This window comes from Erwinia sp. GW821-FHT03D09, assembly GCF_059420805.1.
Window position 1 is genome coordinate 1 of record NZ_JBWKUK010000015.1, and the last position, 57671, is coordinate 57671.

55 protein-coding genes (1 of these 55 running past the window's edge) are annotated in these 57671 nt (G+C 51.0%); 30 read left to right on the top strand and 25 right to left on the bottom strand.

Features of this window, described 5'->3' with window-relative positions:
- Positions 1 to 258: 258 nt before the first annotated feature.
- A complete protein-coding gene (mobB, locus tag AC07U6_RS15520; RefSeq protein ID WP_494764354.1) occupies positions 259 to 768 on the bottom strand; it encodes a molybdopterin-guanine dinucleotide biosynthesis protein MobB in 510 nt (169 codons plus the stop codon).
- A gap of 14 nt (positions 769 to 782) precedes the next feature.
- A complete protein-coding gene (mobA, locus tag AC07U6_RS15525) occupies positions 783 to 1367 on the bottom strand; it encodes a molybdenum cofactor guanylyltransferase MobA (RefSeq protein ID WP_494764353.1) in 585 nt (194 codons plus the stop codon).
- Between the two features lie 77 nt (positions 1368 to 1444).
- Between mobA and AC07U6_RS15530 the strand changes: the two genes are divergently transcribed.
- The 5 genes from AC07U6_RS15530 (at position 1445) to spfP (ending at position 7009) form a co-directional block, all read left to right on the top strand.
- Positions 1445 to 1714, top strand: coding sequence for a YihD family protein (locus tag AC07U6_RS15530; protein WP_494764352.1), 270 nt, complete (start codon positions 1445 to 1447; stop codon positions 1712 to 1714).
- An 82-nt stretch (positions 1715 to 1796) separates the two neighbouring features.
- Complete coding sequence (locus AC07U6_RS15535; protein ID WP_494764351.1) at positions 1797 to 2789, top strand: serine/threonine protein kinase; 993 nt, start codon at positions 1797 to 1799, stop codon at positions 2787 to 2789.
- 48 nt (positions 2790 to 2837) lie between these two features.
- Entirely contained in the window at positions 2838 to 3467 is a 630-nt protein-coding gene (gene dsbA, locus AC07U6_RS15540) for a thiol:disulfide interchange protein DsbA (protein ID WP_494764350.1), read from the top strand.
- Between the two features lie 415 nt (positions 3468 to 3882).
- Positions 3883 to 6678, top strand: coding sequence for a DNA polymerase I (polA, locus tag AC07U6_RS15545; RefSeq protein WP_494764349.1), 2796 nt, complete (start codon positions 3883 to 3885; stop codon positions 6676 to 6678).
- A 283-nt stretch (positions 6679 to 6961) separates the two neighbouring features.
- On the top strand, positions 6962 to 7009 hold the full coding sequence (gene spfP / locus AC07U6_RS15550; RefSeq protein WP_071892919.1) for a small protein SpfP: 48 nt from the start codon (positions 6962 to 6964) through the stop codon (positions 7007 to 7009).
- Between the two features lie 135 nt (positions 7010 to 7144).
- On the opposite strand, the gene yihA is transcribed toward spfP, so the two are convergent.
- Complete coding sequence (yihA, locus tag AC07U6_RS15555; protein ID WP_494764348.1) at positions 7145 to 7780, bottom strand: ribosome biogenesis GTP-binding protein YihA/YsxC; 636 nt, start codon at positions 7778 to 7780, stop codon at positions 7145 to 7147.
- 554 nt (positions 7781 to 8334) lie between these two features.
- On the opposite strand from yihA, the gene yihI reads away from it, so the two are divergent.
- Both yihI and hemN read left to right on the top strand, forming a co-directional pair.
- Positions 8335 to 8865 carry a Der GTPase-activating protein YihI gene (gene yihI / locus AC07U6_RS15560; RefSeq protein WP_494764347.1) on the top strand — a complete coding sequence of 177 codons (531 nt, stop codon included), beginning with the start codon at positions 8335 to 8337 and terminating at the stop codon, positions 8863 to 8865.
- Between the two features lie 315 nt (positions 8866 to 9180).
- Positions 9181 to 10554: an oxygen-independent coproporphyrinogen III oxidase gene (gene hemN, locus AC07U6_RS15565; RefSeq protein ID WP_494764346.1), complete on the top strand. Its 1374-nt coding sequence runs from the start codon at positions 9181 to 9183 to the stop codon at positions 10552 to 10554.
- A gap of 65 nt (positions 10555 to 10619) precedes the next feature.
- Here hemN and glnG read toward each other — a convergent pair whose 3' ends face one another.
- The 3 genes from glnG to glnA all read right to left on the bottom strand — a co-directional run bounded on the left by glnG (position 10620) and on the right by glnA (position 14760).
- Entirely contained in the window at positions 10620 to 12029 is a 1410-nt protein-coding gene (gene glnG, locus AC07U6_RS15570) for a nitrogen regulation protein NR(I) (protein ID WP_494764345.1), read from the bottom strand.
- 7 nt (positions 12030 to 12036) lie between these two features.
- On the bottom strand, positions 12037 to 13086 hold the full coding sequence (gene glnL, locus AC07U6_RS15575) for a nitrogen regulation protein NR(II) (protein WP_494764344.1): 1050 nt from the start codon (positions 13084 to 13086) through the stop codon (positions 12037 to 12039).
- Positions 13087 to 13350: 264 nt separating this feature from the next.
- A complete protein-coding gene (gene glnA / locus AC07U6_RS15580; protein ID WP_494764343.1) occupies positions 13351 to 14760 on the bottom strand; it encodes a glutamate--ammonia ligase in 1410 nt (469 codons plus the stop codon).
- A gap of 437 nt (positions 14761 to 15197) precedes the next feature.
- Here glnA and typA point away from each other — a divergent pair, with 437 nt between their 5' ends.
- The 13 genes from typA (at position 15198) to AC07U6_RS15645 (ending at position 29137) form a co-directional block, all read left to right on the top strand.
- Positions 15198 to 17018: a ribosome-dependent GTPase TypA gene (gene typA / locus AC07U6_RS15585; protein ID WP_205067620.1), complete on the top strand. Its 1821-nt coding sequence runs from the start codon at positions 15198 to 15200 to the stop codon at positions 17016 to 17018.
- 134 nt (positions 17019 to 17152) lie between these two features.
- A complete protein-coding gene (gene yihX / locus AC07U6_RS15590; RefSeq protein ID WP_494764342.1) occupies positions 17153 to 17749 on the top strand; it encodes a glucose-1-phosphatase in 597 nt (198 codons plus the stop codon).
- 2 nt (positions 17750 to 17751) lie between these two features.
- Positions 17752 to 18624 (top strand): virulence factor BrkB family protein, encoded by an 873-nt coding sequence (locus AC07U6_RS15595; RefSeq protein ID WP_494764341.1) that lies wholly within the window; start codon positions 17752 to 17754, stop codon positions 18622 to 18624.
- A complete protein-coding gene (gene dtd, locus AC07U6_RS15600) occupies positions 18621 to 19058 on the top strand; it encodes a D-aminoacyl-tRNA deacylase (protein ID WP_494764340.1) in 438 nt (145 codons plus the stop codon). Before AC07U6_RS15595 ends, dtd begins: the two co-directional genes overlap by 4 nt.
- Positions 19059 to 19117: 59 nt before the next feature.
- Positions 19118 to 20056: a fatty acid biosynthesis protein FabY gene (fabY, locus tag AC07U6_RS15605; protein ID WP_494764339.1), complete on the top strand. Its 939-nt coding sequence runs from the start codon at positions 19118 to 19120 to the stop codon at positions 20054 to 20056.
- Between the two features lie 481 nt (positions 20057 to 20537).
- Entirely contained in the window at positions 20538 to 21080 is a 543-nt protein-coding gene (locus AC07U6_RS15610) for a fimbrial protein (protein ID WP_494764338.1), read from the top strand.
- A gap of 76 nt (positions 21081 to 21156) precedes the next feature.
- On the top strand, positions 21157 to 21705 hold the full coding sequence (locus AC07U6_RS15615; protein WP_494764337.1) for a fimbrial protein: 549 nt from the start codon (positions 21157 to 21159) through the stop codon (positions 21703 to 21705).
- Between the two features lie 104 nt (positions 21706 to 21809).
- On the top strand, positions 21810 to 24293 hold the full coding sequence (locus AC07U6_RS15620) for a fimbria/pilus outer membrane usher protein (RefSeq protein WP_494764587.1): 2484 nt from the start codon (positions 21810 to 21812) through the stop codon (positions 24291 to 24293).
- 39 nt (positions 24294 to 24332) lie between these two features.
- Positions 24333 to 25094, top strand: coding sequence for a fimbrial biogenesis chaperone (locus tag AC07U6_RS15625; protein WP_494764336.1), 762 nt, complete (start codon positions 24333 to 24335; stop codon positions 25092 to 25094).
- A 42-nt stretch (positions 25095 to 25136) separates the two neighbouring features.
- Positions 25137 to 25748 (top strand): fimbrial protein, encoded by a 612-nt coding sequence (locus tag AC07U6_RS15630; RefSeq protein WP_494764335.1) that lies wholly within the window; start codon positions 25137 to 25139, stop codon positions 25746 to 25748.
- A complete protein-coding gene (locus AC07U6_RS15635) occupies positions 25748 to 26827 on the top strand; it encodes a fimbrial protein (protein WP_494764334.1) in 1080 nt (359 codons plus the stop codon). Before AC07U6_RS15630 ends, AC07U6_RS15635 begins: the two co-directional genes overlap by 1 nt.
- 11 nt (positions 26828 to 26838) lie before the next feature.
- On the top strand, positions 26839 to 27399 hold the full coding sequence (locus AC07U6_RS15640) for a fimbrial protein (protein ID WP_494764333.1): 561 nt from the start codon (positions 26839 to 26841) through the stop codon (positions 27397 to 27399).
- Positions 27400 to 27418: 19 nt separating this feature from the next.
- Complete coding sequence (locus AC07U6_RS15645; RefSeq protein WP_494764332.1) at positions 27419 to 29137, top strand: PglL family O-oligosaccharyltransferase; 1719 nt, start codon at positions 27419 to 27421, stop codon at positions 29135 to 29137.
- Positions 29138 to 29140: 3 nt separating this feature from the next.
- On the opposite strand, the gene AC07U6_RS15650 is transcribed toward AC07U6_RS15645, so the two are convergent.
- The 7 genes from AC07U6_RS15650 to gmk all read right to left on the bottom strand — a co-directional run bounded on the left by AC07U6_RS15650 (position 29141) and on the right by gmk (position 38413).
- Complete coding sequence (locus tag AC07U6_RS15650) at positions 29141 to 30820, bottom strand: AsmA family protein (protein WP_494764331.1); 1680 nt, start codon at positions 30818 to 30820, stop codon at positions 29141 to 29143.
- A gap of 128 nt (positions 30821 to 30948) precedes the next feature.
- Positions 30949 to 32334 (bottom strand): nucleobase:cation symporter-2 family protein, encoded by a 1386-nt coding sequence (locus tag AC07U6_RS15655; protein WP_494764330.1) that lies wholly within the window; start codon positions 32332 to 32334, stop codon positions 30949 to 30951.
- 112 nt (positions 32335 to 32446) lie between these two features.
- Positions 32447 to 34528: an ATP-dependent DNA helicase RecG gene (gene recG / locus AC07U6_RS15660; RefSeq protein ID WP_494764586.1), complete on the bottom strand. Its 2082-nt coding sequence runs from the start codon at positions 34526 to 34528 to the stop codon at positions 32447 to 32449.
- Positions 34528 to 35223: a tRNA (guanosine(18)-2'-O)-methyltransferase TrmH gene (gene trmH / locus AC07U6_RS15665; RefSeq protein WP_494764329.1), complete on the bottom strand. Its 696-nt coding sequence runs from the start codon at positions 35221 to 35223 to the stop codon at positions 34528 to 34530. The genes recG and trmH overlap by 1 nt, the downstream gene beginning before the upstream one ends.
- Positions 35224 to 35323: 100 nt before the next feature.
- A complete protein-coding gene (gene spoT / locus AC07U6_RS15670) occupies positions 35324 to 37441 on the bottom strand; it encodes a bifunctional GTP diphosphokinase/guanosine-3',5'-bis pyrophosphate 3'-pyrophosphohydrolase (protein WP_494764328.1) in 2118 nt (705 codons plus the stop codon).
- A gap of 19 nt (positions 37442 to 37460) precedes the next feature.
- On the bottom strand, positions 37461 to 37736 hold the full coding sequence (gene rpoZ, locus AC07U6_RS15675) for a DNA-directed RNA polymerase subunit omega (RefSeq protein ID WP_062746976.1): 276 nt from the start codon (positions 37734 to 37736) through the stop codon (positions 37461 to 37463).
- Between the two features lie 53 nt (positions 37737 to 37789).
- Positions 37790 to 38413, bottom strand: a complete 624-nt coding sequence (gene gmk / locus AC07U6_RS15680) for a guanylate kinase (protein ID WP_494764327.1) — start codon at positions 38411 to 38413, stop codon at positions 37790 to 37792.
- 259 nt (positions 38414 to 38672) lie between these two features.
- Here gmk and ligB point away from each other — a divergent pair, with 259 nt between their 5' ends.
- Positions 38673 to 40349 (top strand): NAD-dependent DNA ligase LigB, encoded by a 1677-nt coding sequence (gene ligB, locus AC07U6_RS15685; protein WP_494764326.1) that lies wholly within the window; start codon positions 38673 to 38675, stop codon positions 40347 to 40349.
- 11 nt (positions 40350 to 40360) lie between these two features.
- On the opposite strand, the gene AC07U6_RS15690 is transcribed toward ligB, so the two are convergent.
- Complete coding sequence (locus AC07U6_RS15690; RefSeq protein ID WP_494764325.1) at positions 40361 to 40978, bottom strand: trimeric intracellular cation channel family protein; 618 nt, start codon at positions 40976 to 40978, stop codon at positions 40361 to 40363.
- A gap of 768 nt (positions 40979 to 41746) precedes the next feature.
- Here AC07U6_RS15690 and AC07U6_RS15695 point away from each other — a divergent pair.
- Positions 41747 to 42391: a response regulator gene (locus AC07U6_RS15695; protein WP_494764324.1), complete on the top strand. Its 645-nt coding sequence runs from the start codon at positions 41747 to 41749 to the stop codon at positions 42389 to 42391.
- A 491-nt stretch (positions 42392 to 42882) separates the two neighbouring features.
- On the opposite strand, the gene AC07U6_RS15700 is transcribed toward AC07U6_RS15695, so the two are convergent.
- On the bottom strand, positions 42883 to 43221 hold the full coding sequence (locus tag AC07U6_RS15700) for a zinc ribbon domain-containing protein YjdM (protein ID WP_494764323.1): 339 nt from the start codon (positions 43219 to 43221) through the stop codon (positions 42883 to 42885).
- 161 nt (positions 43222 to 43382) lie between these two features.
- Positions 43383 to 44246, bottom strand: coding sequence for a YicC/YloC family endoribonuclease (locus AC07U6_RS15705; RefSeq protein ID WP_494764322.1), 864 nt, complete (start codon positions 44244 to 44246; stop codon positions 43383 to 43385).
- A gap of 183 nt (positions 44247 to 44429) precedes the next feature.
- Between AC07U6_RS15705 and AC07U6_RS15710 the strand changes: the two genes are divergently transcribed.
- Positions 44430 to 44849, top strand: coding sequence for a DUF3574 domain-containing protein (locus AC07U6_RS15710; protein WP_494764321.1), 420 nt, complete (start codon positions 44430 to 44432; stop codon positions 44847 to 44849).
- A gap of 50 nt (positions 44850 to 44899) precedes the next feature.
- Here the strand turns inward: AC07U6_RS15710 and AC07U6_RS15715 are convergent, their stop codons facing one another.
- Positions 44900 to 46084, bottom strand: a complete 1185-nt coding sequence (locus tag AC07U6_RS15715; protein WP_494764320.1) for a NupC/NupG family nucleoside CNT transporter — start codon at positions 46082 to 46084, stop codon at positions 44900 to 44902.
- Between the two features lie 211 nt (positions 46085 to 46295).
- On the opposite strand from AC07U6_RS15715, the gene rph reads away from it, so the two are divergent.
- Positions 46296 to 47012 carry a ribonuclease PH gene (gene rph, locus AC07U6_RS15720; RefSeq protein ID WP_494764319.1) on the top strand — a complete coding sequence of 239 codons (717 nt, stop codon included), beginning with the start codon at positions 46296 to 46298 and terminating at the stop codon, positions 47010 to 47012.
- Between the two features lie 57 nt (positions 47013 to 47069).
- Positions 47070 to 47711, top strand: a complete 642-nt coding sequence (gene pyrE, locus AC07U6_RS15725; RefSeq protein ID WP_494764318.1) for an orotate phosphoribosyltransferase — start codon at positions 47070 to 47072, stop codon at positions 47709 to 47711.
- 62 nt (positions 47712 to 47773) lie between these two features.
- Here pyrE and slmA read toward each other — a convergent pair whose 3' ends face one another.
- The 3 genes from slmA to coaBC all read right to left on the bottom strand — a co-directional run bounded on the left by slmA (position 47774) and on the right by coaBC (position 50135).
- Entirely contained in the window at positions 47774 to 48370 is a 597-nt protein-coding gene (gene slmA, locus AC07U6_RS15730; RefSeq protein ID WP_105594432.1) for a nucleoid occlusion factor SlmA, read from the bottom strand.
- 114 nt (positions 48371 to 48484) lie between these two features.
- Positions 48485 to 48943: a dUTP diphosphatase gene (gene dut / locus AC07U6_RS15735; RefSeq protein WP_494764317.1), complete on the bottom strand. Its 459-nt coding sequence runs from the start codon at positions 48941 to 48943 to the stop codon at positions 48485 to 48487.
- Complete coding sequence (gene coaBC, locus AC07U6_RS15740) at positions 48921 to 50135, bottom strand: bifunctional phosphopantothenoylcysteine decarboxylase/phosphopantothenate--cysteine ligase CoaBC (RefSeq protein WP_494764316.1); 1215 nt, start codon at positions 50133 to 50135, stop codon at positions 48921 to 48923. Before coaBC ends, dut begins: the two co-directional genes overlap by 23 nt.
- 194 nt (positions 50136 to 50329) lie before the next feature.
- On the opposite strand from coaBC, the gene radC reads away from it, so the two are divergent.
- From radC to mutM, 4 genes are all read left to right on the top strand, one after another.
- Complete coding sequence (radC, locus tag AC07U6_RS15745; RefSeq protein ID WP_494764315.1) at positions 50330 to 51001, top strand: RadC family protein; 672 nt, start codon at positions 50330 to 50332, stop codon at positions 50999 to 51001.
- Between the two features lie 296 nt (positions 51002 to 51297).
- A complete protein-coding gene (gene rpmB / locus AC07U6_RS15750) occupies positions 51298 to 51534 on the top strand; it encodes a 50S ribosomal protein L28 (protein ID WP_105594435.1) in 237 nt (78 codons plus the stop codon).
- A 16-nt stretch (positions 51535 to 51550) separates the two neighbouring features.
- Positions 51551 to 51718, top strand: a complete 168-nt coding sequence (gene rpmG, locus AC07U6_RS15755; RefSeq protein ID WP_001051798.1) for a 50S ribosomal protein L33 — start codon at positions 51551 to 51553, stop codon at positions 51716 to 51718.
- Positions 51719 to 51822: 104 nt separating this feature from the next.
- A complete protein-coding gene (gene mutM / locus AC07U6_RS15760) occupies positions 51823 to 52632 on the top strand; it encodes a bifunctional DNA-formamidopyrimidine glycosylase/DNA-(apurinic or apyrimidinic site) lyase (RefSeq protein WP_494764314.1) in 810 nt (269 codons plus the stop codon).
- 2 nt (positions 52633 to 52634) lie between these two features.
- On the opposite strand, the gene coaD is transcribed toward mutM, so the two are convergent.
- The 4 genes from coaD to AC07U6_RS15780 form a co-directional block, all read right to left on the bottom strand.
- Positions 52635 to 53111: a pantetheine-phosphate adenylyltransferase gene (gene coaD, locus AC07U6_RS15765; RefSeq protein WP_200547490.1), complete on the bottom strand. Its 477-nt coding sequence runs from the start codon at positions 53109 to 53111 to the stop codon at positions 52635 to 52637.
- On the bottom strand, positions 53108 to 53884 hold the full coding sequence (locus tag AC07U6_RS15770) for a glycosyltransferase family 2 protein (protein WP_494764313.1): 777 nt from the start codon (positions 53882 to 53884) through the stop codon (positions 53108 to 53110). The genes coaD and AC07U6_RS15770 overlap by 4 nt, the downstream gene beginning before the upstream one ends.
- A complete protein-coding gene (waaA, locus tag AC07U6_RS15775; protein ID WP_494764585.1) occupies positions 53885 to 55159 on the bottom strand; it encodes a lipid IV(A) 3-deoxy-D-manno-octulosonic acid transferase in 1275 nt (424 codons plus the stop codon).
- Between the two features lie 158 nt (positions 55160 to 55317).
- Positions 55318 to 56316 carry a glycosyltransferase gene (locus tag AC07U6_RS15780; protein WP_494764312.1) on the bottom strand — a complete coding sequence of 333 codons (999 nt, stop codon included), beginning with the start codon at positions 56314 to 56316 and terminating at the stop codon, positions 55318 to 55320.
- Between the two features lie 291 nt (positions 56317 to 56607).
- Here AC07U6_RS15780 and AC07U6_RS15785 point away from each other — a divergent pair, with 291 nt between their 5' ends.
- Positions 56608 to 57624 (top strand): glycosyltransferase family 9 protein, encoded by a 1017-nt coding sequence (locus AC07U6_RS15785; RefSeq protein ID WP_494764311.1) that lies wholly within the window; start codon positions 56608 to 56610, stop codon positions 57622 to 57624.
- Here AC07U6_RS15785 and AC07U6_RS15790 read toward each other — a convergent pair.
- Positions 57613 to 57671, bottom strand: the 3' portion of a protein-coding gene (locus AC07U6_RS15790; protein ID WP_494764310.1) for a glycosyltransferase. 1051 nt of this gene lie beyond the right edge of the window; the window shows 59 of its 1110 coding nt (coding positions 1052-1110); its start codon lies off the right edge, out of view; the stop codon is at positions 57613 to 57615. The two genes, AC07U6_RS15785 and AC07U6_RS15790, sit on opposite strands and share 12 nt — an antisense overlap.

Sequence of the window (57671 nt, forward strand, 5' to 3'; positions counted from 1 at the left end):
AAAAAATCTCTTCCTGACGACTCGCCGTGGAACGGAAATCAGCGTGTTACCGGTACGTACTGGCGACAGAACATGCTGCCTGCCCTTAGTGCGCACGAAAATTCTCCGTTATTTCCGCACTTCTCACCTTAAATATCGCTCAGTCAGTACCAGGTGGTACCTCAGACATATAATGCAAAGTACTAACTCCCTCTTTTTGGCATAAACGATCTGCACATCATTGATACTCAGTCTGGTTCCTGAACACCTTTCGCGCCTTCATCCTTTCTGCACTGACATCCAGCCCTGAATAAAATCAGCAATCGCCTCTATATTGTTTAAATCTAATCGAACTACATCAAGCTCAAGCTGAATATCACTGGCAACAGCAATCGTCCATTGATCCAGCGGTAAGGGTAGCTGTTTGCCTGTTTCAGAGCGATACAGCACAATTTTTGCGACCTCTTCCTGCTTAAATCCTTCCACCAGAATAAGGTCTAATACCGCAGCATCCATTCGGCTGGCAAGATAATGCAGGTCGAGCCCGGACTGCTGTGGTATTTCGATCATTAAAGCCCATCGTAGTTGACTGGCAACCAGTACCTGATCGGCCCCGGCTTTACGTAACTCATAGCTATCCTTACCCGGCGTATCAATTTCCATCTGATGATGGGTGTGTTTGATCAATCCGCAGCGAACTCCTCGATTTTTGAGTTCGGGGATCAGTTGCTTTAGCAAGGTGGTTTTTCCCGTTCCGCTCCACGCAGAAATAGACAGAAGTGGGATCATTACGCGAATTCCATTCAGTTTTTAAGATCTTCGGGATGATTAATATTATTGAAGGCCGTTCCAACATTGCTGAACAGCACTCCGTGCCCACCCGCCTGCTGTAAAAAAAGCAGCAGCCTGCGATCGCCGCGCTCAAGATACTCGCGAAGTTGTTTGGCCAGACTGCGATGCATCAGCACCAATGCAGGGTGATCCCGCTCTTCAGAGCGAGCCCAGACAGTGAGAGCAGAGCCTTTATTGCCCCAGAGATGAATGACCAGATTGTCGGGCAGCTGCGGGGTATCACAGGAAGAAAATACAACCCATTCTGTATCGGCCTGCTCGAGCGCGGCCAGCATTCCCGCCAGCGGGCCGGGAAAATCAGGTAGTGTATCGGAGATAACCGGAAAGCCACTCTGTTGATATGCCGCAAGGTTACGATTGGCATTAATCCATACAGTATCAACCTGGGGTTTTAAACGCTGCAATACGTGGTGATAAAGCGGTTGCTGATGCCAGATAATCAGCCCCTTATCCCGGCCTCCCATTCTGCTGCCGCGACCGCCAGCGAGGATCACTCCGGTGATAGCCGGACGTTCAGAATTTGAGTTAATGGCCATTCTTTTATGTCCTTTGCTCAAGTTTGGCGTGTAGATTGATATCGTAACTGAAGTGTATTTATACAGGGAACAACAATATGAAATGCCATCGCCTCAATGAACTTATCAGCCTGTTACAGCCCGCATGGCAGCAGGAACCCGATCTCAATCTTGTGCAGTTTTTGCAAAAAATGGCCGATGAGGCAGGATTTAAACAGCCAATTGAAGAAATTACGGATGATGTCCTGATCTATCATCTTAAGATGCGGGGCAGTGATAAAAATGCGGAAATTCCCGGATTAAAGAAAGACTATGAAGAAGATTTCAAGACTGCGCTGCTTCGCGCTCGTGGGGTGATTAAAGATTAAATCTCCTTCTGGAGCCGAAGCCACCGGTATTTGATGATATTCTTAGCGACTATACTTACGCATTTATCAATGAGCCTGCCGGATGACAGAAGCTGCTTTTAACTTCCAAACGCTTACCCCCGATACCATCCTCGATGCATTATGGGATACCGGCCTGCGGGTTGAATCCGGGCTTACGGCGCTGAATAGCTATGAAAACCGCGTTTACCAATTTACCGATGAAGATAAACGCCGTTATGTTGCAAAGTTTTACCGCCCTCAGCGCTGGTCACAGCAGCAGATTGAAGAAGAACATCAGTTCTCTGCCGAGCTGTTGGCTGATGAAGTGCCTATCGCCGCACCGTTGAACCTGCAGGGTAAGATGCTGCATCAGCATCAGGGTTTCTGGTTTGCCGTTTTCCCCAGCCTTGGTGGCCGCCAGTATGAAACGGATAACTACGATCAGCTGGAATGGGTTGGCCGTTTCCTTGGCCGTATTCATCAGACCGGGCGCAGGGAAACTTTTGCACACCGACCGACAATTGGCCTGACGGAATATGTTGATCAACCGTTGGAGATTCTGGCCAATAGCGCGCTCGTTCCCAGGGCGCTGAAGGATAGTTTATTAGCGACTATCGAGCGGCTACGCACAACTTTACAAAACTGCTGGCATACTCAGTGGTGGCCACTGCGTCTGCACGGAGATTGCCATCCGGGAAATATTCTGTGGCGGGATGGCCCACTTTTTGTCGATCTGGACGATGCCCGAAATGGTCCTGCCGTGCAGGATTTATGGATGTTGGTTAATGGCGATCGACAAGAACAGCTGATCCAGTGGGGTATTTTACTTGAAGCTTACAGTGAGTTTTGTGAGTTTGATGCTCACGAATTGTCACTGATTGAGCCTTTACGTGCTATGCGGATGGTTTATTATCTGGCGTGGGTTGTTCGCAGATGGGATGACCCTGCTTTCCCGGGTAGTTTCCCGTGGATGACGGATGAGGATTTCTGGCGTCGTCAGATTTCCATATTTAATGAGCAGGACAAGCTGCTGCAGGAGCCTCCGCTGCAGCTGATGCCTGATTTCCAGGTGTAATCACCCTTTGATACGCCTACTGAGTAGTAACTAGGAGAGAGTTTCACGATGAAAAAAATTTGGTTTGCACTTGTCGGTATGGTACTGGCATTCAGCGCATCTGCTGCACAGTTTACCGATGGTCAGCAGTATGTCACGCTGGACAAACCCGCTTCCGGAGAGCCGCAGGTTCTGGAGTTCTTTTCATTCTTCTGCCCGCACTGTTATGAGTTTGAGCGCGTCTGGCACGTTAGCGACGCCGTAAAAAAAGGCCTGCCGGCTAATGCAAAAGTGACCAAATACCATGTTGAATTCTTAGGTGGCGACATGGGTAAAACTGTTACTCAGGCATGGGCTGTCGCCATGGCGCTGGGCGTAGAAGATAAAGTGACCGCGCCTATCTTTGAGGGTATTCAGAAAACCCAGACAATTACCGATCCTGCCAGCCTGAAGGATACCTTTGTGAAAGCTGCCGGTATCAAGCCAGAAGATTATGACTCCGCGTGGAATAGCTTTGTGGTGAAATCACTGGTTGCGCAGCAGGCAAAGGCAGCCTCTGATGTTGATCTTCGCGGCGTTCCGGCCATGTTCGTTAACGGTAAATATATGGTTAACAATGGCGGCCTGGATACCAGCTCAATGGATAACTATGTTCAGCAGTACGCGAACGTGGTGAAATTCCTGATTGGCCAGAAGTAATTAATCTGCTTAAATCGCCGGCTATCAGGCCGGCGTTTTTTTTGCCTGTTTACTAGCAAATCAGACGAAATGAATTAGAATCGATATCGGCCCTACGCCAATCGGTTCCACCCTTCTCTGCTACGCCTTTAACTAATATCCACATAATAATAATTCCGCTAAGGCCATTTTAAATTAACGGTTTTATCTGTATCACATTGAATATTATGGTTATAAAATTCACCCTGTTATTCTGTTTTCGCGAATAAAGAAGAGTTATTGAATTTACACACAAACTTATCCACAGGGTAATTTATCGAGGTGCTACGCAAAACGGCAATTGTTCTGTGAATTATGGCCATTGCGGTTTTCTCTTTGATATCGAGCTGTGGCATCCTTAACACCAATCCAAAACTAATCAAGAACGTGACGACCTATGGCTCAAATTGCAGAAAACCCGCTGATCCTGGTAGATGGCTCTTCCTACCTGTACCGCGCTTACCATGCGTTCCCCCCACTGACCAATAGTGCTGGTGAACCCACCGGAGCAATGTATGGCGTACTGAATATGCTGCGCAGCCTGCTACTGCAATATAAGCCGAGCCACGTAGCGGTGGTATTTGATGCTAAAGGCAAAACGTTCCGTGACGAGCTGTTCGAAGAGTACAAATCTCATCGCCCGCCGATGCCCGATGACCTCCGTGCACAGATAGAGCCGCTGCACAATATGGTGAAGGCTATGGGGTTGCCGCTGCTGGCTGTATCCGGAGTGGAAGCCGATGACGTGATCGGCACACTGGCGCTGGCAGCAGAAAAAATGGGGAAACCCGTCCTGATCAGTACCGGTGATAAGGATATGGCGCAGCTGGTTACGCCAAATATCACGCTGATCAACACCATGAATAATGCCATCCTTGGGCCGGAAGAAGTGGTGGAGAAATATGGTATCCCTCCATCGCTGATTATCGATTTTCTGGCGCTGATGGGTGACTCATCAGATAACATTCCAGGCGTACCCGGCGTGGGAGAGAAGACCGCACAGGCGCTGCTTCAGGGGTTGGGTGGTATTAAGGATATCTATGCTAATCTCGACAGCGTTGCCGGTTTAACTTTCCGTGGTGCAAAAACCATGGCCGCCAAGCTGGAACAGAATAAAGAGATGGCGCTGCTATCCTATCAGCTGGCCACCATTAAGACCGACGTTGAGCTGGACCAGACCTGTGACCAGTTGACGGTCAACGAACCGGCGACGGAAGAACTGCTGGCTCTGTTTAAACACTATGAGTTCCGCCGCTGGATTGTCGATCTGGAAGAAGGCAAATGGCTACAGGGTAAAACGGGCGGCACCTCCGCGCCGAAAGCCAGGTCGGCGACTATAGCAGAAACCTCCGCTGAGGAGCCGCCGGCCAGCGTACTGTCATCGGATGGCTACGTCACCATTCTGGATGAAGAAACCTTCGAAGTCTGGCTGCAAAAACTCCATAACAGTGAGCTGTTTGCCTTTGACCTGGAAACGGACTCGCTGGATACGTTGAGTGCCAATATCGTGGGCCTGTCATTCGCCATTGCACCGGGTGAAGCGGCTTATCTTCCGGTGGCGCATGATTATCTGGATGCTCCCGATCAGCTGGATCGCAGCAGCGTACTGTCACGCCTTAAACCGCTGTTGGAAGATAACAACGCGCTGAAAGTTGGGCAAAATCTCAAATACGATCGTGGCGTGCTGAAAAACTATGATATTGAATTAAAGGGCATTCGTTTCGATACCATGTTGGAATCCTATGCGTTGAATAGCGTTGCGGGCCGCCATGATATGGATACCCTGGCATTGCGCTGGCTGAACCACAAAACGGTGACGTTTGAAGAGATTGCCGGTAAGGGTAAGAATCAGCTGACCTTCAACCAGATAGCGCTGGATCAGGCTGCACGCTATGCGGCTGAAGACGCCGACGTGACGCTACAGCTGCACCTGAAAATGTGGCCTGAACTGGAGAAAGAGCAGGGGCCGAGAACCGTTTTTGACCAGGTAGAAATGCCGCTGGTGCCAGTCATCTCACGCATTGAGCGTAACGGTGTTCTGATCGACCAGGGAATACTGGCCGCGCATTCAAAAGAGCTGGGAACGCGGCTGGCGGAGCTGGAACTGCGAGCCCATGAGCTTGCCGGTGAGCCGTTCAACCTGTCTTCACCTAAGCAGCTGCAAACGATTCTGTTTGAAAAGCAGGGCATCAAACCGACCAGGAAGACACCGGGCGGCGCGCCGTCAACCAGTGAAGAAGTGCTTGCCGAGCTGGCACTGGACTACCCGCTGCCTAAAGTAATCCTTGAGCATCGTGGCTTATCCAAGCTGAAGTCAACCTATACTGACAAGCTGCCGCAGATGATCAATCCGCTCTCTGGCCGCGTGCATACCTCCTACCACCAGACGGTGACTGCGACCGGAAGGCTCTCTTCCAGCGATCCTAACCTGCAAAACATTCCGGTGCGTAATGATGAGGGTCGCCGTATCCGCCAGGCGTTTATCGCTCCGAAGGGGCATGTCATCGTAGCCGCTGACTATTCGCAGATTGAGCTGCGTATCATGGCGCACCTTTCTCAGGATAAAGGGCTGCTGACGGCGTTCGCTAATGAGCAGGATATTCACCGTGCGACCGCTGCGGAAGTCTTTGGCGTGGCGCTGGAAAAAGTCAGCGGCGAACAACGACGCAGCGCGAAGGCGATCAACTTTGGTCTGATTTATGGTATGAGCGCCTTTGGCCTGTCACGCCAGCTGAATATCGGCGCAGGCGAAGCGAAAAAGTATATGGACCTCTACTTCGAACGCTATCCGGGGGTTTTGCAGTATATGGAGAGTACCCGTGAGCAGGCTGCTGAAAAAGGCTACGTTTCAACTCTGGGCGGGCGCCGGTTGTATTTACCGGATATCAAAGCCAGTAATGCGATGCGCCGTAAGGCGGCAGAGCGTGCGGCAATTAACGCCCCGATGCAGGGGACCGCAGCGGATATCATTAAACGCGCGATGATTGCCGTGGATGACTGGCTGCTCCAGCAAGCTGACCCTGCAGTGAAGATGATTATGCAGGTGCACGATGAACTGGTATTTGAAGTCAGAGCGGATGCGGTTGATGCCGCTTCAGATAAAATTCGTCAACTGATGGAGAGCAGCATGAAACTGGACGTGCCGCTTCGTGTGGATGTCGGCGTGGGTGACAACTGGGATCAGGCGCACTGATCGCTCATCCATAAGGCTGGGGCAGTCAGTGTCCCGGCCTACAACAACGATAAGAAAATAGTCTATTTAATCGTTTCAGCTTCTGACCCTCTCTTACTGTGGTTACCAGTAACGCTAACCATTTCAGCTAAAAGCATTTTTTAAGTAATTAAGCTACAGAAAGGGCATCGTTATGTGACGAATGTTGGATCTTGACTGTCGTTTTCTGGAAATTAACTACAAAAAACCCTTTTTAGCGCTCAAAAAATCATGTAGAGTTTATCGCGTAGGGTACAGAGGTAAGATGTTCTATCTTTCAGACCTTTTACTTCACGTAATCGGATTTGGCTGAATATTTTAGCCGCCCCAGTCGTTATGACTGGGGCGTTTTTTATTGGGCGTCGTACAGGAATTTGCGCAATGACTGCTCGAATACGAGCGGCAGACCAACAGAAAGCTGGCCTGCCAAAAGATGACTGAAACGGTGTTACTCGTCGATTCCGTCTTCTTCGGTTGCCGGCGGGATATCGCGATACCAGCTATCCAGTTTCTGGCTCAGCTTATCCACGCCAATTTTCTTCAGCGATGAGAAAACTTCAACATCCACCGTACCCAGGAAGGTTTTCGCTTCTTCACGAACGGCATTAAGCTGAGCTTTACGCGCTCCGGAAGCCAGTTTGTCGGCCTTGGTCAGCAGTATCAGCACTTCAATTCCGCTCTGCACGGCCCACATAACCATCTGACGGTCGAGATCTTTCAGAGGATGGCGAATATCCATCAGCACGACCAGCCCCTTCAGGCACTGGCGTTTTTGCAGGTATTCCGCCAGCGATCGCTGCCATTTCAGCTTCATCTCTTCCGGCACTTCGGCATAGCCATAGCCGGGAAGATCCACCAGTCTGTAGCCTTCGGCAACCTGGAACAGGTTGATTAACTGGGTACGGCCAGGCGTTTTACTGGTACGGGCAAGGCTTTTCTGATTTGTCAGCGTGTTGAGTGCGCTGGATTTACCCGCGTTTGAACGCCCGGCAAAGGCAACCTCAATGCCGGTATCGGCAGGCAGATGGCGGATATCCGGGGCGCTGGTGACAAAATGGGTGACGTGATAATTCCAGCCAGACAAAATAAAGTACTCCAGGGAAAAAAGTGAATTGCGTTGATTATACCCTGTATGATCGAAAAGCGCCCGATAAGACATAATAACCCTGGTATTCTCTGTGAGATATTTGCCATAAATCTTGGCGGCACTCTCTGCTTTTTTTCCTCTTTCTTCTTAAAATATTGTTTAATTTCATTTGGTTGTTTTTTTCATATCCAAATAATAACTAAAAATTAAAGTGTGGCCTTGATTGTCGGACTAGTTAGTCTACATTTGAAGACAGAAACAGGCCGTTTCACTTCAGGATGAAGCGCTCAGTGAGCATCAGGGTGATGACGAGCAGGGAAAGGAAAGTGCGAAGGGGTCGCACAACAGGATGGGAGCTCACCAGGATGTGGGCACTTGGCAAAGGAAAACCGGGATGTTGGCTGCTAAAATGGATGCTGACACCGTCAGCCCTTCTGTGGAAGGTGCGAAAAAAGGCGACAGGGTGACCTGCCGCCTTTTTTCTTTCTCTGCTTTCTGCTAGATTCCGCCGCAATTCTATTACTGAAGATAAACGTCTGAGAGCAGAAACCATGAAGCAACCTGCACGCACGCCACAGGGACAAAAACCTGCTGCAAAAAATAAGCGTAAATCCCGTGATGAACTGAATCAGGAAGCGCGCGATCGCAAACGTGATAAAAAACGTAGCGGCAACGCCTCCGGCAGCCGGGCTAACCCTGTTACTGAAAGCCAGAAAGCCAGCAGCGGAAACAAAACTAAAGATCCGCGTATCGGCAGTAAAAAGCCTGTCGCACTGGGCGGAGATGTCGTTGCCGCTAAACCGGCCAAGCCAGCAAAAACGCCGAAAGTGCAGCCAGAGAAGAAACCGCGCCTGACGCCGCAGGAAGAGCTGGCAATGCTGGAGAACGATGAACGCCTGGACGCATTGTTGGATCGCCTCGAAAGCGGTGAATCACTACCCGCTGAAGATCAGGCATGGCTCGATCAGGCCCTCGATCGTATCGATGTGCTGATGGAGCAGCTGGGTATTGCTCTGGATGATGATGTCGAGGATGACGCTGCGGAAGAAGATATGTATCGCCTGCTGAAGGGCGGGAACTGATTATCTATCTTTTCTCCTGTGGAGAGATTCGCTCTCCAGTGTTCTGGAAGAAAGGGTGTGCGTGCCCGGCATTCTGTATCTGATATTGACGTAAATCGAGGCAGGGCAATTCTGCTCTGCCCGTAATAACCGGTTTCTCTACTGATGATTTGGCCTGGATCAATTATTGCGCTGATTCTGTTGTGCTGGCTTGGGTGGTTGTTCGTTAAACTACAGCGGTTATCGCGCCTGAAAGCACGGCTGCGTAGCAGGATCGTCAGCCGGCCTCTCCCTGTCCCGCGACGGTCTGTCCGAAAGCGTATAAGGTAGGCGAGCATGCAGATGCAGAAAGCAGAATGGGATCTCCCGTTAATTCAGAAGTACAACACCTCCGGTCCACGTTACACCTCCTATCCAACGGCCCTGGAATTCAGTCAGGATTACGATGAAAGCGCATTTTTACGTGCGGCGTCGCGTTATCCCGATCGACCACTGTCTCTCTATTTGCATATCCCGTTTTGCCATCAGCTTTGTTATTTCTGCGGCTGCAACAAACAGGTGACGCGCCAGCAGCACAAAGCGGATATCTACCTGGATGCGCTGGTGCAGGAAATCGAGGCCCGCGCCCCGTTGTTCAGCCAGCGTACCGTCAGTCAGATGCACTGGGGCGGTGGTACGCCGACTTTTCTGACTAAGGCGCAAATCAGTCGGCTGCTGGGTACCCTGCGGCAGCATTTTACGTTTGCTGCCGATGTAGAGATGTCGATTGAGGTAGATCCGCGCGAAATTGAGCTGGATGTGCTGGATCATCTGCGTGAGGGCGGATTCAACCGTCTGAGTATGGGCGTGCAGGATTTTAACAAGCAGGTTCAGCAAAGCGTTAACCGGGTGCAGGATGAAACGATGATTTTCGCCCTGATGGCCCGGGCGCGTCAGCTGGGTTTTACCTCCACCAATATCGATCTGATCTATGGTCTGCCTCATCAGACGGCGAAGAGCTTTGCGTTTACCTTGCAAAAGGTGGCCGAACTGAATCCGGATCGCCTCAGCGTATTCAACTATGCTCATCTGCCAGAACTGTTCGCGGCCCAGCGTAAAATCCGTCAGGAGGACTTGCCCGATGCGCAGCAGAAGTTGGATATTCTGCAGCAGACGATTTCGTCCCTGACCGCACAGGGCTATGAATTTATCGGTATGGACCACTTCGCTCGCCATGATGACGAACTGGCGATTGCACAGCGTGCCGGAAAGCTGCACCGCAATTTTCAGGGATATACTACGCAGGGAGACAGCGATCTGTTGGGCATGGGCGTTTCGGCAATTAGCATGATCGGGGATAGCTATGCGCAGAACCAGAAAGAGCTGAAGTATTATTATGCCGCCATCGATCGGGATAAAACGGCGCTCTGGCGCGGGTTACAGCTCACTGATGATGACTGTATCCGACGCGATGTGATTAAGAGCCTGATGTGCAATTTCTCGCTGTCATTTTTAGCGGTTGAAACGCAGTGGGGAATCGATTTCCAGCGCTATTTTGCTGAAGATTTGCAACAGCTGCAGCCACTGATTGCCGACGGGCTGGTGGATTGCCACCAGAAGGGCCTTCAGATAACGCCTAAGGGACGATTACTGGTAAGGAATATCTGTATGTGCTTTGACAGCTATCTGCGCCAGAAGGCCCGCAGGCAGCAATTTTCGCGGGTGATTTAACTCAGCCTGTAAAAAGGGCGAGCCGCTTGCGGCTCGCCCGGTACCTACCCGGCCAGAAAAAAACGTTATTCCATTCCCAGCTCTTTCAGCTTGCGGGTGAGCGTGTTGCGCCCCCAGCCAAGCAGGCGTGCGGCTTCCTGCTTATGGCCCTGAGTATGGCGCAGCGCGGTGGTCAGCAGTGTACGTTCCATTTCTGGCTGTGCCTCTGACAACAGATTTTGATGACCGGAACGCAGCGCTCTGTCGGCCCATTGAGCCAGCAGCGTCGCCCAGCTGTCCGGTAGAGACTGCGTCGGACTGTCCGGCGTTGAGGTCTCAAACAGTTCCGGTGGCAGATCCTGGATCAGCACTTCCTGTCCGGCCGCCATCACCGTCAGCCAGCGGCAGGTGTTTTCCAGCTGGCGTACGTTGCCTGACCAGTGAAGGCGGGTCAGCGCGGTTTCCGTTTCCGGATGCAGGATTTTTGCTTCCACACCCAGCTCCCGTGCCGCGACCTGCAGGAAATAACGTGCCAGGCGCGGAATATCTTCGCGGCGCTCACGCAGCGGCGGTAAATGCACGCGGATAACGTTCAGGCGGTGGAACAAATCCTCACGGAATTTCCCTTCCTGTACGCGCATTTCCAGGTTCTGGTGGGTCGCGGCGATAATGCGCACGTCCACCTTCACCGGGGCATAGCCACCCACGCGATAAAACTGTCCGTCGGCCAGTACACGCAGCAGTCGGGTCTGGACATCCAGCGGCATATCACCAATTTCATCAAGGAACAGCGTCCCGCCGTCAGCCTGCTCGAAGCGCCCCTGACGAATCTGATTTGCGCCGGTAAATGCCCCTTTCTCATGGCCGAACAGCTCGGATTCAATCAAATCCTTAGGAATAGCGGCCATGTTCAGCGCAATAAACGGCGCTTTTGCCCGAGGACTGTGGCGGTGTAGCGCGTGCGCCACTAACTCTTTGCCCGTCCCGGATTCACCGTTAATCAAAACGCTGATAGAGGAACGGGAGAGGCGGCCGATAATACGAAATACATCCTGCATGGCCGGCGCCTCACCGATGATATCGGTAGTCGGCCCACTGGCAGGCTGATTGCGCGGCTGCTGCTGTTCCTGATAGTGGCTGATAGCGCGCTCAACCAGCGCCACTGCTTCATCAATATCAAACGGCTTAGGCAGATAGTCAAAAGCGCCCTGCTGATAAGCGCTGACGGCGGCATCCAGATCGGAATGGGCGGTCATAATAATTACCGGCAGCATAGGATGACGCTGTTTAATTTTTTTAAGCAGCGCCAGCCCGTCCATGCCCGGCATGCGAATATCCGATAATAAAACGTCTGGGGTTTTGGTTGCGAGCGCGTCCAGCACCTCATTGCCACTTTCAAACGTGACACAACTTAAACCGGCTCCAGTGAGCGCGCGTTCAAGCACCCAGCGGATGGAGCTATCGTCATCGACGATCCAAACTATCCCTCGTTGCATAGAAACCTCACTGGCGAATAGGCAGATAAACTGAGAACTCAGTGTGTCCGGGCCAACTGTTGAAATCTATTTTCCCGTAATGCTGGTCGATCAGACTGCGGGCAATGGAGAGCCCCAGCCCGGTGCCGCCTTCGCGGCCGCTGACCATCGGGTAAAAAAGCGTATCCTGCAGCTGCGCCGGGATGCCCGGGCCGTCATCTTCAATATCGATGCGTGCCACCAGGCGATAGCGAGAACCGTGCAGCGTCAGCTGAAACGCCGTACGAGTACGTAACGTGATGGTGCCACCTTCGTCGCCCAGTGCCTGTAGTGCATTGCGGACAACGTTGAGCAGGACCTGCTCGATCTGATCGGGATCGTGCGGTAGCTCTGGCAGGCTGGGATCGTAATCCCGCACCAGAGAAACATTATCGGGCAGCTCCATTGAAACCAGATTAACCACGCGCTCAGCCACCTGATGGATGCTCTGAGTAACATGCATACCGGGCTGCTGGGGGCCCAACAGGCGATCGACCAGATTGCGCAGGCGATCGGCCTGTTCAATGATGACTTTGGTATATTCGGTTAAATTCGGATCGGGAAGCGCTTTGGCCAGCAGTTGTGCTGCACCGCGTAATCCTCCCAGCGGGTTTTTAATCTCATGCGCCAGACCGCGAACCAAATCGCGTGCGGCAACCTGTTGAGCATGCTGCAGCTGTTCCTGGCTCAGGCGACGCTGATTATCCATCGGCGCCATCTCCAGCAGGATCAACCCATCCGGCAGCGGCTGTGCGGTCAGCGACATAATATGGGCGCGACTATCGACCACGAGGGTGACTTCGCTGTCGGTAAAGCCCTGACCTGCATCCAGGTTTTCGAACATGACTTCAATATTAAGAGAGAAATAACCAATCAGTTCCGGTAAAGGCGTGCCGAACAGCTTGCGGGAACTTTGCGCCAGCAATTGCTGCGCTGCGGGATTGGCATAATGAATCACCAGCTCGCTATCAACTAAAAGAATGCTGTTGAGCAGTGAATTGAGAATCTGCCCAGCATCGGGCAGAGCGCCAGTTGCCATAAAGCGTTCTCCTGAGTCATTCGTGCGCACCAATTTAGTGCATTATAGTCTTTTAACCCGGAAATCATCTTGTTAAACGATGAATTTGTGGAGAAAAAAGCCCATCCGAAGATGGGCTGAAAGTTTCCACGGCAACAAAATCCCAGGCGTTTATCGTGCTGGAGCTTGGCGGGTTCCCTCAATATCACCCGCATGGACACGCCACGCGGGATCTTTTCGGTTGCCGCTTCTCAGCGACATGATATTCGCCTGGCTTACTACTAATTAAACGCTGTAGTACAGTTCGAACTCAACTGGGTGCGGAGTCATACGAACGCGGTCCATCTCTTCCTGACGCAGGGCGATGTAGGCATCGATAGTGTCCTCGGTGAACACGCCGCCGCGGGTCAGGAACTCACGGTCTTCATTCAGTGCAGCCAGTGCTTCATCCAGAGAACCTGCAACTTTTGGAATCTCAGCTTCTTCTTCCGGCGGCAGGTCGTACAGGTTTTTGTCCATCGCATCGCCAGGGTGGATCTTGTTGATGATGCCGTCCAGGCCAGCCATCAGCAGTGCAGCGAAGCACAGGTACGGGTTAGCCGCTGGGTCCGGGAAACGCGCTTCGATGCGGCGTGCTTTCGGGCTGGTAACCACTGGAATACGGATTGAAGCAGAACGGTTACGGGCAGAGTAAGCCAGCATAACTGGCGCTTCGTAGCCTGGGACCAGACGCTTGTATGAGTTGGTGGTTGGGTTTGCCAGGGCGTTGATCGCTTTAGCGTGCTTGATAACACCACCGATGTAGAACAGCGCCATTTCAGACAGGCCGCCGTATTTGTCACCGGCGAACAGGTTGGTGCCGCCTTTAGATAGGGACATGTGGCAGTGCATACCAGAACCGTTATCACCAAACATTGGCTTAGGCATAAAGGTCGCGGTTTTGCCGTACGCGTGAGCCACGTTGTGAACAACGTATTTGTAGATCTGAATTTCGTCCGCTTTTTTGGTCATGGTGTTGAAGCGGGTTGCCACTTCGTTCTGACCTGCGGTTGCCACTTCGTGGTGGTGGGCTTCAACAACCAGGCCCATCTGCTCCATGGTCAGACACATAGCAGAACGGATGTCCTGAGATGAGTCAACCGGTGGTACCGGGAAGTAGCCGCCTTTCAGCGCAGGACGGTGGCCTTTGTTGCCGCCTTCGTATTCTTTACCGGTGTTCCAGCAGGCTTCGATATCATCGATAGCAACGTGAGAACCGGAGGTGCTGCTGCCGAAGCGGATGTCATCGAACAGGAAGAACTCTGGTTCTGGCCCGAACAGTACGGTGTCCGCGATGCCGGAAGAGCGCAGGAAGTCTTCTGCACGCTTAGAGATGGAGCGCGGGTCACGGTCGTAGCCCTGCAGAGTGCCTGGCTCGAGAATGTCACAACGGATGATCAGGGTAGAGTCAGCGAAGAACGGATCGATCATCGCAGTTGTCGCGTCTGGCATCAGAACCATGTCAGATTCGTTGATGCCTTTCCAGCCACCGATTGAGGAGCCGTCAAACATTTTGCCTTCTTCGAAGAAGTCAGCGTTAACCTGATGAGCGGGAATGGTCACGTGCTGCTCTTTACCTTTAGTGTCAGTAAAACGCAGGTCAACAAATTTGACTTCGTGTTCGTTCATCATCGACAGAACGTGTTCAGCGGACATACGTAACTCTCCTGGATTTTGTCATTGTCGTTGTGGTTAGAGAACTCAACGGGCGCGCTTTGCGTTTGGCTGCGCTGACTCCGAAAATTAAAGTCCTCTGACAAGCTATCAACCGTTGTGGAAACTGGCATTTTTCGCTTACAGATACTAAAGCGAAATCTATGCCAACTTTTTTATTCGGTGCAAAAAGCGCTATGATGCGCCCTCTCGAAAGACGAGGAGTGCACCATGATGGAAAGTGTGCACTATTTTGGTGCCTTTGTATGATACCAGGGCACCATTTTGGTGCGATTTTGCCATGCAGTGCAATCTTTGCACTGAAAATGGCTGCAAATGCAATCCGAACAGTTAAATTTCTATGAAATATGTGATCCTGTTCAGTCCTTCGATTAATCCGTGTACAATAGCGCGCTATTTCTAATGCCTGAGGCAAAGCTGTGATCGAAAATTTGCGTAACATCGCCATTATTGCCCACGTTGACCATGGTAAAACTACCCTGGTTGATAAGTTGCTGCAGCAGTCCGGGACCTTCGATGCCCGTACCGAAGCAACCGAACGCGTAATGGACTCCAACGATTTGGAGAAAGAGCGTGGGATTACCATCCTCGCAAAAAACACCGCCATTAAATGGAACGACTACCGCATCAACATCGTGGATACCCCAGGGCACGCCGACTTCGGCGGTGAGGTTGAGCGTGTGATGTCAATGGTTGACTCGGTGCTGCTGGTTGTGGATGCAATGGATGGCCCTATGCCGCAAACCCGCTTCGTGACCAAGAAAGCCTTCGCTAATGGTCTGAAGCCGATTGTAGTTATCAACAAAGTTGACCGTCCTGGTGCGCGTCCTGACTGGGTAGTCGATCAGGTATTTGACCTGTTCGTTAACCTGGATGCGACCGACGAACAGCTGGACTTCCCGATTATCTACGCTTCTGCGTTGAACGGTATCGCGGGTCTGGACCACAACGATATGGCGGAAGACATGACCCCGCTGTATCAGGCAATCGTTGATCGCGTATCACCACCACAGGTTGAGCTGGAAGCGCCACTGCAGATGCAGATCTCGCAGCTGGACTACAACAACTACCTGGGCGTAATCGGTATCGGTCGTATCAAGCGCGGTAAGGTTCGCCCTAACCAGCAGATCACCGTAATCGATAGCGAAGGCAAAACTCGCAACGCTAAAGTCGGTAAAGTTCTGACCCACATGGGCCTGGAGCGTATCGAAGCATCAGAAGCGGAAGCGGGCGACATCATCGCTATCACCGGTCTGGGTGAGCTGAACATCTCTGACACTATCTGCGACCCGCAGAACGTGGAAGCGCTGCCGGCCCTGAGCGTTGATGAACCAACCGTAACCATGTTCTTCTGCGTTAACACCTCTCCGTTCTGCGGTAAAGAAGGTAAGTATGTGACTTCACGTCAGATCCTCGACCGTCTGAACAAAGAACTGGTGCATAACGTAGCACTGCGTGTTGAAGAAACGCCAGACGCCGATGCATTCCGTGTTTCTGGTCGTGGTGAGCTGCACCTGTCAGTTCTGATCGAAAACATGCGTCGTGAAGGTTTCGAGCTGGCGGTATCCCGTCCGAAAGTTATCTTCCGTGAGTTCGAAGGCCGTAAGCAAGAGCCATTCGAAAACGTGACCCTCGACATCGAAGAGCAGCATCAGGGATCCGTGATGCAGGCGATGGGCGAGCGTAAAGGCGACATGAAAAACATGGACCCGGATGGTAAAGGCCGTGTGCGTCTTGACTACGAGATCCCAAGCCGTGGTCTGATCGGTTTCCGTAACGAATTCATGACCATGACTTCCGGTACCGGCCTGCTGTACTCCACCTTCAGCCACTACGACGATGTTCGTCCGGGCGAAGTGGGCCAGCGCCAGAACGGCGTACTGATCTCTAACGGCCAGGGTAAAGCAGTAGCCTTCGCCCTGTTCAGCCTGCAGGATCGCGGTAAGCTGTTCCTGGGTCACGGTGCAGAAGTGTATGAAGGCCAGATCATTGGTATTCACTCACGTTCTAACGACCTGACCGTGAACTGCCTGACCGGTAAAAAACTGACTAACATGCGTGCTTCCGGTACTGATGAAGCCACCACTCTGGTTCCACCACAGAAAATGACTCTGGAGCAGGCTCTGGAATTCATCGATGATGACGAACTGGTAGAAGTGACTCCTCAGTCCGTACGTATTCGTAAACGTCACCTGACTGAGAACGATCGTAAACGCGCAAACCGCGGACCGAAAGAGTAATAACTCGTCGAATCAGTGAGCAAAGGCCGGAGCAATCCGGTCTTTTTTTTGTCCGTTGTTTTCCTGGCTTCACCTGTTCAGCCTCCCGATTTACCGCTAGAGTGAATAACTCAGCGGAACAAAAGGAGAGGGCTATGCTGTATATCTTTGATCTCGGTAATGTCATTGTAAATATTGATTTCAGAAGGGTTTTAGGTGCCTGGAGCGATCTCGGTCGCGTACCGCTGGCCACACTGCAAAGCCGCTTTCATATGGGTGAACCTTTTTTCCAGCACGAACGCGGTGAAATCAGTGACGAGCAGTTTGCGGCGAAAATGTGTGAACAGCTGGATATCGCGCTTGGATTTGAGCAGTTCGCTGTCGGCTGGCAGGCCGTGTTTGTCGGCGTACGCCCGGAAGTGATTGCCATCATGCACAAACTGCGGGAGCAGGGCGATCGCGTTGTCATTTTATCGAATACTAATCGCCTGCACTGCGAGTTCTGGCCAACTGAATATCCTGAAGTTAAAAACGCCGCCGATAAAATTTACCTGTCCCAGGAAATGGGGCTGCGTAAGCCCGATCCTGAAATTTATCAGCGCCTGCTTAATGAAGAAGAAGCCTCCGTGCAGGACGCTATCTTTTTCGATGATAATCTTGAGAATGTTCAAGCCGCACGAGCGTTAGGCATCCACAGTGTCCATGTGACCGATGCCAGCGTTGTACCGGCGTTTTTCTCCGACCGTAGATAGTCATGCGTTTGTTTAGCCATATTCGCCATCGCCTGCATGCTGTCTGGCAGTATATAAAACTGCTGTGGCGGCGTACTGATGAAGACGGCATGACCATGCTGGCGGGGCATCTTGCCTATGTATCGCTACTTTCTCTGGTGCCGCTGGTTGCCGTAGTGTTCGCGCTGTTCGCCGCATTTCCGATGTTCTCGGAGGTCAGCACGCAGATTAAGGATTTTGTTTTCAACAACTTTGTTCCTGCTGCGGGAACAACTATCCAGAACTACCTCGAACAGTTCGTGGCAAACGTCAATAAAATGACCACGGTCGGCGTGGGTGGACTGATAGTCACCGCGTTGCTGCTGATGTATTCCATTGATTCTGCACTGAATACGATCTGGCGTAGCAAAAGAACACGGCCGCTGATCTACTCGTTTGCTATCTACTGGATGATCCTGACTCTGGGACCACTGCTGGTGGGGGCAAGTCTGGCGATCAGTTCTTACCTGCTTTCTCTGCACTGGGCGACGGTGAGCGGCGTTTCCTGGGCAATTGACGTTATGCTGCGCATCTTTCCGCTACTGCTTTCCTGCCTCTCATTCTGGTTACTTTACAGTATCGTTCCTACCACAGAGGTTGCCGCGCGTGATGCGCTTGTCGGGGCATTGGTTGCAGGAGTGCTGTTTGAGCTGGGGAAAAAGTGTTTCGCCCTCTATGTTACGATGTTCCCTTCGTACCAGTTAATCTATGGGGTACTGGCTGTTATACCCATCATATTCCTGTGGGTTTACTGGACCTGGTGTATCGTACTGTTGGGGGCTGAAATCACAGCTTCGCTGGGTGACTACCGTCAGCTGAAACAAGAAGAACAAGAAAAAGAGAACGAGGAACTATGATTGCCTTAATTCAACGGGTGCTTGCTGCCAGCGTGACAGTGGCAGGCGAAACCATCGGGGAAATCGGGCCAGGGCTGCTTGTCCTGCTCGGCGTGGAAAAAGGGGATACCCCTGAAAGTGCGCGTAAGTTAGCCAGTAAGGTACTTGGTTACCGGATTTTCGGTGACGAGAACGACAAAATGAATCTGAACGTTCAGCAGGCGAATGGCAGCGTGCTGGTGGTATCGCAGTTTACGCTCGCTGCCGATACGCAAAAGGGTCTGCGCCCCAGTTTTTCAGGTGGCGCAGAACCGGTAGAGGCCGAAAAACTTTATGAGTACTTCACCACCTGCTGTCGCGAGCAGGGAATAATGACGGAAACCGGGCAATTTGCCGCAGATATGAAAGTGTCACTGGTGAATGATGGCCCGGTAACCTTCTGGTTGCAGGTTTGAAGCAGCTGGCCGAGCGGCAAAGGAACAGCCTGGCGAGCTCAGACAGAGAGAATCATTTTATGTATCACCTCCGGGTTCCAGAGACTGCAGAAGAGTTAGATACCTACTACCAGTTCCGTTGGGAGATGCTGCGTAAACCACTGCATCAGCCCATGGGGTCGGAGCGCGATGCCTGGGATGCGCTTGCGCATCATCAAATGGTGGTCGATGAGCAGGGGAACCCGGTTGCCGTTGGCAGGCTGTACATCAACGCTGATAACGAAGCGGCGATTCGCTTTCTTGCCGTCCATCCTTCAGTGCAGGGCAAGGGGCTGGGAACGCTGGTGGCGATGACGCTGGAATCCGTAGCCAGGCAGGAGGGCGTCAAGCGGGTAGTATGTAGCGCCCGTGAGGATGCCGTTGATTTCTTTTCAAAGCTTGGCTATATCAACCAGGGTGAAATTACTGCGCCGCAAACCACCCCGGTACGCCATTTCTTAATGATTAAACCGGTGGTGACGCTGGACGATATCCTCCACCGTGCTGACTGGTGCGGTCAGCTTCAGCAGGCATGGTATGAACACATCCCCCTTAGCGAAAAAATGGGTGTGCGCATACTGCAATATACCGGGCAGAAATTTGTCACCACCATGCCTGAGACCGGCAATCAGAACCCTCACCATACGCTGTTCGCCGGAAGCCTGTTCTCCCTGGCTACGTTAACCGGCTGGGGTCTGATCTGGCTGCTGCTGCGTGAACGGCACCTGGGTGGGACTATCATTCTGGCCGATGCGCATATCCGCTACAGCAAGCCCATCAGCGGTAAGCCTGGTGCGATTGCCGATCTTGGGTCGCTCAGCGGTGACCTGGATCGTCTTGCCCGCGGCCGCAAGGCTCGCGTACAGCTGGAAGTTGAGCTGTTTGGTAATGATGAATCCGGTGCGGTATTTGAGGGTGTATACATTGTTTTGCCTGCCGATCCCGATGGGCCTCTGGAATCTGGAGGTTCCGGGCAATAGTTTTACTGACTGAAGTCATGCATTCTACTAAGAGCCGATCGAGACGGTCGGCTTTTTTTAGTGTTTTGTTCTGTTTACAAATAGCAGCTATCATTTAAATGAAATTCGATTGATTATCATTATGATAACCTGATAGTTAATTTTTATTTATAACTAAAGTTAAACATAAACTGGTGTTTTTTCAGATATATATGTTGTTTTTTTATGATTTATCTTATTAGGTGAACAAGTAATAAGATTGATTAATATCTGCCTTACATTATTACTTTGATGATGATTTATTGACTTATTGTGCTTGTACTGGCAGTTGAAAAAATCTTTGGTTTTAGTCTTGTTAGTGCTTTTTTTAGGATTTCGTATCGCATTCTTTATTATCAAAATAAACACTATTCTAATTAACTCCCCGCCTTGGTAAATTAAGTGAAGCATGGAAAATGTAATGCAATGTTATTTCTTTAATTCCATATCAAGGATGTAATAAATGAAATTGAACAAAATTCTGATCTCAATGGGCGTGGTTTTGGCTTGTGCATCTACAGCATCATTTGCTGACTATACCGGTACTCCAACCAATGGCACCATTGAATTTAAAGGATCGCTGGTGAATTCAGCATGTGGTCTGGCTGCTAACTCTAGCCCGGTAGTGGTTGATTTTGCTGAGATCACCACTGCGGCTCTGAAAGGCGGAGCAAGGGCTGGTAATGAGAAAAAGAATATTGAGCTTCAGAACTGTGATACCACTGTTGCGCAGCATGCGACCGTGACGTATCAGCCTAACACTCAAAACGTTAGTGACCCATCTCTGGCTGCAATGCTGTCCGGTACCGCAAAAGGCGCAGGTATTGGTTTAACCGATAATGCTGGCCAGGATGTTATCTGGGGCCAGGCATCTTCGCCTGTTAACCTGACTAATGGTAAATCTGTTATTCCATTCATGGCTTATGTTAAAGCAGATAATGCTTCCAGCGCCGTAGAGCCGGGTGATTTTACCTCGCAGATTAACTTCCAGATCGACTATCAGTAAAACTTTAATTATTAGCGCAGAGCAGATTTGTTCTGCGCTAATAATATTGTTGTTCCCAGTAATGGGCAGAGGGAATATGAGTTTTCGCAAATGGATTTGCTACAGCTTGTTTTACATTGCTGGCGGAACAGCTCAGGCAGATGAAGTTAAATACAGTACGCCGGGTGAAGTAATGGTGAAGGGTGAAATCATCGAAGCACCCTGCGAGATTGTGTATCAGGACCGAGAACAATGGATTGAATTTGGGCAGATAACCGCTCAAGATATTATTAGCGGTTCAGGTAACAGTTTGACACATTATTTTCATATCCAGCTAACGGGATGTTCGTTGCAAAGCCAAATCTATCCTGGTGTTTTCTATCGTAGTGCAAAAGTAATTTTTAACAGCGATAAGGTTAGGGAAGGGAACGATCTTATCGGGATTACTGGAGATGCTAAAGGATTTGGGATTCGTCTCAGTGATCGAGACGGAAAAAGGCTGAGATTAGGTGAACCGACCTCCGAGTTTTCTTTAAGCAAAGGTGTCGATACGCTTTACTTTAAAGCAACAATAGTTCCTTTAAATAACAACATAATATCAGGTGAGTTTTACGCAACTGTTAGATTCTTTATGGACTATTTGTAGTTGAAGTCTCGACTAAATAACACTATTGGGACAAGGATGACTACTTTATTAATTTCATGCATATCTTAATTTTTTAGATGTGTGGAAATTGGGATGATAATTTAATGTTATTTTTTATTAAAAGCAGATACAAATTATCCATAGCGAATCTGATATTGTGTTTGATAGCACATTCATCCTTGGCAGCAGATGATGCCGTAGAGTTCAGTGTTGACGCGCTGGATGCTGCCGATCGTGGAAATATTGACCTTTCTCGTTTTGCAGAAACAAACTATGTTGCACCCGCAACATATTTACTGGACATCAAAATTAACGGTCGTTTTTATAAACAAGATAAAGTCACCTATATCGTTTCTCCTGATGCAAAAAGCAAAACGCTGGCGTGCTTAACGCCGAATATGGTTACCGCATTGGCGCTTAAGGAAAAGGCGCTAGAAATGGTGCGTAGAATCGACGATAGTTGCCTTGATATTACCACAATCCCCAGTGCGAAAATTTCTAACCAGGAAGGCACACTGGATATCACTATCCCCCAGGCATGGATGAAATATTCCGATCCTGACTGGACACCACCTGAACGCTGGGATAATGGTGTACCCGGTCTACTGTTGGATTACAGCATCAGCGGGCAAACAAGCCGTCAGATAAAGAATGGATCTGGTTCAAGTACCAGTTTTTCTGCCTATGGTCAGACGGGCATGAACGTGGGAGCCTGGCGTCTACGTGCGCAGTATCAGGGGGACTATTCCGGCAGCGAGCACCAGCATAATTTCGAATTTAATCAGATATATGCCTATCGTCCTCTGCCGATGCAGGCGGCGAAGGTTATTCTTGGTGAAATTTATTCAAACTCAAAAGTGTTTGATACCGTACGCTTTACCGGTATTAATCTGGCCAGCGACGAACGTATGCTGCCTCCAAACCTGCAGGGTTATGCCCCGCAGGTGCGTGGCATTGCAAAAAGTAACGCAAAGGTGACCGTTAGCCAGAGCGGTCGTACAATATATGAAACCACAGTACCGGCAGGTCCATTCAATATAGAGGATCTGAACACATCCGTGCGTGGTGAGCTGGATGTTAAGGTTGAGGAACAGGATGGCACAATAAGCACCTTTAAAGTGAATACCGCCAATATTCCGTATCTTACTCGTCCGGGTTATATTCGCTATAACACCTCTATTGGTCGTCCTTCACAATACAACCATAAATTCCAGGGGCCTGCTTTTTATACCGGTGATTTCTCATGGGGTTTAAGCAACTCGTGGTCGATTTATGGTGGGGTTTTACTTTCTGGGAATAACTATAATGCCTGGTCTACGGGCGTCGGGCGCGATCTGGATATTTTGGGCGCAATATCTGCCGATATTACGCAATCAATAAGTAAATTACCCGGGGAAAGTTCGCAGCAGGGGATGTCCTTCAAGCTTAGCTACGCGAAAACCTTCGATGAATTTAACAGTTCAATTACCTTCGCGGGCTATCGTTTCTCGCAGAAAAAATACAGGACCCAGTCCCAGTACCTGGATGATCGTTACAATGACTATAACAGCACCGGTCGCGATAAAGAGATGTATACGATAACGGGTAATAAAACGTTCTGGGCTGACAATCCGGATAAAATGACTACGGTATTTCTTACCTATACCCACCAGAATTATTGGGATACAAAAAGCCAGGATCGCTATGGCTTATCCGCGTCGCGAACGTTTAGCGTTGCCGGTGTGAATGGTATTACGGCTAACCTGGCGCTGTATCGTTCGACCTATCAGGGCCGTAATGATGACAGCCTGTCCTTCTCGATCTCTATGCCGATTGGCGACAGCCGCTGGGCGGGTTATGACCTGCAGATGCAGGGGCGTAGAAATACACAAATGGCATCGTACAGTGACAACCGCGATTACAACAACCTGTGGCGAATCCGCGCCGGGGCCGATCAGGCCGGTAAAGCTTCCGGTGATGGTTATTACCAGCACCGTGCGGCGATGGCGCAGATCGATACCAACGTCAGCTATCAGCAGGATAACTATATTTCACTGGGCGGCACTGTACGCGGTGGGATCACGGCAACGCGCTATGGTGCAGCAATACATAACAGCTCTGCCACTCAGGATACGGCACGTATTATGGTCGATACCGGTGGTGTGGCTGGCGTGCCTCTTAACGGTAAGCTGGCCAGGACTAACTTCTTCGGGATTGGCGTAGTGCCCGATGTGGCGAGCTATAACAGCTTTGATACGCGTATTGATGTTGATGCGCTGGGTGAAGATGTTGAGGTTTCACATGCGATTACAACATCGACCTTCACCGAGGGAGCGATTGGCTACGAGAAATTTGCGATGTCTCAGGGAGAGAGAGTGATGTCACAGCTGCGCTTGCAGGATGGAACCTCACCGCCGTTTGGTGCCGAAGTGGTGAACGATGATTCGGTGAGTGTGGCGATGGTCATGGATGGCGGAATTGCCTATTTATCCGGAGTTAAGCCTGGAGAGAAACTCTTTGCCGTCTGGGAAGGGAAAAAGCAATGCACTATACAGGTACCGGAAAAGCTAACGCACAAGCAGGCACAAATTTTATTACCATGCCAATAGAATCGTAGCAGGAACGCACTACCTAACAGGATTATTATTATGCGAAAAACTATTGTTACCTTAAATATAGCAACATTAACGGCTGCTTTAGTCGTGGGCATGGGGTCTGCTCAGGCAGGAATTTCTCTCGACCGTACAAGGATGATCCTCACCGGGAACAGTGTTTCTGCCAGTGCAAACCTTTCAAACACCAGCCCGGATGTGCCATTTCTTGCGCAATCATGGGTTGAAGATGCAAAAGGAAATAAAATCACTTCGCCTCTATTGGTGCTACCAGCTTTACAGCGGATTAACGGTGGGCAAAAAGGTGTTATCAGGGTGACTAAAACCAATGGAATTGATGCACTTCCACAGGATCGCGAGAGCCTTTTTTATCTTAATGTCAGAGAAATACCGCCAAAGCCTAAAAAAGCCAACGTGCTTCAGTTATCTATGCAGTCGAGGATAAAATTGTTCTACCGGCCAACGCCAATCATTCCGGATAGTAAAAACGAAGTTTGGCAGAATAAACTGGCCTTTAAAAAAGAAGGGAATAAGTTCGTTGCGGATAATCCAACGCCCTACTTTATAACCGTAATAGGTCTGACAAGAGGTGCCTCTGAAAAAGGGGGGGAACGTCTAACAACCTTCCCGGGAATAATGATACCGCCGAAATCGACGCTAGATGTTCCGGTGACTAATACGAGCGTAAATGAATTTTCGATGATGTATGTCAATGACTATGGTGGTCACCCTGAAATTCGCTATCGCTGTGAGGGGACCATTTGTCATTCTATTCCTGACGATCAGGTAAAAAAATAGCACGGAACGCTGTTTTTTCTGCATATAAAGAGGGATGTAATAATGACCATCCGAACGCTAATTTTGTCAGCACTGATGTTCAGCTGCTGTGCCAGTGCGACGCTTTCTCCTGTTCACCGGGATTTGTATGATGTTGAAGGGCAGAATGGCGTGGTTCATTTTCATGGTGCCGTATTGACTTCTCCCTGCATACTGGCCAGCGAATCTCAGGAGCAGGACGTTGACATGGGTGAGGTTAGCGCCCGATCATTTCGCCAGGAAGGGAGCCGATCTAAACAAGTAATCTTTGTCGTCAACCTGAAGGGTTGTCTCGCTGGTGCGCACGAGTCTCATGAAGATATTCCCGGAAAGATGACCGGGGTAAATGTCAGGTCTTATACGACAGATGAGCGAGTAATTTCTCTCACCTTCGCTGGTGAGTCCGATGGTGCCAACCCCGACCTGCTGATGGTGCGGGGAGGTGTACGAGGCCTTGGGCTTCGTCTGATGGACAGCAAAGGCAGTCCACTTTTCCTGAATCAGACTCAGCATCCTTACCTGCTTTTTCCCGGGGATAATACGTTGACGTTTATGGCTGCTTTAGAGTCAACGCAGAAATATGTAGGTGCCGGGAGCTACTATGGAATGGTTCGTCTGATGGTGGAGTATTTATAATGAGCAAGCGGTGCACCAGGCAAAGCGCATTCCGATTCGGAGCAACGTGCGGGTTATTAATTACCCCTCTTTTATTCCCACTTTCATCGATGGCGTATAATGAAGGTGACATTACGCCGGAAATCGTTGGTGGTTTTAAATATGATGTCCCAATTTCCTCAATGGACTTAATTTCGAATACAGTGGGTACGCAAGTCGTTCGAGACTGGAAAATGGGTGGGCGATATACTGTTGACATCCACTGTAGCAGGCCAATAACGAATCAATCGCGATTTTATACGGCCACTACCACGATGGTTAATTCATCAACCCCAGATTTTCTGGTATTAAATGATTACATCGATGTAAAGGTCGAGGTGTTTATGATCACCGGAATGGGAGCTCAGGGTGATTTTTTCCCAGTACCTTTTACGGGGCGGGCTAACAATGTCCCTGAATCCTGTGTTCCACCATCATCTCATGTTATCAGAGATACAATGTCTGGATCTCAAGGCCGAATAACTTTCGTCATTAAGAAACCGTTAATCAATGGCATGAATCTTGAAGGGACAGAATTAGTTAAGCTGTATGGTCGTCTGGGAGCTACACCGTCGATTAGTTATCCTTTGGCTACGATCACCATTACTTCTGGGATTATTACCGTTCCGGATAAATGCATTATTAATGAGGGACAGGCTATAGTCATTCCCTTTGACGACATCCCCGGGTCCGGGGTTGATGCTAATAATACCAAATACAGGAAGCCCGTCCCCATTCATGTTGAGTGTAAAGGAGGAAGTTTTGATACAGGATTTCTTAATATAAAAATGGGTATTCAGCCTGCGGGTTCAGGGTTGGCAAGTTTTAACCCGGACTATCTTGGTACGACCGGAGCCGGTCTCGACCGCAGTAACCTGGGTGTGGGATTGTGGGATAAGTCAGGGAACCCTGTGTTACCGAACCATTTTTACAATATCGATAATTTTGAAAATAATAAGGGTAACTGGAGCCTGACGGCTTCACCCATTATAAATAAAGGCGCTCAGGTTCCTGAAGGGGATTATGAGTCAACTGCCAGCATTGTTGCAGAATTTCAGTAGGGACGAGTGACATGATGAAACTATGCCGTTGGCTGCTTCCTTTGCTGCCCGCCTTTGCAATAAGCCAGTCGATGGCGGCCACGACTAAAATGGCTGGATTAATCGGTGGGGACCTTAGATTCACCGGTAAAGTTGTTGCGTTACCCTGCGATGTTGCTCCCGGAGATGATAAGGTGCCTGTCGATTTTAAGCAGATTGCGTTAAAGGATCTTGTTAATGATAAAACTACTAAACCGATACCTTTTACTATACATCTGCTTAATTGTAATGCCGTTGTTTTTGAATCAGTAACGATCTCATTTTCAGGTAATGAGAACCCTAAATTACCGAACCGATTGATGATTACACCTGAAGGCGCCGGTGATATGTCAGCCATTGGTGTTGGACTGCAGTTAAAGGACGGCAGCCCTGTCACGCTTAAACAGGCATCCCCGGCGGTTGCGCTTTCTCAGGGAAGTATGAGTCTTGATTTTTTTGCTTTTGTGGAAGCAGATACTGAGGAAATAAAATCGGGTAACGTTGCCTTTGGGCCATTCACCTCCGTTGCGCATTACACTCTGAGCTATCAGTAAACAGATAAGGCCTCGTTGTATGTCTGATATCGTTTCGTTTACCGGTAATAAGGGATTGTTGATTCGGAGACACCATTCGTTACGATATATCCTTTTTTCTCTGGCTTTTCTTTTTTTCGGTTTATTACTGCACTGGTATCAGCCGAATATGGGAGGGAGCGGCCTGGCGCTGCCCATCAATATCATTACGTGGATGACGGTTTGCGTATTTATGATCATCATTGCCGTGTGGCCGTTTCCCTCAGGGCACCTCTCCCTGAAGTTGAGCGCCGCGTCGGGCTGGTTTGTTAGTGGCTTCATGATTCTAATTCTGCTCTCTTTGTGTACCAAACCTGCCTGGCGAGAGAACGCTGCGTTAACCACTATCGGAATGGTGGGCAGCGTATTCTTTTATCTGACATTGCTACAGCTCAGGGTTCGTCCATCTGACACCTGGTTGATGATGACTGCTGTGCTGCTCGGCGTTGTTCTTGAATGTATATTATGCCTGGTACAGTATTTCCATTTACCTGCGGCGCAGTGGTGGGAATTCTCAACGCTTCGATCGGCAAGACCTTACGGTATTTTTCAGCAAATCAATGTACTGGCAAGTTTTGTGGCGACAGGCGTATCGGCGCTACTCTTTCTAAGTTTTTCTTCCCCATACCAGGCTTTGCTTTCACAGGGTAAGCGTGCCTTTTACCATCGTGTTGCCTGTTTCTTCCTGTTTTTACTCTTTGGCCTTGTACTTCAACTCTGTCAGTCTCAGATTGGTTACCTGGCAACCGGTATCGCTCTGCTATGTTACTGCTGCTGGTTTTACCGGCAGGCTGCAAGGCTACTGTGGATTGCTGTGGCTTTAGTCTCGGGCATACTGATCGGTAAACTGATGCAGTTTCTGTTGATGACGCCTGACATCAACCACGTGCAAAGCACTCATATTCGCTGGATATTCATTGTCGATAGTCTGCGCATGTTCATCGAAAAACCGCTATTTGGTTGGGGAGTAGGCGGGTTTGAATATAACTTTCTGCATCGATTTGGTGGGGAAGAAACCTTTGCAGCTCAGGGCACGAGCGCTCATCCTCACAATGAAATTCTGTTGTGGATGGTTGAAGGTGGGAGTCTGGCTCTGCTGGCAATGGCGGCAATAATTGTTGGTGGGGGCATCATTGTTTGGCTGGCTTACCGCAGGAAAAAGCTCCCCCTGCTGGCTATAACGTTTCCGGTTCTGCTGCATATGATGACTGAATACCCCATCTATCAGTCAGCTGCCCACTGGCTACTGTTGTTGATAGTATTGCGCTGTATTGATATTCCTTGCCGTACCTTAAGGGTATGGCCGCCCCTTATATGTAGCGGGCGCGTATTTACAGGGGCTGCGGCTGCGGTATTTGTGATCCTGTTGGCGGGAGCCTTGCAGCTACAGGGTAAGCTGACCGGAATTGAACGAGGAGGCCGGCAGGCAGAACTCTTAGCAACAGCTCATCCAGTCGGTAAAATATTGCTTAACGATCGTTATGACTTTGACCAGCAAATTGGCAACCTGCTGCGTTTCAACCAGTCAGGGGACAGCTACTGGCTGATAAACTTTGAGCACTGGGCACGGCGCTATTCTGGTGTGCACCCCGACGCGAATATTTATGATACAAGGATAAATATCGCCCGGCAGCTTAACGACGTACAACACCAGTTGGTGTTACTAAAGGAAGCTCGCTGGCTGTTTCCTCACGATCCACGGTTTGCCAGCGAGCATTAGTCATCAGTTGCCATTGCGCACTTCGCCATTAACCATCCGCTGTTGCACGGAAGTATCAGCAAAGGTGACGGATAGCGTGGCGTTAACGGTAGGTTTTAACGGTTTATCCTGTTGCAGCAGCGCCTGACCGCTCAGCTGTAGATTGCCTTTGCTCTGCGGAAGCTGTGACCATCCCCAGTTTTGTAACAGATTAAACGCGACCTGGCGGCCATTCAGGGTAAAGGATGTGGCTCTGTCAGATTGTTGGCTTATTTTGGCGTTACCTTCCAGCACGCCATCACCACTAAAAGCGCTCATCTCAGTGAAATTAATATTATTTTCATCTGCGGCCAGGGTGAGCGAAGGATGGCGCAAATCAATGCGATTGAAGGTGGCTTCAGCCGCATTCAGGCTCAGGCTACCTGCCCAAATTCCCCACTGGTGGTTGCGCGCCAGCAGCAGATTACCGCCGGTTCCTTCCAGAGACGTCATCTGGAAAGGGAATGCCGGATCGATATCAATAATCAGATTGCGATTGGCGCTGAATTTCTTAATTTCAACGCTATCCAGCCAGCCCGGTAGCGTTTGAATCCATCGCTCACGCCAGGTTGAGGGAAGCGTGTACTCCAGACCCGCGATAACCACTTCATCCAGGCTTAGCTTTTTATCGCTGCGGTCCCAGTTGCCCTGAGCGCGGATCAGACCGTTAACCCAGCGAGAACTGAACTGTGAAAGCTCAATACCCTGCGGAGAAAAGTCCAGATTTGCAATTGGGTCGTCCAGCTGCAGGCTCCCGTTGACAACGCTACTGGCGTTCATTGCCAGCGATCCGCCATCGCTCTGCCAGTCACCGTGGCTCAGCGTTATATTTTTCAGCACTAAATCCAGATCGGTGACTGCCCAGTCGCGCCCTTCCAGGCGGGCATCGGTGACATCGACTCTGCCCAGCCGTACTTCAGGAAGAGACAACAGGGGTTGTAAAAAATCACTCAGCGTTTTATCACTTTGCAGGCGAATGCTGTTCAGGCGCAGGCTGGAAACCTGCCAGTTTCCGGTCGCATCACGGCGGGCATTTGCCGTCGCTGAGCCACGAGCGATATCTGCACCCAGGTTGCTAATCGTCCATTCTTGTCCTTTCACATTGCCTTCAATGAGCGCATTCGCTGCCGGTACGCCATTCAGCAACAGCGATCCTGCGCTGATCTGGAAGCTTGCCTGGTAGTCCGGGCGAGCAGTTGCTTCCGGCTGCCAGGGAATAATGCCGCCATCCACCTGCTGTGCCTGTAATGACCAGCTATCCTGGGAGCGATTAAGCGCCATCTGGCTAAGCTGGAGCCTGTCGGCTTGCAAAGAAACCGGCGGGGCGCCGTTATTCAGATTTAACGTTCCCTGATTTAGCCGGATGCTGGAGAAATGAAGCGGATTGCTGAACTGTTTAAGACTCAGACCGAGGTCAACGCGTTTAGCGACTAGCGTAGCAGGTTGGCCATCGTGTCCGAAGGCAACGTCATCAAGCCGGAGATGGCTGGGATTAGAAAAGTCATGCTCTATTTTACTCATAGAGAGCTGATAGGCGCTGTCATCACTGATCTGGCGGCTAATCCATCCTGCACCCCACTGTGTTTGCAGCAGCACATAAAGAGCAACGATGACCAGCAGTAACACCAGCAGCAGCGTGAGCAAAACTTTTCCGAGAAATTTCATTGCAACCATCCCGTGGAAAATCGGTAATGGCTTGTTATGCCTGATTTATCGCCGTTTCTCAACCGGGAAGGCACTTACAGGGCGGAAATTATCCGCCCTGTAATCGTACGACTATGACCGCTGCGGAATTATTTTTCCTGCGGGAACACCAGATTCAGAACAATAGCAGTGATCCCACCTGCCGCGATGCCGGAAGAGAGCAGCGTTTTCAACCAGTCAGGTGCGAACTGCAGGATCAGCGGCTGCTGCGATACGCCCAGGCCAACTGCCAGCGACAGAGCAATAATCATAATTGCGCGGCGGTTTAACGGTTCACGTGACACGATACGTACACCGGAAGCGGCAATGGTACCGAACATGACAATTGTTGCTCCGCCGAGTACCGGTTCCGGAATATGCTGCACAAAACCACTCACGGCCGGGAACAGCCCCAGCACAATCAGCATCAGTGCCACAACAAAACCAACGTAGCGGCTGGCAACACCGGTTAACTGGATAACGCCGTTATTCTGCCCGAAGCAGGAGTTTGGAAAGGTATTGAACAGCGCGGAAACGCAGGAGTTAAGGCCGTTAGCCAGTACGCCACCCTTGAGTCGCTTCATATACAGTGGGCCACTGACCGGCTGCTCGGAAACGTCAGAGGTCGCGGTAATGTCGCCAATGGTTTCCAGAGAAGTCACCATAAATACCAGCATCAGAGGAATTAACAGGTTCCAGTCGATACCCAGACCGTAGTAGAACGGCATCGGAATCGCCACCAGTGAAGTATTAGTTGGTGTGGTATCTGCTGGCAGCATCCCCATCGCCCATGCAACCAGATAGCCGACCGCCATGGCAATCACCAGTGAGGCCACACGCAGATAGGGATTACGCTGACGATTAAGCAGGATGATTACCGCCAGAACGGCCCCGGCCAGCAGCAGATTTTTTGGTGCGCCGTAAGTATGGTCATTTATTGCCGCATAGCCACCGCCGATAGAGGTCAGACCGACCTGAATCAGCGACAGACCGATAATCATCACCACGATGCCGGAAACCAGCGGGGTGATGACCCGACGCGCGAGGTGCAGAACGCGTGACAGGGCCATTTCCGTACAGGAGGCGAGCATCAGCGTGCCGAACAGTGCTGCCATCATGGTCGGGACGTCAGCACCGCCGTTTTTCAGCGCCAGCCCGCCCATGATCAGCGGTGAGACAAAGTTAAAACTGGTTCCCTGGATAGAGAGCAGCCCGGAACCCACCGGTCCCCAGGTTTTAATTTGCAGAATGGATGCCACGCCGGATGCAAACAGGGACATGCTGATGATGTGTTGCGTATCCTGGGCCGGTAAGCCGAGGGCCTGGCAAATTAGCAATGCCGGCGTAATAACCGCAACGAACATCGCCAGCAGGTGCTGACACGCGGCAAACAGAGTCTGAGGGAGCGGTGGACGATCTTCAAGACGATAAATCAACTCGCTTTTGCTCACCGGAGAAGATTGGCGAGCAGCGGTTTCATGGGCATCAGCGGACATGTTCGGGGTTCCAGCGGTAATAAAGTGGCGATTTTAATCTTCTGCCGTTTAAAAGCAAACGTTTGCTGATGATGAAAATTGATGCTGAAGTTAGCGAATAAGGACGCGCGCTTCAGGCGTTGGTATAGCGCTCGGTTTCAGGAAGCCAGCGTTCAATTAAGGCCTGTGCCTGCTGGGGATAGTACTGGTGGATATGGCGAGCCACGCGCTGAACTTCCGGGATCATCGCGCTGTCGCGCAGGAGATCGGCCACCTTGAACTCGGCATTGCCTGTCTGGCGCGTACCCAGCAGTTCACCGGGGCCGCGTATTTCGAGATCGCACTGGGCAATAACAAAGCCGTCATTGCTGTCGCGCAGAACCTGCAGTCGTTTTTGTGCCGTTTTGCTAAGCGGTGTCTTATAAAGCAGTACGCAGTGAGAGGCGACAGCACCACGCCCAACGCGCCCGCGCAGCTGATGAAGCTGTGCCAGACCCAGCCGTTCCGGGTTTTCAATAATCATCAGGCTGGCGTTGGGGACATCAACCCCAACTTCAATCACCGTGGTGGCAATTAGCAGCTGGATTTCACTGGCTTTAAATGCCTGCATCACTGCCTGTTTCTCTGCCGGTTTCATGCGGCCATGAACCAGGCCAATCTGTAATTCGGGTAATGCCAGTTTCAGTTCTTCCCATGTTGCTTCAGCCGCCTGGGCTTCCAGCAGCTCTGACTCTTCAATCAGCGTACACACCCAGTACGCCTGGCGACCTTCCGTACTGCAGGCGCTTTTAACGCGGGCGATAATATCCGCACGGCGCGTATCCGGGATGGCTACGGTAGTCACGGGAGTTCGGCCCGGCGGCAGTTCGTCGATGGTGGAGGTATCGAGATCGGCATAGGCGGTCATCGCCAGGGTACGTGGAATGGGCGTGGCGGTCATAATCAGCTGATGCGGATGGAATCCCTGCTCTTCGCCTTTTTCCCACAGTGCCAGACGCTGGTGAACGCCAAAACGATGTTGTTCATCGATAATGACCAGCGCCAGGCCGTTAAACTGCACCTGCTCCTGAAATATCGCGTGCGTCCCGACAATCATCGACACCTGACCGCTGGCAATCGCTTCCTGCTGGGCAAGGCGAGCCTTACCTTTCTGCTTGCCGGCCAGCCAGCCAACTTCAATGCCCAGCGGAGCAAACCACTGGCGGAAGTTATTAGCATGCTGTTCGGCCAGCAGTTCAGTCGGCGCCATCAGCGCAACCTGCTTACCCCAGGCAATCACATTCAGCGCCGCCAGTGCTGCGACCAGCGTTTTACCGGAGCCGACATCACCCTGCACCAGGCGCATCATCGGGTAATCTTTTGCGAGGTCCGTTTCTATTTCATGACCAACCCGCTGCTGGGCGCCCGTGGGACGAAAGGGCAGTGCGGCCAGTAATTTATCGCTCAGCGAGTGGCGAGGCGTCATGGCAAGTGCATGATAACGCTGGGCCCCGGCGCGTACTGCGAGCATGCTGAGATTGTGGGCCAGCAGCTCTTCCATTATCAACCGACGCTGCGCAGGGTGCGTGCCGCCGTCGAGATCGCTCAGTGCAATATCCGGTGGCGGGCGGTGCAGCATGCGTAGCGCTTCCGGTAGCCCAATCAGCCCCTGACTGAGTTCCGGCGGCAGCAGTTCGGCGATGGCACAGGTGTCCAGCAGGGCAAGGGCCTGATCGGTCAGGTTGCGCAGCGTGGCCTGGCGGACTCCCTCGGTGGTGGAGTAGACCGGGGTCAGCGTTTCCTGTAGCCCGGTGACACCCTGTTCTCCCTGAATCTTATACTCAGGGTGGATGATTTCTGCCCCGCGCTGACCACGTTTGATTTCACCATACGCGGTTACGCGTCGCCCAACTGCGAGGCTGTTTTTCATTCCGGCATTAAAGTTGAAGAAACGCAGTGTTAGCATGCCGGTTCCATCGCTAATCTGGCAGGTCAGCATGCGGCGGCGGCCAAAGCTGATGTCGCAGTGGAGCACGTCACCTTCAACGGTGGCAAAGATACCCGGAAGCAGATCGTTAATCGTATAAAGCTGAGTGCGGTCTTCATAGCGCATCGGCAGATGCAACAAAAGATCCTGTATGGTAAGCAGGCCAATTTTAGCCAGCTTTGCTGCCTGACTGGCGCCCACGCCGGTGAGCGTGTTCAGTGGAATGGCATCCAGCAGGCGGCCCTGCATTATTTCGTCGCCTTTGACTGCATGGTTGCCCACCATTCCGGGTCAGCCTCCACTTCGCCACAGTCATTGATCACCGGATAGGGTAAACCTTTCTGCTTCGCGACGCGTGCCAGGACCGGGTAGCCGCCTTCAAACAGCAGTCGCTGCTGCTCGGCGTAAGCCAGCGTACTTTCTTTACGCTGGTACATACCGGCATTCTGGCGCTGACGCTGTGCTTCATACAGGATTAATGCCGATGCGACGGAGACGTTCAGCGACTGCACCATACCAATCATTGGGATGATGATATCCTGGTCAGCAAGCTCCAGCGCTTCCTGGGTGATACCGGTTTTTTCCTGACCCATCAAAATACAGGTAGGGCGGGTATAGTCAATTTCGCGGAAATCGACGGCTTTATCGGACAGGTTGGTGGCCAGAATTTGCATATCCTGGTTTTTGAGATGCTGTACGGCTTCTGAAATCGTTCTGTGAGTTTTTACCTGTACCCAGCTGTTGCTACCGGCGGCGGATGACACCATAGTGCGCATACGGCTCCCGGGCCAGACGGCATGGACTTCATGCACGCCGACGGCATCGGCAGTACGGATTACTGCAGAAACGTTATGGGGTTTGTGCACCTGCTCCATGCAGACAGTCAGATCGTGCTGGCGCGCGGCAAGCATCTCACTGATACGGGCATAACGTTGTGCATTCATGCGAAGAATAACTCCCTGAAAATAGTAATTCCGTCGCGGTACGATAAATCGACGATCGGGTGAAAGGCGACAGGAGCGGATCGGCGCTCCGCTCCTGTCCTCAGTTGCGGTTACGATGTACTTTGATGACATCCGGCATTACGCGGATTTTACGCATAATATTAGCCAGATGAACACGATCGCGTGCCGTTAAACGGATAAAGGCACTGTATACGCGGCCATCTTTTTCTTCAGTATTCAGGCTCTGAATATTAGAACCCGCGGTGTTAATTGCCGCAGTCAGATTGGCTAGCGCGCCCTGGTGGTTAAACATATCCACTTTGATTTCGGCAACAAATTCCTGCTCGGTAACCTTGTCCCACTCAACAGCCATAAACTTCTCAGGCTCTTTCTGGTAGCCGCGAATATTTCGGCAGGATTCATGGTGTACCACCAATCCTTTACCCGGGCTCACGTGGGCAACGATTGGGTCACCAGGAATCGGGCGACAGCACTTGGCGAAGGTAATCAGTACACCGTCAGCACCTTTAATCGGTAGCTTGCTGCGTGAAGGTGTGGATGTCGGCGTTTCGACCGGTGCCGTATCGCTTTGTTGAAGATTTTTTGCTACGACTACGCTCATTGCGTTACCGAGGCCAATTTCTGCCAACAAGTCGTCCAGCGTAGCAAGCTTCATCCGCTCAAGTTCGTGTTGAATATTGGCTTCAGGGATTTCGGCCAGCTTGCGGCTACCGCCGAGAGCATGGTTTAGTAAGCGTCGGCCCAGGCTGACGGAGTCATCACGCTTGAGATTTTTCAGCAGCTGGCGAATTTTTGCTCGTGCTTTCGAACTAACGACAAAGTTCAACCATGCCGCATTCGGACGAGCGCCCGGCGCGGTAATAATCTCTACCGTTTGTCCGCTGGTCAGCGATTGTGACAGTGGATAAGGCTGGCGATCGACGCGGGCCCCGACACAGGCATGGCCAATATCGGTATGTACCGCATAGGCGAAATCGACCGGTGTTGCTCCGGCGGGGAGTTCAACAATGCGCCCTTCCGGGGTGAACACGTAAATTTCATCCGGGAACAGGTCGGATTTAACGCTCTCAATAAATTCAAAGGAGCTCCCGGCACTTTGCTGCAGCTCCAGCAGGCTTTGCAGCCAGCGCTGGGCGCGAATTTGTGCGGTTGTGCTGCTTTCGCCCTGTTCTTTATAAGCCCAGTGCGCTGCCACACCCATCTCTGCCATCTGATCCATATCTTCAGTACGGATCTGGACTTCCACCGGCACACCGTGTGGGCCGATCATTGAGGTATGTAGCGACTGATAGCCGTTAGCTTTGGGAATTGCGATATAGTCTTTGACCCGCCCCGGACGCGGCTTATACAAGCTGTGCATTTGGCCGAGAACGCGATAGCAGGTATCCATATCATGTACGATCACCCGAAAAGCGTAGATATCCATAATGGAATGGAAACGCTGTTCTTTCAGGTGCATTTTGCAATAGATGGAATAAAGGTGCTTTTCTCTACCGCTTACGCGGCAGGGAATACCAGCTTCCTGCAGACGGCCGTCGATTTCTGAGAGGATCTTCTGAATCATCTCTTTACGGTTGCCGCGAGCAGCCTTCACGACTTCCTTAATCACCCGATAGCGGTTGGGATACAAGGCTTCAAAGCCCAGCTCCTCCAGCTCGGTTTTCAGGTGGTGAATACCCAGACGATGTGCCAGAGGGCTGTAAATTTCCAGCGTTTCAAGTGCGATACGTCGCCGTTTGTCCGGACGTAAGGAGCCCAGCGTGCGCATATTGTGCGTACGGTCGGCCAGCTTGATCAGAATGACGCGAATATCCTGCACCATTGCCATGATCATCTTGCGGAAGTTCTCCGCCTGCGCTTCTTTTTTGTCGCGGAATTTCAGCTTATCAAGTTTGGATACGCCTTCGACCAACTCAGCCACGCTCTTGCCGAACAGCTGTTCCATATCCTGATAGGTTGCGGGAGTGTCTTCGATAACATCGTGCAGCAGCGCGGCCATGAGCGTTTCATGGTCGAGCTTCATCTCAGCGAGGATACAGGCAACGGCGACAGGGTGAGTAATATAAGGTTCACCGCTGGAACGTGTCTGTCCCTCGTGGGCATCACGTGCAACAAGATAAGCTTGCTTGAGGCGCTTAATTTGCTCCTCAGGCAAGTATTTTTCAATCAGTTGATTGAGGCTTTCAAACAGATACAAGGCGAGCCTTCAGATCCGATTAACGACGACCTTCAGCGATAGCGGTAACAGCCTGCATTTCAGCGGCTTCCTGCTCTTGCTGTTCCTGACGATCGCGGACGTCAAGGATCTGATTAGTAATCAGGCCCTCTTCGATTTCGCGCAGTGCGATAACGGTAGATTTATCGTTTTCTTCTGGAACCAGCGGGTCTTTACCACCAACCTGCATCTGACGCGCGCGACGTGCGGCCACCAGAACCAGGTCAAAACGGTTACCAATTTTTTCTACTGCGTCCTGTACGGTTACGCGTGCCATAAGTGTGATACTCCACGGGTGAAGAAATGACTGGGCATCATACTGAGTTGTCCTCAGTCTGCCAATAGTTTGCTAATTAAAGCATCATGACGAGCCTTTTGACGACCCATGCGCAGACGCTCGGCGCGAATGATTGTTTTGAGATCGGACAAAGCCAGATCGAAATCATCATTCACAATTAAATAATCGTATTCGGCATAGTGGCTCATTTCGGCCACGGCCTGCTCCATACGTTTGGTAATCACCTCTTCACTGTCCTGCCCCCGCCCACGCAGGCGACGGTCCAGCTCATCTTTCGAAGGCGGCAATACGAAAATGCTGCGCGAGGCAGGCATTTTTTGACGGATCTGCTTCGCACCCTGCCAGTCAATATCAAGAAAAACATCAACACCGGTAGCCAGAACCTGCTCAATGGCTTTGCGGGATGTTCCGTAATAATTACCGAAAACCTCCGCATGTTCGAGAAACGCATCGTCACTAATCATGGAACGAAATTCGTCATGCTTGACGAAATAGTAGTGTTCACCATGATTTTCACCGGGCCGCATACCGCGGGTGGTATGTGAAATAGAGACCTGAGTGTCGTACAACGGTTGCGTTTTTAACAGTGCCTGAATCAGGCTGGATTTACCCGCGCCGCTAGGGGCGGAAACAATATAAAGCGTGCCTTGAGCCATGATTATTCTTGATATGCCAATAAAGCGGAGTCTACTTCCTGCACAGTATACACATGTGCAGCCCTTCATGCAGTGTTTCGGCTGAGTAATGCGCCATTTTATCCGAAAACGGATAGCATCACGTAAAATTTTGCGTTAAAGCCTGGTGTTGCAGTATTAGTTTCAGCACCTGTTTCCAGAACCTTTTTTTGCAGCTCGCCAGTCTGTCTTTGCTGCGTTTTACTGCAGCCTGTCGGTGGTTCTGATAAGAGAGGCTGGGATGCGATATCTGATATTGGTGATTGGATTACTAAGTGCAGTTGTACAGGCACAGTGTCCGGTCTGGGCACCTGCACGGCAAATAAATGAAATAGCCGCGCTGGAAAAGCAACTAAAGCAATGGGATGACGCCTATCATCGCATGGGAGTGAGTCTGGTCACTGATGAGCGCTATGACGCTTTACAGTTAAAGATGCAGAGTTGGCAACGCTGCTTTCAGCCCGGTAGCGGGTTGCGTCAGCCGCTGTTAACCACAAATGGAAAAATCCTTCATCCCGTTGCTCATGTGGGGGTGAAAAAGCTCAGGGATAAACTGGCACTGATGGAGTGGATGGGAGACCGCCGTGACTTATGGGTACAACCAAAAATAGACGGCGTTGCCATTACGCTGGTCTATCAGGATGGCAAATTACATAAAGCGGTCAGTCGGGGTGATGGTCTGCGTGGCGAAGACTGGACGGAAAAAGCCCGGCGTATACCTGCCATACCACAATCCATTCCGCTCCGTGAGGCACAAACGGTTTTCCAGGGTGAGCTTTACTTGTTGATGACCGGGCATCAACAGGCATTGCATGGCGGAAAAAATGCGCGTTCGAAGGTTGCCGGTGCCCTGATGGCAAAGCAACCCACTGATACACTACGTAATATCGGCTTGTTTATCTGGGCCTGGCCGAATGGCCCGAGCAATATAACACAACGTCTTGAGGGCATACGCGATGCGGGCTTTCCGGATGTCAGCATTTGGACCCGGCACGTTGAGGATGCTGATGCTGTACAAATGTGGCGTAAGCGCTGGTTTGATACACCACTACCTTTTGTGACTGATGGCGTTGTGGTGCATAGTGAGCCGGGAGTTCAGGGCAGTAGCTGGATGCCCGATCTTGGTAGTTGGGCCGTAGCCTGGAAATATCCACCGCCTGAAGTGAGCACTGAGGTACAAGCCGTTAGATTCACCATTGGGCGAAGTGGGAAAATCAGCGTGATTTTAGACCTCGAACCTGTACAGCTTGATGACAAGCGGGTTAGCCGGGTTAGCATTGGTTCTCTATCTCGTTGGCGTGAGAAAGACATCGTTGCTGGCGATCAGGTGAGTATTAGCCTTGCAGGGCAAGGGATACCTCGATTCAATGACGTACTTTGGCGTGTCAGTGAGCGTGATTACCCATCCCCACCGGATGAGCAACAGTACACTATGCTGAGCTGTTTCCAACTGACGGTGGATTGCAATGAGCAGTTTCTGGCTCGTCTTGAATGGTTGGGGGGTAAACAGGCATTTAACTTTACGGGGGTTGGCCGTAGCGGCTGGCAGCGGCTGATTCAGACAGGCAGACTGAATCATCTTTTTTCATGGATGGCGCTGACCGAGGAGAGTCTACAGGTGTCCGTTGGAATGAACCACCCTATGGCGCATCTTTTCTGGCAGCAGTTTCAGCTTAGTCGCCAGCAGCCTTTTAAACGCTGGGTCAGGGCACTAGGTGTCCCGATACCTGAACAGGCATTACGGGCGCTGGTGGATGACAGTTGGGAGGTACTCCTGTCACGAACGGAAAAGCAGTGGCAGCAGCTCCCGGGTATTGGAGTGGGGCTGGCACGTCAGATTATTGATTTTCTTAACCATCGTGACGTACAGAAGATGATAGCCTGGCTGAGGCAACCCGAACTGAGAATGCAGCCCTGAGAGCGAGAGCTTCAGTGGTCACTGTGCGGATAATTGAAAACGGGTAAACCCAGTTTGAAACGCAGTGCCAGCAAGCGTGCGGTAAACCCACTAATCAGGGTAATGATGACGACTGTTTCCATGGCGAGTGCTGTTTTTAACAACAGGATATAAACCCATCCGGAGGCAAACGCGATCCCCGCATAAAGCTCTTTTTGAAAAACAAGAGGAATACGATTGCAAAACATATCACGCAGAACACCACCAAAGACCCCGGTGACGACAGCGCTGATAGCAGCAATAATCCCGGCATATCCCATGTCCAGGGCAACCTGTGCACCCAGAATTGAAAAAACCACCAGGCCCAGCGCATCAAGTACGAGAAAAACCTTACGTAAATGAGGCATTAGGGGGGCGGCCAGCGTAGTGATAACCGCTGCAGCAGCGACGATCATAATGTACTCAGGGTTTTTTACCCATCCCAGAGGATAGTGGCCAAGTAGCATGTCCCGCACCGATCCTCCACCAATCGCGGTGACTGAGGCGATAATGATAACGCCGAACATGTCCATTTTACGGCGACCCGCAGCAAGCGCTCCGGTCATGGCTTCGGCAGTAATACCGATAATGTAAAGTACGGTGAGTAACATGGTCTGCTCCTGGGTAGAGGCCGCAAGCCTAAGGGGTTATGCAGCTTTCGGCGACTGAATTTTTCTCAGGGAGAGACGAATGTATTAGTTTTAATAATTCCTTGAGGGGTTTTAATGACCGAGTTGATTATAAGTCATTGAATTTTATTTGTTTTAATTGAGTTTCGTTTCTTCTTTTCGCAAAAGTGCATTAATAAAAATTATTCTGAATTTTGTCGTATGTGAAGTTGATGGTGCATGACGCGATGTTGAGTTTTCCTCGTGCTGACCCGTGTAGGAGGGGCATAGCATATATACCTGATCACGTTATTTGAATTGGTAAATGGTTGCGATAATTATTGATGTAAGTCGGCGATCGCAGAATTTTATTATTACTTGTTCGTTTTTTGATGGTTATTTTTTTTGACCTTTCTGGCTGTGTTGGGTAGAAAAATGTATACTCCTGAATTAATCTCATTAGGATGATCTCCTACGGTTAAATTAATTCTTAAGAGGTAGTCTATGCATTGATGTAATTTGTAGGTTAAGTGATTTGATGCGTTGCACTGCAACCATGGAATTATTTGGTATGCATTTGATATTTTTTGAGGGTCCTAATCTAAAACAATTTTGTTATGATTCAGTAAATGCTCAGTAATGGCTGTTTTCTCAAAGTCGTACGGTGTTAATACATGGATTTACTACAAGTTGCAGTCTGAGTGACGATAAAACGTTAACTTGTTATCGAATCATAGGGAACATTATGATGATATTTTATCGGGAGGGAGTATGCATAATAGATACACAGTAACCATATCTGATGATCATCCACATATTTTGTATTCGCTGAAGATGCTTTTTTCTGGCAATGATAAATTTCTTATCACGAATGAGGCTATCTGCGGTAAAGACTTGTTATCTGCCCTGTCTGCCAGGCCAACAGATATTGTCATTACTGACTTCTCTTTGGGATCGGATCGTTCGACAATTGATGGTTTTACTAAATTACGAGCTCTGCATGGTCGTTTTCCTGATGTGAAAATTGTTTTACTGACCTCGCAAAAGAATACGGCGATTTTAAGAAAGGCAAGTGATTATGGTGTCAAAGCCGTCGTAAGTAAGTGCGATAGTGTGGAAGAAACCGTGTTGGCTTGTCATCATGTTATCAGCCAGCAAGAGTGCTATTACTCATCATCCTTCAACTATCTCAAAGTGCCTTCCAGCAAAGGTAGTGAGCGAGGTAGCACTCTGACGCCCAAAGAGCTGGAGGTGGTCCGGTTGTTTTCATCAGGATATTCGCTTGCAGAAATTGCACAGCGCCAGAATCGGACAATTAGCACGATTTCTACTCAAAAGTATAACGCTATGCGTCGCCTGGGCGTTTCCTCAAACATTGAATTAATCCGTTATGCTTATGCGCAAGGACTGATCTGATCTGAACTAAATATATCTAGAAAATATCTATTTTTCTGGAAACTATCTTATCAATAATAACATATTTTATTAATCATTTAATGAGATCTTAGTGTTTTATTTTTTGTGTTATTACTCAATAATGTATTTTAGCTGTTTCTAATGATTTATTTAGTATAAACACGGCTCATTAGTTGCAAGGATGAATGCGGCAAAGGTGATTTCCCCAGGGAACAACAGTTAAATTTACCTGAAAGTATAAGGTGAAAAAATGAGATAGGGTTGATGCTTTTTGCATTGGTGATGACTTAGCAAAAGATGCTCACTTCATAAAAAATAGTTGATGAAACTCTAACCAGAAAGGAATCGCTTTTTATAATGGAATGGTTTTAGGGATAGAACAGTATAATTGCAATCTATTGTTGTAATAATTACTGTTGTTTTTTGATTTTTTCAGAAAACGCACGCATTAATACGGACAGGCCAGTAGCCTGAATGGCTACTGGCAACGATCAGCTCTTTTTAACAAATTCAGATTTCAACTTCATTGGTCCAAAACCGTCAATTTTACAATCAATATTGTGATCGCCTTCTACCAGACGGATACTTTTCACTCTGGTGCCAATTTTTAGCGGCGTTGAACTTCCTTTCACTTTCAGGTCCTTAATGACGGTCACGCTGTCGCCATCAGCCAGTAAATTACCATTGGCATCTTTAACGATAAGTCCCTCATCCGTACCGCTATCAGCACCATCAGCCCAGACATGACCGCATTCCGGGCAGTTAAGCATGTCTCCATCCTGCCAACTGTATTCAGAGTGACACTTAGGGCAGGGAGGTAAAGTTTGCATGGTTGAGCCTCAAATAAATCCATATTAAAAGAAGGGTGATAGTTTACCCTCTGAAGCATTTTCTTCCTACCATAAAAAAACGCTATAAGCAGGCTTATAGCGTTAGGGTATTGATCGAACGTGTTCTGTTCTATTAACAATTTGATATCGTTGTAGAAAGTCTACTCAATGTTCTGGATCTGCTCGCGCATCTGCTCAATCAGCACCTTCAACTCAATGGCCGATGCGGTGATTTCCGCATTAATCGATTTGGAACCCAGCGTATTGGACTCACGGTTGAACTCTTGCATCATAAAGTCCAGACGACGGCCAACCGCCTCTTTTTTCTTCAGGATGCTATAGGTTTCTTTCACGTGCGCTTCCAGGCGATCCAGCTCTTCTGCAACGTCTACGCGCTGTGCCAGCATCACCAGTTCCTGCTCCAGACGGTTATTTTCCAGCTGTACCTGCGCGTCTTCCAGACGGGCTACCAGACGTTCGCGTTGCCATTTAAGAACATCTGGCATATGGGTGCGAACTTTGCTGACTTCTGAACTGACGCCTTCCAGACGTTGCTCAATAAGTGCCTTCAGTGCAGCACCTTCGACTTCACGCGCAGCAATAAAGTCGTCAATGGCACCATCGAGCAGGGTTAATAGCTGTGCTGAAATGGCATCCAGATCCTGCTCTTCAGCCGACATTACACCGGGCCAGCGCAGGATATCTACCGGGTTAATTTCACCCTCGTCGCTCTGCATTTTGACCCAGTTGGCCGCTTGTACCAGTTGGATCGCCAGCTTTTCATTCAGCACCAGTGCACTCTGCGCACTGGGATCGGCGTCGAAACGCAAATTCACTTCCACTTTACCGCGAGTCAGCCGATTGCGGATACGTTCGCGGATAGCCGGTTCCAGTCCGCGGAACTGTTCAGGCAGACGGATATACGTTTCAAGGTAGCGCTGGTTAACTGAACGCAACTCCCAGGCTGCGCTGCCCCAATCGCCTTTGGTTTCACGCCGTGCGTAGGCGGTCATACTGCGGATCATTTTGCGTACTCGCTTAAAAGAAAGATGCCAGAAGTATAACGGTGCAGGCGTTGGCTTAACAGGTATTCAATCAAATGTCAGTGCAACGGCTGACGTTTTATCAGCCACAGATTAAGATGTTAACAACAATCCGGCATGAGTGCCGGGTCATCCGGTTGTCACCGTTATATACCAGGAGAGTTCATGTCAGCCCGTTTATTATATTCTTCCTTTTTACTCTTGGCGCTCACGGGATGCAGCGCACCAGGCAAGGTAGCGAGTACAGCGGCATGTTCTGTTGGTGAGGCTATGCAACAGACTACGCTCTATTTCGGCCTGAACAGGCCTCATGGGCAGGCGATTACTGAGGCGGAATGGCAGACATTTGTTGATAAGGACGTTACGCCTCGTTTTAAAGATGGCCTGACGGTCTTTACCGCTAAAGGGCAGTGGCTGGGCAACGATGGAAAACTCGCGCGTGAAGATAGCAAAGCTCTGATGCTGATTCACCCAACGGATCGGGGCAGTGAGCAGGGGATTGAAGCGTTAAGGACGATTTACAAGCAGCGTTTTGCTCAGGATGCGGTCATGCGGGTTGATACGTCAGCCTGTGTGGCTTTCTGACCGGCATTAACTTATCAAGCAGCCCGGTACCGCAGTACCGGGCTGAATGTTTACAACACCAATCCGGCGAAGGCGGCGGAAAGTAAACTGACCAGCGTGGAGCCATAAATTAGCTTCAGCCCGAAGCGAGACACCACATTTCCCTGCTGTTCGTTAAGCCCCTTGATGGCGCCTGCGACGATACCGATAGAGGCAAAGTTAGCAAACGAAACCAGGAATACGGACAGTATCCCCAGCCCGCGTGGTGACAGTTCGGCTGCGATTTTTTTCAGTTCGATCATCGCGACAAATTCGTTGGTCACCAGCTTAGTGGCCATAATGCTGGCGGCTTTCAGGGCATCGGCCGGCGGAATACCGATCAACCAGGCAAACGGCCAGAAAATATAGCCAAGGATCTGCTGGAAGCTGATACCAAATACCGCAGCGAACAGAGCATTAACCGCTGTTATCAGGGCAATAAAGCCAATCAGCATGGCCAGGATAATCATCGCGACTTTAAAACCTGCGAGGATGTATTCGCCAAGCATCTCAAAGAAGCTCTGATCTTCATGCAGTTTTTCCAGCCGAATCTCGGGTTCATCACCCACCGGCGTCGGATTAATAATCGACAAGATAATAAAGGTGCTAAACATGTTAAGCACCAGCGCCGCTACCACATAGCGCGGTTCAATCATCGACATATAGGCGCCGACAATCGACAGTGAAACGGTAGACATCGCTGCTGCGGCCATTGAATAGAGGCGTCGCTCCGAAATCTCTGCCAGGATACCTTTATAAGCAATAAAGTTCTCCGACTGCCCGAGGATTAAGGTACTGACGGCGTTGAATGACTCCAGCTTGCCCATACCGTTGATTTTGGACAGCACGGTGCCAACGAACCGGATTAGCAGCGGCAGGATCTTCAAGTGCTGCAAAATACCGATTAGCGCTGAGATAAAAACGATTGGGCACAGTACGCCCAGGAAGATAAAAGCCAGCCCCTGCGAGCTCATGTTGCCAAACACAAAGTCGGTACCCTGCGCGGCATATTTCAACAGCACGTCGAAGAAACTGGACACGACACTCACTACGCTTAGTCCACCGGAGGTGTGAAGGAAGAACCAGGCCAAAGCGCCTTCAATAACGACCAGCTGTAACAGTACGCGTGGGCGAATTTTCTTTCGGTCGGAACTGAACAGCAGCGCCAGGCAGAAGATAATGGCCAGGGCCAGAATAAAATGTAAAACAGCAGTCATACGGACGGTCCCGCGTGAAGAGTCAGTTAAAGAGGGCATTTAGCCATATCTCGATTATTTTTACATCCTGTTCCCGATTATCTTGCTGTTTTAAACGTTGATTATCTGCCAGTTGCATAACAGCGCGCGGATGAGGTTGCCTTCGATAGGCATTCACCAGTGAAATCCGTATAATGCGCAGCCAATTATAAAGCTAGCCGGAGAACAAACTATGCGTCCATCAGGTCGTAGCGCGCAGCAGGTGCGCCCCGTCACCCTGACCCGTCATTATACCAAACATGCAGAAGGCTCTGTGCTGGTTGAATTCGGTGATACCAAAGTGCTGTGTACTGCAACGATTGAAGAGGGCGTTCCTCGTTTCCTGAAAGGTCAGGGGCAGGGATGGGTGACGGCTGAATACGGTATGTTGCCTCGCGCCACCCACAGCCGTAACGCCCGCGAAGCGGCGAAAGGTAAACAGGGTGGCCGCACGCTGGAGATCCAGCGCCTGATTGCACGATCCCTGCGTGCTGCGCTGGATCTGAAAGCGCTGGGCGAGTTTACCATTACCCTGGACTGTGACGTATTACAGGCCGACGGCGGTACACGTACCGCATCCATCACCGGTGCCTGCGTGGCGCTGGCCGATGCACTGAATCACCTTGTTGCGATTGGCAAGCTGAAAGCGAATCCCATGAAGGGCATGGTTGCTGCCATTTCTGTTGGCATCGTAAATGGCGAAGCGCTGTGCGATCTGGAATATGTTGAAGATTCCGCTGCCGAAACCGATATGAATGTGGTGATGACCGAAGACGGCCGCATGATCGAAGTGCAGGGTACCGCAGAGGGAGAACCCTTCAGCCACGATGAGTTGCTCAAGCTGCTTGAGCTGGCCCGGGGCAGCATTGACACACTAGTACAGGCGCAGAAAGCGGCGCTGAGTAACTGATTTTCCAGGCGACCCAAGAGTCGCCTTTTTTTTGCCTGAATATTGAGGAATGACAACATGAAAGCCTGGCAGCGCCAATTTATCGAATTCGCTATCAACAAGCAGGTGCTGAAGTTTGGTGAGTTCACGCTGAAGTCAGGGCGTAAAAGCCCATACTTCTTTAACGCTGGTCTGTTCAACACCGGTCGCGATCTTGCCCTGTTGGGCCGTTTCTATGCGCAGGCTCTGGTAGATTCAGGTATTGATTTCGATCTGCTGTTTGGTCCGGCCTACAAAGGTATCCCTATTGCTACCACCACTGCCGTGGCACTGGCCGATCATCACGATCGCGATGTCCCGTATTGCTTTAACCGCAAAGAGGCGAAAACTCACGGTGAAGGCGGTACGCTGGTCGGTAGCCCGCTGCAGGGTAAAGTCATGCTGGTGGATGATGTGATTACCGCCGGTACGGCGATCCGCGAATCGATGGAGATTATCGCGGCTAATCAGGCCAGCCTGGCCGGGGTGCTGATTTCCCTCGATCGTCAGGAGCGCGGACGCGGTGCCATTTCGGCTATCCAGGAAGTGGAGCGGGACTACGGCTGTAAGGTGATTTCGATTATCACGCTGAAAGAGTTAATCAGCTATCTGGAAGAGAAACCTGAGCTTGTCGATCACCTGGCGGCAGTTCGCGCTTACCGGAGCGAATACGGTATCTGAACCGCCAGCTGACCTGAAAAACGATATGGGCTGGCCTCATTGAGAGGCCAGTCCACGTTGGTTTACACCAGCTGCATCGCGAACAGCGGCCAGCGAACCTCGAATTCCGCCGTAGGACGATAGCGAAACTCTGAGCGAACAAAACGCGAAAGCAGCCCTTCGCAAAAAGCCAGCAGCTGGCTGGCCAGCAGCGTTTCATCCGTTGCGAAACCTTCGCCTTCACGCATTTTCTTTTCGCGCATCACCTGGCGAATCTGTACTTCAATGCGTTCAAACAGCTGGTTAATACGCCCCTGCAGACGATCCTGTTCAAACATCAGCGCATGGCCAGTCAAAATTCGCGTTAAACCCGGATTACGCTCACCAAAGCCCAGAATCAACTGCGTGATAAGACGCAAACGCGGTAGCGTTTCTTTTTCGTCTTTCAAAATCAGATTGATGCGCGTAATCAGGCTGTCTTCGATAAATTCGATCAGGCTGTCAAACATCTTGGTCTTGCTTGGGAAATGACGGTAGAGCGCGGCTTCAGATACACCAACGCTTGCTGCCAGTTTTGCGGTCGTTATCCGCTGGCTACCATCACTTGATTCCAGCATCTGTGCCAGTGCCTGCAGGATTTCCTCGCGACGATTCCTTTTCGCACTCTTTTTTTCAACCATGTCTTAAAAGACCCCTGAAAAGATCACCATAAATGGGCACGAGCCCACGCAACGTCCGTGAGCCTGATGGCTCACGGCGAAAAACGGGTTTCGTTTTACGGGAGCGGTGGTGAGTTACTGGCGACCAGAATGGCCAAAACCGCCTTCACCACGCACGCTGGTATCAAAATCGTTGACCAGATTGAACTCAGCCTGCACCACAGGAACAAAGACCATCTGAGCAATACGCTCGCCGGGTTCGATAGTAAATGCGTCCTGGCCGCGGTTCCAGACGGAAACCATCAGCTGACCCTGATAGTCAGAATCAATCAGGCCAACCAGGTTGCCCAGCACAACGCCATGCTTATGCCCCAGGCCGGAACGCGGCAGGATAACCGCTGCCAGCGTTGGGTCGGCAATATGGATAGCTAACCCCGTTGGTACCAGCGTAGTCTGGCCCGGCTGCAGGTCAACTGCATCGTCAAGACATGCGCGTAGATCAAGCCCGGCAGATCCAGAGGTAGCGTAGGTCGGCAGCGGGAATTCATTGCCGACACGCGGATCTAAAATCTTAACGTCGATTTTTTTCATCATAATGGATGACTATCTCGTCTAGTAACTGTTGGCCAAGGAGAGACTTATCGCTGAGCGGTAAGACTTTATTTCCTTCCTGCCAAAAAAGGTGAAGAGCATTGGAATCGCTATTGAAACCCTGCCCGGCTTTGGCAACATTATTGGCGCAGATCAAGTCCAGATTCTTGCGCGCCCGTTTTTGTTGTGCGTATTCTTCCACATTCTGGGTTTCAGCAGCAAATCCTACCACGTAGGGGCGCCCCTCGGCTAAAGCCGCCACGCCGGCGACAATATCAGGGTTTTTCACCATTTTCAGGGTAATTTCATCACCCTGTTTTTTGATTTTCTCTTCGGCAACCGCAGCGGCGCGATAATCAGCCACCGCTGCACAGCCGATGAAAATATGCTGCTTCGCCACCTGTTCCATCACGGCGTGCTGCATCTCAAGCGCCGTCGTGACGTCGATGCGTTTGACCCATGGCGGGGTTGGCAATTCAACAGGACCCGCCACCAGCGTAACGCTGGCTCCGCGTTTTGCTGCGGCTGCGGCGATGGCAAACCCCATTTTACCGGAGCTGTGATTGCTGATGAAGCGCACCGGGTCCAGTGCCTCGCGAGTGGGGCCCGCGGTGATCATAATATGAAGATGTTGCAGGTCATTGACAGGCGTTGCCCAGCTAACCGTCAGATCAACAATCACCAATGGATCAAGCATGCGCCCCGGTCCAACGTCACCGCAGGCCTGGCTGCCACTGTCAGGGCCCCAGATCATCACACCACGCTGCGCCAGTTGCTGGAGATTATGCTGGGTGGGGAGCGCGCGATACATCTGCTGATTCATGGCAGGAACAATCGCAATAGGGGCCGCCGTTGCCAGACAAATCGTGGTGACAAGATCGTTAGCCATTCCGGCAGTAACACGTGCGATGAGATCGGCAGTCGCCGGTGCCAGAATCACCAGATCTGCCCATTTCCCCAACTCGATGTGGCCCATTGCCGCTTCGGCAGCCAGATCGAGCAAATCATCCGATACCGGGAAACCGGAAACGGCCTGTAAGCTAAGTGGGGTGATAAAAGCTTTCGCAGCATCCGTCATCACCACGCGGACTTCTGCTCCGCGATCGCGGAGCCTGCGGACCAGCTCTGGCGTTTTATAGGCGGCAATACCGCCGCTGACGCCCAGAACAATCCGCTTTCCCGATAATCCCATCATCTGCCTTTCGCCTTCTGTTGAGCCTGCCCGGTACCGTTGTACCGCAATGCTGGATATTTTATCACATTCGATCGGGCTGGTTATTTTTCACCTGGGTCCCTTTGCGATCTGCCTCGTAAAGCCAGCGGTTAGCGATAGAAAACTACTGTATATAATGACATGCTTTTGTGTATTCAGGCAAGGAGACGCAGAAGATGGAAAATAAGTGGCAGGGGCTACCCCCGCGTGAAAAGTTGATCAAATTTGGTGCGGCAACATTGAGTGACTGTGAGTTGCTGGCCATTTTTTTGCGTACCGGCACACGCGGAGTACATGTGATGGAATTGTCGCAGCGCTTAATCGATCATTTTGGGTCGCTGTATCGACTGATGAATGCAAGGAAGGAGGAATTTCAGGCGGTAGGTGGGATAGGTGTCGCTAAATATGCGCAGATTCATGCTGTCGCGCAGCTGGCGAGGCGCTGTTTTACCTGTCAGGAAGCGCTGAAGAGCCACGCTGTGACCAGCTCTGAGCAAATGCTGGATTTTTTACACAGTTCGCTTGCTCATCGGGAGCGCGAGATCTTTCAGGTGATCTTTTTTGATAACCAGCACCGGGTTATCCATACCTGCGAGATGTTCAGCGGCACCATTAACAGCGTGGAAGTCCATCCGCGGGAAATTGTCCGCAAAGCCTTAAAGCGCAATGCGGCGGCACTGATTCTGGCGCATAATCATCCCTCCGGGCTGGCAAAACCAAGCCGCGCCGATCGTGATATTACCCAGCAAATCGTCCGTGCCTGCTCGTTGCTTAACATTCGTGTGCTTGACCATATTGTGATTGGGCGAGGTGAATATGTTTCTTTTGCCGAGATGGGGTGGATGTGAAAAATCGCCTTTTACTGCCCTCAATCACGAATGTCGGGCCGTTCAGCGTACAAAAACAGGCTGTTTCACATGCAATTAAGACGGTTACAGGCGATCCAGAGGGATCTTTATCTGTTCGGGACTTGAGCACTCGCGCTACAGGGCGTATACTACGCCACCTTTGAGAATCTCGGGTTTGGCGTTTGGGCCTGCTCAGCGGGTTCACATAGAACTCGCCTGGATAGGCTATTAGTCTGACGAGGCGGCCAAAACCTTATTTTTAAAGCTCGAGCTGATTTGATTTTTGGAGAATAGACATGTCACGAGTCTGCCAAGTAACTGGCAAGCGTCCGGTGACGGGTAACAACCGTTCCCACGCAATGAACGCGACGAAACGCCGTTTCCTGCCGAACCTGCACTCTCACCGTTTTTGGGTTGAGGGCGAAAAGCGCTTCGTTACACTACGCGTATCTGCCAAAGGCATGCGTGTAATCGATAAAAAGGGTATTGAGACGGTTCTGGCCGATCTGCGTACCCGCGGTGAGAAGTACTAAGGTAAGGAACTGAAACATGGCTAAAGGTATTCGTGAGAAGATCAAGCTGGTTTCTTCTGCTGGTACAGGTCACTTCTATACCACCACGAAGAACAAACGTACTAAGCCGGAAAAACTGGAACTGAAGAAATTCGATCCGGTTGTCCGCCAGCACGTGATCTACAAAGAAGCTAAGATTAAGTAATTAATCTCAGTTGAAAAAACCCGGCCCCGGCCGGGTTTTTTTGTTTCTGAGTTTTGTATTAGAGTACTGCGTCATTATGTTGATAAGCCAACGGGAGCGGGAAGATGCCAGAATTACCAGAAGTAGAAACCAGCCGACGCGGAATTGAGCCACATCTGGTCGGCGCAACGATTCTGCACGCCGTGGTGCGTAATTCCCGCCTGCGCTGGCCCGTCTCACACGAAATACATGCTCTCAGCGATCAGCCCGTACTCAGCGTGCAGCGGCGTGCCAAATACCTGCTGTTGGAGCTGCCGACCGGATGGATTATTATCCACCTTGGCATGTCGGGCAGCCTGCGAATGCTGCCACACGAACTGCCGCCGGCGAAACATGACCACGTTGACCTGGTCATGAGTAACGGTAAGGTGCTGCGTTATACCGATCCACGCCGCTTTGGTGCCTGGCTATGGTGTACAGACCTTGCAGCCAGTTCAGTTCTCTCCCATCTCGGTCCTGAACCGCTGGAAGACAGTTTTAATGGCGCATATCTGTTTGAGAAATCGCGCGGTAAGCGCACGGCGATCAAACCCTGGCTGATGGACAACAAGCTGGTGGTGGGAGTGGGCAACATCTACGCCAGTGAATCTCTTTTCGTTGCCGGTATCCATCCCGATCGTCCCGCCATGGCGCTCAATGAGTCTGAAGCAGACCTGCTGGTGGAGACCATCAAGGCCGTGCTGTTGCGTTCAATCGAACAGGGTGGCACTACGCTACGGGATTTTCTGCAGAGCGACGGGAAGCCTGGCTACTTTGCTCAGGAGCTACAGGTGTATGGGCGGGCGGGAGAACCGTGCCGCGCGTGCGGCACGCCGATAGAAAGCAGTAAACACGCTCAGAGAAGCTCCTTCTTCTGCCCGCGCTGCCAGAAATAGACTCAGAGCTTCGCCTGCAGGGCCAGATACACCGGTGCGGGCAGGAAGGCTTTTACCTCACCGCCGTGGCGTGCGACTTCCTTCATCAAGGATGATGAGATAAACGAGTACTCTTCAGAAGGCATCAGGAAGACACTTTCCAGAGTTGGCAGCAGATGGCGGTTCATATGCGCCAGCTGCAGCTCATATTCGAAGTCAGATACCGCCCGCAGCCCTCGTACCAGCACGTTGGCCTGCTGCGCTTTGGCGAAATTTGCCATTAAATCGCTGAAGCCGATCACTTCCACATTACCCAGATGCGCCGTCACTTCCGTAGCAAGCGCCACGCGTTCTTCCAGCGTGAACATGGGTTTTTTACTGGGGCTGGCCGCTACCGCCAGAACGATATGGTCAAACATCAGTGCGGCACGCGTAACGATATCCAGATGGCCATTGGTCATTGGGTCGAAGGTGCCGGGGTAGATGGCTTTGGTGCTCATAGTCTGCCGTTCCTGGATGCGTGATTGAGAGCCCACAGGGCCGTATATTTATTGAATGTGTACTGTGCATTAACCACCGCCAGCAGCCATCCCTGCTTACCGTCGAGAAAGCCGGCGCGTAGCACCAGCGTTTTCAGGAAGGCCCCTGCAGTATGACCGAAAATTGCCGCAATACCGCAGCGTTTACCCTGCTGGTGGCGCTGTTTTGCCCAGGCTTCTGCATAGGCAAACTGTTTCCACTGAAAATCGGAAAAATCACGACAGGTCAGATGCAGGAGATTGCCTTGTAGAGGCCGGGCTTTTGCCTGCGCGGTTTCCAGTGATTCATGAACCTGATTGTCGTTGTAGCGATAGCTGCGTGGATAAAGACGTGTGACGCGGTCGGGATACCAGCCGCTATGGCGCATAAAGCGGCCAAGGAACAGATTTCGCCGGGCAATACTGTACACCGTCTCTGAGGCGGGTTGCTCAAGCACCAGCTCAATGCTACGTCGCAGTTCTGGTGTAACGCGTTCGTCAGTATCGATCATCAGAATCATCGCATGGCTGGCGTAACTCTGCGCCAGCTGGCGTTGTTTGCCATAGCCATGCCATTCCGTGGAGTGAAAGACACGCGCACCATGACGTTCAGCAATTTCCGCTGTGCCATCGCTGCTGCCGGAGTCGAGCAGAATGATTTCATCTGCCCAGCTGACCGAAGTCAGACATTCCGGCAGGAGTTCAGCCGCATCTTTCGCAATCAGTACAACCGACAGCTGCTGGCGAGTGTGCATTTAGTGATTCCGCTGTGGCAGGTGGGGCTCCATGAGATGGAGCAGACGCTGGAGTGCGCCCTGATTCTGATGCAGAACATCAACTGCATGACGACCGTAATAGAGACGATAGTCTTCGTCGGTCAGCAGCGTGCCAATCTCTTTATCCAGCGAATCGGCATCGGTCACGGTGATCAGACCGTCAGCCTGCTGCAGGCGGGAACAGATATCTTTAAAATTAAAGGTATGTGGTCCCATCAGTACCGGAATAGCATGAGCCGCAGGCTCCAGCGGGTTATGACCGCCGCGCTCAACCAGGCTACCGCCCACAAACGCCAGATCGGCAATTCCGTATAGCAGCATCAGTTCACCCATGGTATCGCCGATCACCACCTGAGTGCTGCCGGAGGGGATTTCTCCGCTGCTGCGCAGCGTGTAGCTCATCCCGGCCTTCTGCGTCAGGCTACGCGCGGTGTCGAAGCGCTCCGGGTGGCGCGGTACGAGGATCAGCAACAGCGTCGGGAAACGGGCAAGCAGTTTGCGGTGCGCTTTCAGAATAATACTCTCCTCACCCTCATGAGTGCTGGTGGCTATCCACACCGGGCGGTGCGGTGCCCACTGGCGGCGCAGCGTCACGGCGCGAGCAGCAAGCTCAGGGGTCACGGAAATATCGAACTTCAGGCTACCTGTCACGGCCAGATGTGAACGTTTCAGTCCGAGGCTGATAAAGCGCTCGCCGTCTTCCTGGTTTTGCGCTGCTATCAGGGTAATTTTCTGCAGCAGCTGCTTCATAAACTTGGCGATTTTCTGATAGCCCTTCGCCGAACGTTCAGACAGGCGAGCATTGGCGATCACCAGTGGAATTTTACGCGCGTGCAGCTGGGAGATCATATTCGGCCAGAGCTCGGTTTCCATAATGATCACCAGTCGGGGATTGACGGTATCCAGAAAGCGATTCATTGCGCCGGGTAAATCATAGGGCAGATAGACATGATGAACGTCTTTACCAAACGCAGAGCTGGCGCGTTCGGAACCCGTTGGCGTCATAGTCGTTACGACGATCGGCAGATCGGGATAGCGATGGCGTAGCGCGCGAACCAACGGTATAGCGGCCAGGGTTTCACCGACAGAAACCGAATGCAGCAAGATCCCATCAGGCTTTACTTTACCTTTGCAGAAGCCATAGCGCTCAGCCCATCGCAGGCGGTAGGCAGGCGCTTTCCGGCCGCGTAACCAGAGACGGAGCCAGATGAAGGGCTGAATGAGATACAGTAATACGGTATAAATGGTAATCATCACATTGTTTTTTCAGGTGAAAAGAGACTTATGCCCAGAGATTGCCAAAAAAAGGAATAATAGGGCATGTTATCAGATAAGTGATGCTGTCTCACAGTACTTCATTAACGGGGTACTGTACCTGATGATGAAGGCATTAAATATCGCAGTGCGTCTTATCAACTCACTCGGTGAGAGTGATAGAGATAAAACAGGCGCATGTGCCATACCAGCAGTTTATACCACTGAGTAATACCGCGAGCGTTCCGCATCATACGCTGAGGGGTTCGGGTTCGCATAAGGTCGTGAATCATTGTTCGGCGTGCGTCGGCATCAGCTTCGCGGCGAATAGCATGGCAGACGCTTAGCGCCTCGCGGGTAATTTGTGCATGAAAGGAACGATAGATAGGCACCCGATGCTGGTAGCGCCGATTCATGTCGTCCAGCAAAGCGCAGATGCGAAGATAATGGCGCTGGTATCGGACATTTTGCCGACCCTGGCGGCGGCGATGGCTGATCGACTCGGTATGAATTCTGTAACGATAGAGTGGTGCATCGCTGTAGCGCACTCTCCGCGCGTTAAACATGAATTCGGTCGTCCATGGTATGTCCTGATGATGCAGGCCGGGGATAAAGTGCAGCCTGCAGGCATGAATCAGCGAAAGACGATAAACCCCCAGCCAGACGACATGTAGATAGCGACGGGTTTTCAGCGCCCGGTTGAGCCAGTCTGCACCGGACATGACTGAAGTTGACTGTAACCGCTCAAAAGGAATCAGCGGGCTGCTGATATTATTGTGAGCATTGATACGCAGAGCATTACACTGTGCGGCGTCAAGGTCATCCGCTAATACCATTTCCATCAGGGTCTGATACATCTGCGGTTCCAGAATATCGTCAGCATCGGGAAAGGTAACGTATTGCCCCCGAGCCTGCTGCAGGCCGGTATTTCTGGCGCGCGATACGCCGCTGTTTGCCTGATGGATCACGCGAATATGCGCCACACGGTCGGCATATTCATCGGCCGACTCTCCGGAGCCGTCGGTTGAGCCATCATCGACAATGATTATCTCCAGCTGTTGGAAAGTTTGTGCCAGCAGCGATTCCATAAAAGGCTTAAAAAAACTACCGGCGTTGTACAGTGGAACGATCACCGTGAGCAGTGGGGGGAGTTGCATAGAAGAGTCCATTCTCTAAGTGTTTTATTATTACTATAATTTTCATGGTGTTAGTCGTTATTATGCCAGGGCAGGAATTCTTTTTTTGATGATACGTGTGTAATTTAATATTACGTGCTGTCTGAGCTGTTAGCGGACGAACGATCGGATACCGCAAGTGTGTTTCAACAGACGCACTTTTTTATGCTCTCGACGGATTGAGATGTTTTGGAAACTGGTTGAAGAGGGGCAGGGATCTACTCTTTGGCATCGGTGAAAAGATCGGGCGAGAACCGTCGTTTGAAAAGTACAATGAAAAACATTTTGATTATCCGCCGTGACAATATTGGCGATCTGGTGTGTACCACGCCGCTGATTGAAGGGGTCAAATCTGCCTGGCCCGATGCCAACGTCTATTTACTGATCAACACCGTCAGCCAGGACGTAGTTAAAAATAACCCGCACATTGTAAACACCTTTATTTACCGTAAAGCCAAGCACCGAAAGAAAAATGAGAGCAAGTTTGGCGTGTATCTCGATCGTCTGAAAATTTTCATGCGGCTGCGCCGCATCCGCTTTGATGCAGCGATACTGGCGAACCCGAATCCCTGCGTATACAGCCTTCGGCTGGCAAAAATGGCAGGAATAAAGCATATCATCGGTGCCGATACTGGCGACCGGGCGATAAGTGTTCCTTTCCGGCCTGTGGATTTCATTGGCGAGCACCAGGTTGAGCGTACTTTCAGCTATCTTTCTGCCATCAGCGACAAAAAGCTGACGATCCCCCCGGTGCGGATTTGGCTGAGCGAACAGGAGCGCCAGCAGGCCGCCCGCCGTTTTGCCGAACGAAGCCATAGCGGTGGTCCGGTTCTGGCAGTGCATATCAGCAGCCGCAGCCCTAAACGGCGCTGGCCGCTGGAGCGCTACGTCGAGATCATCCAGCGCCACCTGGCGACCGGTAACGGCAGTGCGGTCATCTTCTGGTCCCCGCAGGGCACTCTGGCGCCTGATGATGTCGGCGATGAACATCGCGCCCAGCAGGTACTGGCGGCCTGTGACGGCGAACGTGTTTCACTCTATCCCACCGCTTCGGTGCGCGAGCTGGTGGCGGCGTTTGAACGCTGCGATCGCCTGCTGTGCAGCGACGGAGGCCAGATGCATCTGGCCTCGGCAATGAATAAAAAGCAGGTGGTGCTGTTTGGTGACACGGACAGCAAAGTCTGGCATCCGTGGTCAGGGGACTACCGGATTATGCAGACGCCATCCGGTGAGTGCGCGGATATCAGTGTCGATGAGGTCTGGCAGCAGCTACAAAGCTTAGCGGATTGATTTCGCCTGAAGCGCCAGATACTGCCGGCAAACGGGTTCTAAATCAT

What these genes read in the sequence shown, in the direction of transcription:
- mobB (WP_494764354.1), bottom strand. Translation starts at nt 768, where the DNA reads ATGATCCCACTTCTGTCTATTTCTGCGTGGAGCGGAACGGGAAAAACC.
- mobA (WP_494764353.1), bottom strand. Translation starts at nt 1,367, where the DNA reads ATGGCCATTAACTCAAATTCTGAACGTCCGGCTATCACCGGAGTGATC.
- AC07U6_RS15530 (WP_494764352.1), top strand. Translation starts at nt 1,445, where the DNA reads ATGAAATGCCATCGCCTCAATGAACTTATCAGCCTGTTACAGCCCGCA.
- AC07U6_RS15535 (WP_494764351.1), top strand. Translation starts at nt 1,797, where the DNA reads ATGACAGAAGCTGCTTTTAACTTCCAAACGCTTACCCCCGATACCATC.
- dsbA (WP_494764350.1), top strand. Translation starts at nt 2,838, where the DNA reads ATGAAAAAAATTTGGTTTGCACTTGTCGGTATGGTACTGGCATTCAGC.
- polA (WP_494764349.1), top strand. Translation starts at nt 3,883, where the DNA reads ATGGCTCAAATTGCAGAAAACCCGCTGATCCTGGTAGATGGCTCTTCC.
- yihI (WP_494764347.1), top strand. Translation starts at nt 8,335, where the DNA reads ATGAAGCAACCTGCACGCACGCCACAGGGACAAAAACCTGCTGCAAAA.
- hemN (WP_494764346.1), top strand. Translation starts at nt 9,181, where the DNA reads ATGCAGATGCAGAAAGCAGAATGGGATCTCCCGTTAATTCAGAAGTAC.
- glnG (WP_494764345.1), bottom strand. Translation starts at nt 12,029, where the DNA reads ATGCAACGAGGGATAGTTTGGATCGTCGATGACGATAGCTCCATCCGC.
- glnL (WP_494764344.1), bottom strand. Translation starts at nt 13,086, where the DNA reads ATGGCAACTGGCGCTCTGCCCGATGCTGGGCAGATTCTCAATTCACTG.
- glnA (WP_494764343.1), bottom strand. Translation starts at nt 14,760, where the DNA reads ATGTCCGCTGAACACGTTCTGTCGATGATGAACGAACACGAAGTCAAA.
- yihX (WP_494764342.1), top strand. Translation starts at nt 17,153, where the DNA reads ATGCTGTATATCTTTGATCTCGGTAATGTCATTGTAAATATTGATTTC.
- AC07U6_RS15595 (WP_494764341.1), top strand. Translation starts at nt 17,752, where the DNA reads ATGCGTTTGTTTAGCCATATTCGCCATCGCCTGCATGCTGTCTGGCAG.
- dtd (WP_494764340.1), top strand. Translation starts at nt 18,621, where the DNA reads ATGATTGCCTTAATTCAACGGGTGCTTGCTGCCAGCGTGACAGTGGCA.
- fabY (WP_494764339.1), top strand. Translation starts at nt 19,118, where the DNA reads ATGTATCACCTCCGGGTTCCAGAGACTGCAGAAGAGTTAGATACCTAC.
- AC07U6_RS15610 (WP_494764338.1), top strand. Translation starts at nt 20,538, where the DNA reads ATGAAATTGAACAAAATTCTGATCTCAATGGGCGTGGTTTTGGCTTGT.
- AC07U6_RS15615 (WP_494764337.1), top strand. Translation starts at nt 21,157, where the DNA reads ATGAGTTTTCGCAAATGGATTTGCTACAGCTTGTTTTACATTGCTGGC.
- AC07U6_RS15620 (WP_494764587.1), top strand. Translation starts at nt 21,810, where the DNA reads ATGTTATTTTTTATTAAAAGCAGATACAAATTATCCATAGCGAATCTG.
- AC07U6_RS15625 (WP_494764336.1), top strand. Translation starts at nt 24,333, where the DNA reads ATGCGAAAAACTATTGTTACCTTAAATATAGCAACATTAACGGCTGCT.
- AC07U6_RS15630 (WP_494764335.1), top strand. Translation starts at nt 25,137, where the DNA reads ATGACCATCCGAACGCTAATTTTGTCAGCACTGATGTTCAGCTGCTGT.
- AC07U6_RS15635 (WP_494764334.1), top strand. Translation starts at nt 25,748, where the DNA reads ATGAGCAAGCGGTGCACCAGGCAAAGCGCATTCCGATTCGGAGCAACG.
- AC07U6_RS15640 (WP_494764333.1), top strand. Translation starts at nt 26,839, where the DNA reads ATGATGAAACTATGCCGTTGGCTGCTTCCTTTGCTGCCCGCCTTTGCA.
- AC07U6_RS15645 (WP_494764332.1), top strand. Translation starts at nt 27,419, where the DNA reads ATGTCTGATATCGTTTCGTTTACCGGTAATAAGGGATTGTTGATTCGG.
- AC07U6_RS15650 (WP_494764331.1), bottom strand. Translation starts at nt 30,820, where the DNA reads ATGAAATTTCTCGGAAAAGTTTTGCTCACGCTGCTGCTGGTGTTACTG.
- AC07U6_RS15655 (WP_494764330.1), bottom strand. Translation starts at nt 32,334, where the DNA reads ATGTCCGCTGATGCCCATGAAACCGCTGCTCGCCAATCTTCTCCGGTG.
- recG (WP_494764586.1), bottom strand. Translation starts at nt 34,528, where the DNA reads ATGCAGGGCCGCCTGCTGGATGCCATTCCACTGAACACGCTCACCGGC.
- trmH (WP_494764329.1), bottom strand. Translation starts at nt 35,223, where the DNA reads ATGAATGCACAACGTTATGCCCGTATCAGTGAGATGCTTGCCGCGCGC.
- rpoZ (WP_062746976.1), bottom strand. Translation starts at nt 37,736, where the DNA reads ATGGCACGCGTAACCGTACAGGACGCAGTAGAAAAAATTGGTAACCGT.
- gmk (WP_494764327.1), bottom strand. Translation starts at nt 38,413, where the DNA reads ATGGCTCAAGGCACGCTTTATATTGTTTCCGCCCCTAGCGGCGCGGGT.
- ligB (WP_494764326.1), top strand. Translation starts at nt 38,673, where the DNA reads ATGCGATATCTGATATTGGTGATTGGATTACTAAGTGCAGTTGTACAG.
- AC07U6_RS15690 (WP_494764325.1), bottom strand. Translation starts at nt 40,978, where the DNA reads ATGTTACTCACCGTACTTTACATTATCGGTATTACTGCCGAAGCCATG.
- AC07U6_RS15695 (WP_494764324.1), top strand. Translation starts at nt 41,747, where the DNA reads ATGCATAATAGATACACAGTAACCATATCTGATGATCATCCACATATT.
- AC07U6_RS15700 (WP_494764323.1), bottom strand. Translation starts at nt 43,221, where the DNA reads ATGCAAACTTTACCTCCCTGCCCTAAGTGTCACTCTGAATACAGTTGG.
- AC07U6_RS15705 (WP_494764322.1), bottom strand. Translation starts at nt 44,246, where the DNA reads ATGATCCGCAGTATGACCGCCTACGCACGGCGTGAAACCAAAGGCGAT.
- AC07U6_RS15710 (WP_494764321.1), top strand. Translation starts at nt 44,430, where the DNA reads ATGTCAGCCCGTTTATTATATTCTTCCTTTTTACTCTTGGCGCTCACG.
- AC07U6_RS15715 (WP_494764320.1), bottom strand. Translation starts at nt 46,084, where the DNA reads ATGACTGCTGTTTTACATTTTATTCTGGCCCTGGCCATTATCTTCTGC.
- rph (WP_494764319.1), top strand. Translation starts at nt 46,296, where the DNA reads ATGCGTCCATCAGGTCGTAGCGCGCAGCAGGTGCGCCCCGTCACCCTG.
- pyrE (WP_494764318.1), top strand. Translation starts at nt 47,070, where the DNA reads ATGAAAGCCTGGCAGCGCCAATTTATCGAATTCGCTATCAACAAGCAG.
- slmA (WP_105594432.1), bottom strand. Translation starts at nt 48,370, where the DNA reads ATGGTTGAAAAAAAGAGTGCGAAAAGGAATCGTCGCGAGGAAATCCTG.
- dut (WP_494764317.1), bottom strand. Translation starts at nt 48,943, where the DNA reads ATGATGAAAAAAATCGACGTTAAGATTTTAGATCCGCGTGTCGGCAAT.
- coaBC (WP_494764316.1), bottom strand. Translation starts at nt 50,135, where the DNA reads ATGATGGGATTATCGGGAAAGCGGATTGTTCTGGGCGTCAGCGGCGGT.
- radC (WP_494764315.1), top strand. Translation starts at nt 50,330, where the DNA reads ATGGAAAATAAGTGGCAGGGGCTACCCCCGCGTGAAAAGTTGATCAAA.
- rpmB (WP_105594435.1), top strand. Translation starts at nt 51,298, where the DNA reads ATGTCACGAGTCTGCCAAGTAACTGGCAAGCGTCCGGTGACGGGTAAC.
- rpmG (WP_001051798.1), top strand. Translation starts at nt 51,551, where the DNA reads ATGGCTAAAGGTATTCGTGAGAAGATCAAGCTGGTTTCTTCTGCTGGT.
- mutM (WP_494764314.1), top strand. Translation starts at nt 51,823, where the DNA reads ATGCCAGAATTACCAGAAGTAGAAACCAGCCGACGCGGAATTGAGCCA.
- coaD (WP_200547490.1), bottom strand. Translation starts at nt 53,111, where the DNA reads ATGAGCACCAAAGCCATCTACCCCGGCACCTTCGACCCAATGACCAAT.
- AC07U6_RS15770 (WP_494764313.1), bottom strand. Translation starts at nt 53,884, where the DNA reads ATGCACACTCGCCAGCAGCTGTCGGTTGTACTGATTGCGAAAGATGCG.
- waaA (WP_494764585.1), bottom strand. Translation starts at nt 55,159, where the DNA reads ATGATTACCATTTATACCGTATTACTGTATCTCATTCAGCCCTTCATC.
- AC07U6_RS15780 (WP_494764312.1), bottom strand. Translation starts at nt 56,316, where the DNA reads ATGCAACTCCCCCCACTGCTCACGGTGATCGTTCCACTGTACAACGCC.
- AC07U6_RS15785 (WP_494764311.1), top strand. Translation starts at nt 56,608, where the DNA reads ATGAAAAACATTTTGATTATCCGCCGTGACAATATTGGCGATCTGGTG.